This is a genomic window from Leptolyngbya sp. DQ-M1, from assembly GCF_039962505.1.
In the GTDB taxonomy this organism is placed as follows: Bacteria; Cyanobacteriota; Cyanobacteriia; order Leptolyngbyales; family Leptolyngbyaceae; genus Leptolyngbya.
Window position 1 is genome coordinate 691,788 of the sequence record NZ_JAMPLJ010000002.1, and the last position, 57,671, is coordinate 749,458.

Sequence of the window (57,671 nt, forward strand, 5' to 3'; positions counted from 1 at the left end):
GCCGATCGCGTCGCAGATCAGGTGATGCGGATGCCTGAACCTAAAATTCAGCCCCTCTGTCCCGAATGCAAAGATGAACTGCAACGGCAGCCTATAGAGGAAGAGGAGAAGGAGGAAGAAACCTTACAAACTAAGCCACTCGCAGAGTCAATTACTCCTCTGATTCAGAGGCAAACTGAAGCAACGGAAGAAGAAAAGCAAATGGAAGAGGAAGAAACCCTACAAACTAAAACTGCTTCTGGTGAGCCACCAACTGTATCCTCCAGTCTCCAAAACCGGATTACAGCTTTACATGGCAGAGGCCAGCCCTTGCCTCAATCGGAGCGTAATTTCTTTGAATCCCGCTTTGGGGCTGATTTTTCTCAAGTGCGTATCCACACAGACAATCAAGCATCTGAAGCAGCGCGTGCTGTTAACGCTCGTGCTTTTACCCTGGGTCAGGATGTGGTGTTTGGGGCAGGGGAGTATCAACCGCGATCGGCTGAAGGGCGAAGACTATTAGCCCATGAATTAACCCATGTAGTACAGCAGCGCGGTACCCCCAAAAAACATCCAGCGCGACTTTCGATTCAGAAAAATGCTGGACACCGAGTGATGAGAAGTCTTGCGCTTGATAGTACGGTCAAGATATGTCATAGAGTATTAACTTCCAGAAATATTAAAGTGTCACAAGGTGGTTTAAGAGTCGTTCTGCTTCTCAATCAACTTGATACCACAATTCCGAACTGTCAGAATCATAAATTTTGGGTGACATTAACCAAGTCTGTGGATTGGGGGTTTGACGATGAAATAGCAACTTGTCAGGGAGAAACTGGAGGAACTAAATCATTCTCCTTTGGGAATCTTTCCTCTGGCACGTACTATTTGACGATTCATCGAGTTTTTGATCATCCCCATTGTTGTCTGGAAGGCGATATTCTTGTTTTTGATGAACCGATTCGTGGAGACTCCTCGGGTTGTGTGCGGGATAACGATCCTTCCGTAATGGATGTTGTGCATGGTGCTCTAGACATCGCTGGATTTATTCCAGTGCTTGGAGCGATTCCTGACGGGATCAACGCTGGAATTTATGCTCTGGAAGGGGATTGGGCAAATGCTGGGCTTTCCGCAGTTGCTATGGTTCCCGCTTGGGGAGACGGTGTTAAGTTGGGTGCAATAGCGGGTAAAAGTGCAATAAAAATCTCTGAAAAAGCCGCTATAAAATTAGGAGAAGAGGGCATCGCGAAAGGCTTAAAAGAAGTGAAAGCGGCAAGTAAAACAGTTCATGCTGCGGAAGAGACAGGAAAAGCTGCAAAGTTAGGAGAAGCAGCAGCTGGGAAACTTGAAAAAGAAGCCGCTGAGAAACTTGAAAAAGAAGCGGCTCAGAAAGCACTTGAAAAGAAAATTGCCGAATGTGAAGGCATTCACGCATCCTACAAAGCCTTGAAATGCTCTTCGTGCAAACCAACCGATACTCGTGCAGAGCGCCTTGCCAAAATCGCATGCCTTACGGCTCTCCTTGCTGGACGAAGAAAATATCTGCAAGAGAAATGCGACTACGTGCTAGCAGGAAGCATTGCTAGGGGAAGCGCGGTTGCTGAAAGAGGGCATGAGATACAGGCTGAGCAAATTGCAAAGATGCTATTAAAGTGTTCCACTCTACCAACAAGCTAAAGGAGATTGTTCGATGAGGTTGCCTAGCGAAGACGAGATCAATATTCACAACTCCTTGGATGAAATATCTGCAAGTAAGCATTTCTTGAACAAGACCTTACAAGAAGCTGAAGCATTGTTCCAGGAAAACAGTGCATATTATCAGGAAGATCTGATGTGGATGGGTTCTCAAGCGTTCCAGTTTTATTTACAAGCTGTAATAAATTACTTGAAAAGCGAGCATTCCTTAGGCGACGATCACCTAATTGATTGCTTGTACGAAATTGTAGTGTTTAGATCACAACAAGATGGTTTCTTGGTGACTCGTGATCGCGTCAAAGAGATGATTAATTACGTGATAGAAAACTATGCAAAATTTGACGTTGATGAAGATGTTTATGGTGATTTATTAGGGAAATACAGGCAACTCCAAAGCCAGTTGAAGGAATGACGGGTAGTTAGGGAGTCTGGGAAGGCGATTTTGCTTTGTAGATATTACGCGATCGCCAATCTAAAAGGAGCGTTAGATGACTACACACACTCAGGTAGAAGCAAAATCAACATTGACTCCGATTCCGGCGATGCAGCCTGCCCATTCTGGTTTGTTGCCCCAACAGGAACAGGAGGAACTCGATCGATCGCTCCTCTCTTCAGAAGATCAGCTGCGATCGCCCAGTTCCCCAACTCCACCGCCTATTAATCCATCAGTAGGGCATAGTTTTGGAACAATGGCAATTGGTTCTATGTCCTCACCTGCGCTGCAACGAGCAGCGATCGCAAATAACATGGTGCAACGGCAGGACAACACCGAGGAAGAAGAGAAGCAGGAAGAAGAACCGATTCAAGCAAAAGCGATCGCTCCCCTCTCAGCAACCTTTCTTCAACAACAAGAAGTTACTGAGGAGCAAGAGAAGGACGAGACAGAATCCATTCAAGCCAAAGTATTTCCTGGGCAGGGATTGACTCATTTCAGCCAAAGCTATGGGCAGAGGGTCACTGAGATGGGGGTGCAGAATGCTTCCAGAGTACCGATGCTGCAACGGAAATTGACGATCGGGCAACCAAATGATCTGTATGAGCAGGAAGCCGATCGAATGGCTGATCAGGTGATGCGAATGCCGGAGCGATCGTTAGAGGATGAGACAGAAGTAGTTCAAACTCAGCCTCTAGCAAACTCAATCACGCCTCTAGTACAGCAGGAGCGGGAAGACAAACCAGCAGAAGGAGAGATTCAAGCCAAGGAAGGTACAGTTCCCACAGTAACACTTTCCTTAGAAGCTCAGTTGCAGGAGCAGCAAGGCAAAGGGCAACCCTTATCGGAGAAAATCCGTACCTTCATGGAATCTCGATTTAGGCAAGATTTTAGTGGTGTACGGGTGCATACCGACAGCAATGCAAAACAGATGAACCGTGAATTGAATGCTCACGCATTTACGCATCAGCGGGATGTGTTTTTCGGTGCGGGGAAATATACTCCGGAGTCAATAGAGGGAAAGCGACTATTAGCGCATGAGTTAACTCATGTCGTACAACAAACTGGAAAAGTTCAAGCAAATCTGCCTCTCTCGAGTCATAACAGAAATAATCCAGTTACTGGGATAGTGCATACGGTAGACAGCTACGCCGCTATCCAACGACAAGACACAACCACTCCAGTAACAGCAGCACAACTCATCGACCAGCATACAAGCTGGGGAAACTTGGATGAAGAGGGATTAGGGAAAGATTTAGCAAGTCGGCTACCTTCTGAAAGTCTTTTGGCAAGTGACGTACTCAGTAAGCTTTCGAGTAGCGATCGAGATGATGTTGCCTATGAAATAACCGCTGCTTCAAGTGGAAAGTTAGCAGCTATCCCCGACTGGCTACGCATAAGATTCGTGGAGGAAATGGTCTCTGGGGTGGTTACAGACGAAGAGGAAGGAGCAATTTCCATTATCTGGATCAGTTTTGAACCAAACCTCGCTACGATCGCTGAGAAAAACCGAAGTCTTTGGAAAAAATCGCTTTGGGAAAGTGATCAACTCGTCGAACATGTACAACCCATCAGAGAACAATTTCAAGAGGATGTCATCGGTTTAGCCAGAGCATACCTCTCAGAGAACAAGCAAGCCCTTGTAACCGAGGCAGGGCGTTATGGTGTAGATCTCGATGGTAAGCAAAGCATTATCCCAACTTTACCAGGCTACCAAGGGTCTGTTCAGTCCATCATTCCAGGTGTACTGAAGCTGAAGAATTACCTGGATGAACTGAAACAGATTAGAGTTGGTTACGTTACTATCATACATCCAGGAAGCGGCAGAGAATTCAAAAGTCCGGTCACTTTTGATCCAGAGAGAAAACCAGAAAGCCCTCCTAAGAAGACGGAGTCGCCACCATGGCCTACCTGGGAACAGGTCAAGACTCAGTATGACCGTACAAGTGCTGTCATTTCTGCTTTTGCAAACATCTATCCTTCAATCTACATCTTGATCCAGAGGGATAAGCTTGAAACCGTGGCTGAATCAACTGATGCTGCCAAGGCACAACAAGTCATTACTGAAGCAATGCAAAAGACCAATGAGAAGATTAAAGAAGCAACCGAGAAGCTGGGCAAAGACATTACACACTATGATTTGAAGCTGATTCAAGCACAACTCTTCAGTGGTTCCGCCCAAGTCCCCTACGAACCAAAATACCATTGGGAACAACCCTTCTACCAAGACATCGCTAATGACGACATCAAAGGACATGAAGCTAGACAGTTCTGGATTGATTTGGGTTTGAGCCTTGCTGCTACTGCTGCATTGATTGCGGCTCCCTTCACAGGTGGTGCTACAGCTGCTTTCCTTGTAGGCTTTGGTCTTGGCATTGAAACGGCGCAAGCTGGGATGAGTTGGGACAAGTATTTAGACATGGCAACTATGGGTGATGCAACTGTTAAAGAAGAGTTGACATTGATTTCTACAGGAGAGATTAATGCACAGTTGGTGGATGCGATTATCCAAACAGTGGCTGTGTTCTTGGATGTCTATGGGGCAAGAGCCGCGACAACTGGGGCGAAAGCGAGTCGCGAAGCCCTTGAAGCTGCAGAGAAAGGAGTTAAAGAACAGCTAGCAGAAGAAATTAGGAAGAAAGCACTTCGGGAAGCAGGGAAAGAGGCAGGCATGACTGCTGCAGGGGCAGGTGTGGCGATCGGGATGCATGAATTCGCAGATGATGAGCCGGATTATCAAATTGGAGGAACAGCCACGCGTCATCAGATCGATTTGGGCCAAGAAACACCTGAAAGTACCCAAACGACCGTAAGTCCCATGCTGATCCAGCGGGCTAATGGTGGAGGAAGTCCAGGAGCAGTTGCAACTCCTCCTAAACAACCTATTATTCTCACAGGAGGAGAATTTGAGGTTTACGTGGAGAAGGCTCTACTAAAAGGAACCGATGGTCTACCAAAAATGGACTTCGTCATTCCTGGTCAGTATAGAGGCGGTTCAGGATGGGGAATCGATCGAATTGGAATTGTTTACGATGATATTACTGGAAAAATTAATGTTTATCACTTCGAAATGAAGTTTGTTTCAAAAGAGTCCGATTTTGTACCTGGGCTTAAAGGCAGCGGGGCCGGCGCACAAACAGGAGCAGGTTGGACAGATAATGCAATAGATGGTTTCTTAAACAGCCAACATCGAAACGCGCGGGCTGGGAAAGAGCGATTGCGCAGGGCAATGAAAAAAATGAACCTTGACAGTGATATTGCGAGCATGAGAAAGTTTCTGAAAAATGAACTAGTGAATGCCCCTGTTATCATTGTCACTCCTAATTGGGCAAAGCTAAGCAAACTATATAAACAAGTAGCAGCTTTTATAAGGCATGGGCGTGACATAAAAATATTGACAGTTTTTAAGAAATAACCTAGGCCAGATTATGAATGAAGAACTGAAAGAAATATTGCAGACCCATTACCAGTATGGAACTGGGGCTCGGATTGCCAATGCTGCTGAGGCGGAAGTTGCTCTGCAAGAAGATGATATGCCCTACTATTTCGACCTTAATTTAAACATTGAGCTGGCTGATTCCTGTTGGGCACTTGAGAGATGGGACGAAGCAAAGTATTGGTATCGTCACAACGCTCGTGTGATGCTGGAGCAGCGTAACTGGCACCTGGAGCACAGTGGCCCAAATTATCCGATTGAGGCAACATCGGATTGGATGTCTAGTACTTTCATCAAAGCGGGTGATTTGGAAGTTGGGCAAAAGCTTTTAGACAGAGCAATTGCCTACTGGAAAGATGAACCAGACGCACAACTCGTGTTGACAAGGTTAGGTTTGCATGCCGCGCAAGCTAACCTAGCTGAATTAGCAAAATATGCAGCTTGCATTATTGCTGCTCGGCAAGAGCTTCCAGGAGGAACTGGATCAAACATCGATCAAGCACGAAAAATCCTCCACTATGAACCTGCTCAAGTAAGCTTGTTGCTGGGGCAATGGGATGAATTCTTAGAAAATACCAACGTGTTTTCGCAAGGGGCACGACTGGTAGAAGACAGTCCGAGTTTAGCTTTTCCCGATCCTATGCAGAATGCATTAGTATCAGCATCTTATGGACTTCAGACACTAGCTTTGCTTTATGTTGGCGAAATAGAACTAGAAAGGGGGCGGGAGTTAGCCAGACAGGCTTTTGAAGAAGCAATGTTGCATTTCTATCGATTTAGCGGACAAGTCGATTGGAATTTATACTTCATGCGTCTGAATACACGCTTTGCCGATGAGTTGGCTGCAAGCCATACACTCAATCCAAACCCATTTGCCAGTGATGTTAAGTCAGGTTGATTGCCTCATTTGAGGCGCGATCTTAGGTTAAAGTTATGCAAGAACGATCGTAGTTGTGAAGGGAAAGGTAATCACCAACAGCGTTACGAATCTCATCAAATAGCACACTAGTTCTGGTTTGCTTCCACAATAGAAGGAAGAGAGTTCAGTCAAAGCGATGCAAGAAATAGACAGAATCACTCCATAGATGAATACGATCGATCCCCAATCCCAAGTATGTCAAGACTTCGATGCAGGACTTCGCTTTCCTCATCTCATGAGTATGCAAACCAAGCTCAACCTCGCCGATCTCACAAGCACCTTGTTTGCTCTACTCGAAGAACTCGTCGAAAATGGAACTCAATGCCGATCTCTTTGATGAACGCAGATCGCGCCTTCAAGAACAAGAAGAGGCCCGTTTGAAAGAGCGTCCTCGGGCAATGGGACTATTCCAAGCTCTATCGAATCGCTTAACGGAGAAAATGATCGATTTCACATCAACATTCTTATGAATATCAACCTTCACATCGATCGTCTCATTTTAGAAGACGTTGATCTTTCTCCCTCTGAACGTCTTCGCTTACAAGCCGCGATCGAAGCTGAATTATCTCGTCTTTTAACAATCAAAGGTTCTTCATCCCGTTGGGGAAGTAACAACTGGATTCCTAAGCTATCTATACATCTCGATCAAACTACAACAACAAATTCAGTTCAACTTGCACATGAAATTGCCCAGTCTATTTATGCAGAAATGCAGTCTCACTCTTAGTTCTGGTGTTCAGGCTAATGTAGAGAGATATTGTCAAACATAAACGGGGTGGCAAGAAGATAGCAGGACGATCGCCTCAGGAAGCAGTTAGGCTGAATGATATTTGATTGGGGGAACTGTCGCATGACGATCGTGTCCTTAAAGTATATTTGCTTTAGTCCCCCTCACCCATCTATCCACTAATCAAAGCTTCTACAAACTCGTAGCTAGAAAAGGGACGTAAATCTTCGATGCCTTCTCCGGCTCCAATAAAGCGAATCGGCAGTCCAAGTTGCTCGACCACTGCCAGCGCAATTCCGCCTTTTGCGGTTCCATCTAACTTCGTAAGCACAACTCCGCTGAGTTGTGCTGCTTGTGCAAAGACTTCTGCTTGTTTCAAGCCATTTTGTCCCAAAGTGGCATCAAGAACGAGCAGCGATTCGACCTTAGCATTTGCGGCTTTTTTGTCGATGATGCGGCGAACTTTGCTGAGTTCATCCATTAAGTTCTTTTTGTTCTGAAGTCGCCCTGCGGTGTCAATTAACAGCAGCTCTGTGCCACGAGATTGAGCTGCAGTAATGGCATCGAACACCACTGCTGCTGGATCAGTATTTTGTCCGGGATTGGCGATGACCTCGACGTTGCTGCGCTGTCCCCAAACTTTGACTTGCTCAACTGCCGCCGCTCGAAAAGTATCTGCCGCTCCGATGAGACATTTGTAGCCAGATTTTGTAGCGATGTGGGCGAGTTTGCCGATCGTCGTCGTTTTCCCCGCACCATTCACACCTGTCATGAGCCAAATGTTGAGGACATCTTTTTCGGGTGCGAAGAAGGCGCTATGGGAACCTTGGAGGGGCTGATCCAGCAAGTCTCGCAGAATTTGCTTCAAGTATGCGATCGCTTGATCTGGCGGTAAGGTTTCTTGGCGTAGCTTAGTTTGCAGCGCTTCGATAATTTTGTCGGTTGCCTCAACCCCTGCATCGGCTTGTAGCAACAAGGATTCAATTTCGTAGACGGCATCTTGATTTAGAGGCCCTTGACCAACGATCGCTTTTAGCTGATTGACTAAGCTGCGACGAGTTTTATCGAGTCCCTGACGCAAGCGTTTGAGCCAGGTGATCTCTTCGATCGAGACATCTTCTGCCCGACGACCCATCGCCGCAAGCACATCCGCTGACCACATAAAGCCCTCGTCGATCGTAAACACTGGCAGCTCTGGGACGAGTGCTTCGGCAACAGGTTCGACGGATTCGGGTTCTTCTTCGATCGCGGTGGCTCTGAGGCGTTCGAGTCGAGCTTGGCGATCGGCTTCGGCTTGTGCCCAGAACGGTAGCGCCGGCTGGGGGGCAGTTTCGGCTTCGTCGGGTTGGTCGGTCACGGATTCAACGGCTTCTGGAGCTGCTGCCGGAACTTCGGTCGATGCTCCAGGTTCAACGACTTCTGGAGATGTTGAAATGTCTGAGACTGCTTCAACCGATCCCACAGGTTCAGCCGTTTCGGTCGATTCTTCCTCAGCCGATTCTGTAACTTCAGGCTCCTCAAGCTCTGCGGTTTCTTCGTTGATTGCGTCGGTTTCTGCAACGGGGGCTTCGGCTTTCTGCGCTTCTTCTTGCTGTTTGCGGCGAAACGCTTCGACGATCGCTCGTGCATTGGCGATCCGGATGTCTTCCTCGGAGGGTTGCTCGTCCGCAGGTTCAGCAGACGTTTCCTCGATAGCTTCGCTTCCTGGAAGGTTCGGTGTTTCAGCCGCCGGAGTGGGTTCGGGCTGATTTTGCTCGTCTTTTTTGTTAAACCGATTGAACCAATTAAACGTCATACCAAAATTCCAGATCGCTTATCTTCACTTTACTCCGTACTTTAATGGAAATTAGCGATTCACATTGAGTGAGTCGGTGACGCGGCGGAGAATTCCGTTAATAAACTTGTGTCCGTCTTCGTTGCTGTAGCGCTTTGCCAGTTCTACGGCTTCGTTGATTGCCACTCGATCGGGAATGCCCAGAAACATCATTTCGACTGTAGCGATGCGGAGAATGTCGCGATCGATCGTCGCTAAGCGCTCAACCTTCCAATCGACCAAAATATCGTTGAGCAGCTGATCGATGGCTGTACGCTCAACTTGAAGCCGCGTGATGATTTCCATCGCATAAGTGCGGACTTCGGCTTGGTTTGCCAGTTGAATGAATTCGGGAAGCTCGATCGCACCGCCGATACGATTAATCGCGCTTTGAGCCAGGGCGATCGCTTCTTGTACCATCGTGCGGGCAGACTCAAGATTCGCCGCGCGGGTTTGACTTTTGAGCAGTTGGGCATCGCCGCGTTGCAGTTCTGCCGCAGCCGTTTCAAGCGTGTCGCGGGCTTCAGCGGCGAGTGTCCGAATCGAAGCAAGAACGAGATCTTGAATTCTTTGTTGACTCACTTTTTCCAAATCAGAAGGAAGCTGGCTGATGCTGAGAAGTGCCAGTTCACGGGAAATTCGACGGGCTTGCATGGCAGGTTTGGGGTTCAAATTGGCTCACGTATCTTACTGTATTCGAGACCCCGCTTAAAGGCCTGATGTTAGATCCGTCAATCCATCAGACGGTTTACCCACCGCTAATTTTGGCTTTATATCCCAATTCTGTGAGCAATTGCAGCAATTTTTGCGCGTGATCGCCCTGGATCTCGATCGTCTCTTCCTTGACCACTCCCCCCGTTCCACACTGCGCCTTCAATTTCTTGGCTAAATCACTCAAGATTTCTGGTTTGTGTTGAAATCCTGAAATTATCGTCACCGTTTTACCGCCGCGCCCTTTGCGAGACACCTGAATGCGGACATTTTGCTGATTGGGAGGCAAGTCAGGCACAGCGCGTTCAAACACTTCTGAATTGCCGAACTCAGAATAAACAACGCGGTCACGCTGGCGTGTGCCGGAGGTATCGCGATCGGGCTTCGGTTTCTTTCCCATAGCAAATCCTGATGTATCCAAATATTACAGACAAACACAACTGAATCTTAAGGAGGGCTGAGTCTCGAAAGGGAGAATGTTAGAATTCCTAGCAGAATCACTTTAGAAGCTGAGCTTGCTCAATTCTAAACGTGATGGGTGCTGTGGAAACGCAATCCCGCTGCAACGATATCAACCTCGATTTAATAAAACTCTCATCCGACTTGTGCATACCCAGAAGCATCACAAGATTGATCTCGATACGGATTATCCCTGCCCGTGCCGCCGTCGCGGTCGCTTGATCCCGATCGCGCTGACCGAAGCGTTTGGCTGTAATCGCTGTCAGCAGATTTTCGTTGTTGAAGAAAATGGTTGTGTGATTGAACAGCTTGCCACCACTTATCCGTATAAGCGATCGTGGCGCTGGACAGGACACCAGTGGAATGTGGTGCAACCGGGATTAGGAGATAGCTATCTGCCTTTAGCGCTCGGTATTTTGCTGGTTCTGCTGAGTATTTGGCTACCTGTTGCGCTGCATTCGCCCTCCGGAGCAAGTATTATGTTGTGGGCGATCGTGGCATTGGTGTTAGCGGTGCTACCTGCGCTCATGGTTTGGTTAGCCTATCGACGGTAGCCCAATGACGACGGATAATTTGGGGACATTTGACCCGATTTCAGCCCTACGTGCGGCTCATACGGCTTCGGTAACGTTGTCATCGGCGAGCGGCGTGAATCGGAGTCGAGCAGTTCAAGCGATGGCGCAGGCGTTGTGTCGTCGCCAAAATGACATTCTAGAAGCGAATACGCTCGATCTCGAAATTAGCCGAGAAATGGCGATTTCGGAGTTGCTGCTGGAGTGGTTGAAACTAACCCCAGAACGGCTGCAAAACGTCGTGCAAATTCTCAATCGGTTAAGCGAACTGCCAGACCCGATCGGGCGTGTGATGCCTGCGAATTTTCAGACCGATCGCGCTCAGACGTATTCGCAGTTAATGCCGCTGGGTGTGATTGCGCTGATTTACGAAGCGTTTCCCGAACTCAGCGCGATCGCGGCTGGGTTGTGTATCAAAACGGCAAACTGTCTGATTCTCAAGGGAGGCAGCGAGGCAAGCCACTCGAATCTGGCGATCGCGGAAACATTACAGCAAGCGCTAGAGGATGAAGGTTTACCGATTGAAAGCGTGCAGTTGCTTCCGGCAGAAGACGCGCCGATTCGAGATTTGATTATTCAAGATCGATATTTGAATTTGGTGATTCCCTACGGGCGACCGAGTTTGGTGCAGCAAGTTGTGCGGCAAGCGACTGCGCCTGTATTGAAATCGGCGATGGGAAATTGTTATCTGTATTGGTCGCCGTCGGGGAGTTTGGAGATGGCGCGATCGATGATTATTGATAGTCACCTGAGCGAACCTGATCCCGTGAATGCGATCGAGAAAGTGCTGATTCATCGACAGCAGAATCCCGCATCTCTAGTCATGCTTTGGGATAGTTTGCGTGAAAAAGGATTTGAAATTCGAGGTGACATGACGTTAGCCAACGAATTCCCAAGCCTTCGGCTGGTTGAGGATTCGGAATGGAATCAAGCGTATCTCGATCGCATTATTAGCTTTCGGATTGTGGATGGGTTGCCAAGCGCAATCAACTGCATCAATCATTACAGTAGCGGTCATGCGGATTGCCTTGTCACCGAGTCCTACCAAGAAAGCCGCCAGTTCGCTTTGGGAGTGAATAGCGCGACAACGTATATCAATGCGTCGCCCCGGTTTTATCGCAATCCGAAACGCGGGGATGCGATCTTTTTGGGTATGTCGAATCAGAAAGGGCATCGACGCGGATTAATTGGCCTGGAGACATTAACCACTGTAAAACATATTGTTCAAGGAACTGGACTGATGTAGCGCTTGGGTGAACATAAACCTCCTGTGAGTCCGACGAATTAGAAGGCAGCCAGAATCGCTCTACCCCCAGCCTAAAAAAATCTCGAATCCCAGCCTTGCGGAAAAGCCAGAATTCGAGAAGAGTGAGCTACGGATTTGTGAATTGCTTTCTAGACACCCCTAGGGCTGTCTGCACGCTTTGAACTCGTTCTTAAAGTTCTGCGGCCCCTTATAGCCAGAACTCTCTGCTAACTGCTGCAACGTTTGCCGCCCACTGTAAAATCGTCCGTTAACCTGCCAAGTCGGAAATCCTACTTTTTGCCCCGTCTGCTTTTCTGCCTCTCCTAAAACCCGCTGACAAGTCTCGATTTGAGCATCTTTTCCGCCCTCAGCGCATTCTACATAAGGGAATTCTTTAGACGCTTCCTTACCAAAGAATTGCTTTTGTTCGCAGCAGTGCGGACACCAGTACGCCCCGTACATCGTGGCTCCGGTCTGCTTCAAATGCTGTGCCAACTGCGTCTCCGCCTCTCCCGACGTATTCTCGATCACAAAATAAGGATTTCCCTGCGCGTCTGAAATTGTGACCGCATCGGCAGAAACTTGCCCAACCGAGGCACCCCAAGCGATCGACCCGATCAGCGTCACAATCCCGACGATCGACCCCAAGAATACTAATTGTCCGCGATCGTTCCAGTCCCGCCCGATCAGCGTCAGCACAAACATCAGCGTGGCAAAAGTCGCCGATGCCAGACAAAAATAACAAATCCCGTTGACCCCAAATTGCGACACAAATTTGGAGAACATAATGTACATCAAGTAGCCGCTAAACAGTAGCATCGCCGTTGCGCCCGCAAACAGCAACAGCCAAGTCTGATTTTCTAAATTCGTGCGTAACGATTTCTTTTCCTCTGGATTCACCAGTAGCGGAGCCAGCGCAAACACCGCCATCGCTAAATAGGCTAGCAAGCCGTACAGCGATAGCGGTAAGCCAAATAGCACGGCATACGGACTTTCTAGCACCCGTTCGCATCCAGTTGTGGGGCAGGCAACGGTGGCACTAGCCAGTTTGTTAAAGGTGATATAGCCCGTGTTGAGAATACCGAGTGCCGCGATCGCGCCGATCAGCAGGCGAGAGTTTCGGTAAATCCAGGGCGTAGAACGTCGGCGAGTCATAGGATGATTTCAAAGGAAGTCGCTTTGTACTCTATCAGGGTAACGGTTGCAACCATGACTTGGAGTCTGTAGTTTATTTTGGCTGAATTTTGGGCGATCGTACCGTTTGTTTTCCTGACTGTAATTGCAGTTCTAAGTTTCTTGGCAAATTCACTTGCAAAGTTTTGGTTCTTTTGCTAAGTTAATTAAGCGCTGAAAAGCGCAGTCGCCGGGATAGCTCAGTTGGTAGAGCAGAGGACTGAAAATCCTCGTGTCACGAGTTCAAGTCTCGTTCCTGGCATAGGTTCTAAGATTTAGTGAAAAACATTCCCCTAAATTTCCCCCAGAACCTGCTTACAACCGAATAAAGTAGACTGCGGATCAATGCCGTAATCACAACTTTTAACGGGGGGAAATACCCATACAGAGATGTGAATACCAATATTGATACCGCCATTTTTACCGCGTGTGAGAAGCTGATTTATTTAACTAGAACGCTTATACTCCGGTTCTCACACCCAGTATTTTGAGGATTGGAAAGGCGATTGCGCTCAGTCTGGGAACGCTAACCCCGTCCCTTATTCCCAGTGGCAATGGAAGACATCGATCTTTGAATGAATTCTGAACCCGCGATCGCGCCCATGACGATCGAAGCATGGCTGATTCTGGGGTTCACGTTTGTGCTAGTAGGTTGGGAATTTCTAGCAGAGCGGCGCGATTCATCTGTTGAGGGTGTGATCGCGCTGAATTCTTCTATTGAGGCAAAGATTTTGTGAAGTATCAGGACGTGTAGGAAGAAAACCGTAGAATGAAGTGCTTCCTTCATCTCGACCGGATTATGGAGAGTAGGCACAAACTCAGTTGGGCGCAGCCTTGCAACTGCGATCGCGCACAAAGATACTTCATCAATCTAGGGGGTTCTAAGTATGGGTACATTTGATCGCATTAGTCGCATTGTTCGCGCTGAAATGAACAGCCCTAAGTCTCAGTCGAGCTATAACTCAAATCAGCAAACGAGAGAACTAGAAGAACAGGCTATTTCTCTACGTCAGCAAATTACAAATTTAGAAGCTACGAATAAAGACTCGATGAGTAGCGCATTGCGGCAAGAGTATGCGACTACGATTTCAAATCTCAAGCGATCGCTGGCAACGCTAGAGCAGACGATCCTTAATCTTGGTGGGTCTATTGAGCCGAGCGCCGATAAATACGCTCTTATTGATGCAGAATTAGAAATGCTAAAGCAAGCGTTAGACGAACTCTAAAGCGATCGCACTCAATCTGGAAACTCTGAGCTCGCAATCCCGCAATTCGATTTGAAGGGGGGTTAATTGGGTTTGCAGCTCGACCACAATCAAAGTGTCCATAGAAAACCGCCCTTATTGGGAGCGGTTCCGTTGGTGGATTCAGTTTGCGGGAATGAGATCGATCGAGTCCTGAATCTACAGCGCTTTTCACGCGAATGCACAATGCAAAATCATTCAACTGCCGTTCGAGCCATGACTCTCTGATGCGCTAACCGACGTTCTGCCCGCCTCATTGACCACACCTGACTGGCGAATGGGCAGCTCAACGACAAATTCAGCACCCTGACCGGGAGTTGAGTGGCAGTAGAGTTTACCATGGTGCTTTTCGACGATGATTTGGTAGCTAATCGACATGCCCATGCCTGTGCCTTTGCCCACAGGTTTCGTCGTGAAGAAGGGATCAAAAATCCGTTGCTGAATCGGTTCCGGCACGCCCATGCCGTTATCCGCGATTGCAATCTCTACCCAGTCATCCACCACGGAAGTTCGGATGGTGATTCGCGGCTGGGCGGTAGCTTCGAGTGCATCGATCGCATTGCTCAAGAGATTCATAAAGACCTGATTGATTTGACCTGCACGACATTCGATTTGAGGCAGTGCAGCATAGTCTCGCACGATGAGAATTTCAGGACGCTGAGGCGAGGGTTTCAAGCGATGTTGCAGAATCAGGAGTGTGCTTTCGAGTCCTTCATGCAAATCGACCGCTTTGAAATCGGCTTCATCGAGCCGAGAGAAGTTGCGTAGCGACAGGACGATTTCGCGAATGCGAGTGGTTCCAATCTCCATTGAGTTAAGGAGATTGGGGAGATCGGAATGAATAAATTCAAAATCGGTCGCCTGCAAGTGGCGTTGAACAGCGGGGTGTGGGAATGGATGATGAAGTTGATAGAGGTTCAAGAGGGTCAGAATCTCAGTGACATAATCATGTAAATAAGTGAGATTGCCGTGAATGAAAGAGACAGGGTTATTAATTTCATGAGCAATGCCTGCTACTAGCTGTCCCAGGCTCGACATTTTTTCACTCTGGATCAGTTGTGTTTGACTGCTTTGGAGATTGCGGAGGGCTTGTTCTAGCTGAGCGGTTTGCTGTCTCAACTTCTCTTCGATCGTGATGCGCTCAGTGACATCGTGACAAAAGCCCAGCACTGCGAAAACCTCACCCTCGGCAGATAGAGGAATTTTCTGTGTATCAAAAATACGGGTGGTGCCATCCGCTGCGGTTGCTGGGTCGTAGGAATTATGAATTCTTTGTCCTGCAAGCGCAGCCTGATCGTCCGTCCGAAACCCGCGAATGCCTTGATCTGGATTACCGAGGACGAGATCCATAGGAAAGCCTAATTCCAGATCATCTTTTCCGAGCATGTCTTGGACGGTCTGTCCGATGGCGGTGGCATAGCTTTGGTTCACCAAGAGATAGCGAAACTGCTGGTCTTTGACAAAAATCCAATCTTGCGTTTCGTCGATCACTGTTTGCAGCAACTGCGCTGGTTGTTCTATGGTCTGACAGGACGGTACGGGTTCCCTTGAGCGAGCTTGAGCAAGCTGCAAAGACTGTGGTTCATCCTGACCGGTGACAGGCGGTTGCACAAACAGAATACCATTCCAAAGCTGTCCTAAAGCGGTTAGTGAGTCTGAGGTGGCAATCAGTTGAATGAGCTGAATCTGTCCAGATGCCAACCGCCATCGTCCTTGCCATTGCCATGACTGTTGTGTTTGGGTCGCTTGGGTGAGCGTCCTATAAAATGTCGCCTGATCGTCCGCTTCAATCTGAGCGAGCCACTGTGAGACATTGGCTTGAATTTCAGTAAATGGGCGCTCGAACACTAGGATGCAGTTTGGACTGATAAAGGGAAGGGTAATTGACCCATCAGAATGCGAAAGCAATTGGAAAATCACACCAGGTCCTGTTTCCAAGATTTGCTTCAAGGGAGGCTCGATCGAGCTGTTCTCACTGCGCTGCAAATTATGTAAATCAATCTTTGCGGGAAGTGGGGAGGCGTGGGGCATGAACACACTGAGGGACAAGCGACAGCAACCCTATTTTTCCCATCCTTCAACAAAACCCGCTTTAAGGCAGAACAAAAATTACAGAGAGAAGAAACAGTGCTCTATAGCACATTGCGAATGGTGATAATACTTTATCATTACTTAATATTTTGTTGGATTCCGTGACCTAGCCCCCGGTATGTGAGGAAGATTGAATGAAAAGGTTCTTGTCTCAAGCCATGAATGTAGATCATCGTGGCTGTTTTTGGACTGCGCTAGATCAGCCTTGGGCTGAGGTGAACTATGTGGAAACGTTAGCAAACAAAGTGCGCGGCAACCACTACCATCAGTACACCTATGAGCTTTTCTTTATCATCTCAGGTGAAATCGAGATCAGCATTGAGTCATTACAGTCTGGAGAGCGCACCACCTTCTTGGCGACAAAAGGAGAGCAAATTCTGATTGAACCTTACGAGTTGCACACTTTCCGGACAAAGACCAACGCTCAATGGATTGCAATGCTGTCCCAGAAAATTGACCCCCACAATCCAGATTTTCATCGCCTTTCCAGTGCTGCACCCGCTCATCAAGAGGGAGACATCGATGTGGGTCTACCCAGTTTGGTGCCAACCCAACCCTTGAGTCTCCTGGATAATTGAGTTCGCCAAATGTGTCACTCTGGCTCTAAGAACATGCTTGACTGAGTATCGTTAGGTGTACCGAGACTACAGCAAGGGAGCGGATTAATTTGAGAATTGCTGTAGTCTCGGCATTGCTCCCATTCAATGGAATCATGAGTACAAAAGATACGAATTGTCTCTCCCTGCGCCTGCTTCACTTGCCGTAGGCGTTCTTGATTGCGGCGACGAACAAAAGAATCCACATCTCCAAGCCGTTGTAGAATCGACAACCCAAGTGGACAGCGAGGCATTTCCGTCATTTCATCGCGATGATAATAAGCATCTCCAATGTGCAGCAACCATCCTTGCGAGCTTATTCCAACTAGATCGGTTCTGGCATCGCTAAACTGCGTAGATTTCTTTCCAAGTCAGTGGTTGCAGCCTAATTGCTCAGACGATCACTCGCCCACCCGTTTGGGAACACTCAACAGCTCAATTTTTTGTTGTCATCCCGTCAGTCTGGTGGGATTTTTTGTTTGAGAATGAGCGTGATCGCTCAGCTATAACCCTTAAAGTCGATTGCAGGCGCAAGCGTCCCTTAAAGAGGGGAATCCTTAAAACATTCCCTTTTTAGATAGCGATGAATAAATTCCAGTGGCGCTCTCAATGGCATATCAGGCGCGATCGTATCCCCCAGATGATTCTCGTCATTGCGATCGGTATAATCCCCCTCAGCTATGCGATCGCTTCTGGCATCTCCAAGCTGCGACGATCGCGTTCCCAATGCCTAATTTCATGCCGGCCTCCTTGCTGCTCGTTTGTTGTCAGTCAAGCCAATCGCTAAGGAAGCATTAAAGCCCAGCAGTATGATGAAGTCTCCTCCGGTCCGGTTCCTCGATAAGTTGAAGCTGCGTGAGAAAACCCTACTGGTTTTGAGCCTCACGCTTGCGAGCTTAACCGGGGTTGTCTACCTAGCCTCTTCCACCATCCTGTTAGGCAGCCTCAAGATTGCTGAAGAACAAAGCGCTCGGGAATCACTCCAAGGTGTTCTCAACCTCTTCACGAAAGATCAAGAAGCCTTCACTGCTCGCTACAGCGATTGGTCTGCCTGGGATGATACCTACCAGTTTATTCAGGATCGCAATGACGCTTACCTCAAATCCAACTTGGTTCCCGAACAACTGGCAAGCTTGAAGGTCAACTTAGCCTTATTTGTGGATGTGCAAGGGCGAATTGTCTACGGGACAGGATTCGACCTGAAGACCAAGCAACTCCAACCCATCCCAAGCCTGCCCAAACCGTTGACGAAGCAGTTACTTCTCGAGCAAGCCCGGACAAACGGGCCGGTGACTGGGATTTTTGTGCTGCCTGAAGGACCAATGCTAATGACGTGTCAGCCGATCTTAACGTCCGAGGGGAAAGGTCCGGTGCGAGGCGTGCTCATCTTCGGTCGCTACATTGATGCGGATGCCATTGCCAATTTATCCAAGATCACTCGCTTTCCCCTCCAACTCTACTCCCTCAAGAACTCCTACCACCCACCCGATGTTGCCGCGACTCGCTCCGCTCTCTCTGTGCAGAATCCCCTTCTGATTCACCCGCTGACTGAAACAACGCTCGTCGGCTACGGGCAACTGACGGATCTCAATCACCAACCTGCGCTTCTCCTCCGTATCGAGATCCCTCGCAAGCTCTATCAGGAGGCGACAAAAAGCCAACAGCAGCTTATGCTCGCGATCGTCCTGCTTGGACTCACGTTCGGCGGCATTACCGTCTTTCTCTCGGAACAACTGGTCCTGGCTCGCTTACTGCGTTTGAGTAGCGGCGTCAGCAGCATTCGCATCAGTCAGAACTTGGCTCACCGGCTTACCATGTCAGGCCAGGATGAAATCTCGAGTCTAACCCATAACATCAATGAGCTACTGGAAACGCTGGAGCAAGCGCAAGGAGACACAAAAGCAGCACTCGAACAAGTAACGCAGTCCAATGGGGAACTGCAGGCGGCTGTGGAACAGTTGCAGGGGGAGATCTGGGAGCGGCAGCGAATAGAGGACGCACTGCGACAATCCGAAGAGCAATTGAGACACCAGACGCAATCCTTGGCGCAAACCCTATCGGAGCTGCAGCAGACGCAGATGCAGTTAGTGCAGAGTGAAAAAATGTCGAGCTTGGGGCAGCTGGTCGCTGGCATTGCCCATGAAATTAATAATCCCGTCAGTTTCATCTACGGCAACCTCGAGCCTGCTGCAAACTACTTTAATGACCTCTTACAGGTATTGCACCTGTATCAACAGGAGTATGCTACCCCTACCCCATCATTGCAGACCGCTCTTAAATCGCTCGATCTGGAGTTCGTAATTACCGACTTGCCCAAAGTCCTTACCTCGATGCGAACCGGAGCGGAGAGAATTCGGGAGATTGTAACATCGCTGAGGACGTTCTCACGGCTTGATGAAGCGGAAGTCAAAGCGGTTGATATCCACACCAGCATTGATAGTACCCTGTTGCTCTTACGGAGCCGATTGAACGTTAAGGGGAGTGGTACAGCAATTCGGGTTGTAAAGGACTATGGACAACTGCCGTTGGTCGAATGTTATGCCGGACAGCTGAATCAAGTCTTTATGAACATTCTGACGAATGCGATTCAGGCTATTAAGGAGGCAGAAGCTGCTCGACCAGTGACAACAGCGCAACCCTCTGAAGCTTCAATGACGCGTGCAGATCATCCGGTCGGGACCATTACGATCCGCACGCTCTGCCAAAATGATGACACGATCGAGATTGCCATTAGCGACACGGGAGTGGGCATGTCCGAAGCAGTCCGAAATCGGATCTTCGATCCATTTTTCACCACAAAACCTGTGGGTCGAGGAACCGGACTAGGCCTGTCCTTGAGTTATCAAATCATTGTCAAACAGCATGATGGGGCCTTAGCGTGTCACTCAAGGCTTGGGCAAGGCACGACCTTCATCATCACACTGCCTAATCGCTTGCCCTAAGGGTATTGATGCTCCTTCGCTTGTCCTTACCGAATCATGTTCATCTCCGATTTCAAGAGCAAACAATCCCCTTAAGATTCTTTTTCCGAGAGTGATCAGCGATTGCCTTTGAGAAGCGCGAGAAGCTGCTTAGCGCCTGTAATTCCTGACACTGCTGCACCTTCCATAAATCCTTGCCACTCATAGAACGAACTGGTATGCTCACCTGCAAAGAAGATATTTCCTACAGGTTTTCCTTCTAGGTTGGCGATCGTCGTGAAATACCCTGGAGCATTGCAGGTATAACTGCCTTTTGCAAAAGGATTCGGCTGCCATGCTTGTAGATGAGCCGAAATTTGATTATTGCTTCTACGAACAGTCGAGGCGGCACCTGGAAAAACTCGATTCAGATCGTTGATAAAGAGTTGAGCATCGGCTTGTAGCTGATTCGGGTTTAATTTGCTTGCCAGAATGCCCCCCGTGTAGTTGGTTAAGATGCTTTGTTGGGCGGTTGCATTGATCGGATTCGTTTCCCAAGTGTTTTGTAAGTAGGATAAGTCTGCATACGAAGAGCCGTTACTGCCAAGTCCTATCCAGGGACGATTGGTGAACCCAACCATAAGCTTGGCATTATTTCCATAGACAAAATTTGTAATTGCTCGTTGCTTTTCAGGGGGCAATTGCAATCCGCGTAAATCGACATCCCGCAGGGTCGAGAATGGAATAGCAAACACCACCGCATCAAACTTATCACTTGTACGATCGCTGAATGTAAGTTCTACCTTTCCTGCACTATCTTTTCGAGCGGCAACCAGCTGTTTGCCCAATTGCACCTGATTTTGCAACCGATTGTACAATCCTTCCGCAATTTTTTGGTTGCCACCGACAACGTGATAGCGTTCATCGCTGAAAACGCCAAACGGTTGAAACTTGGATCGTCGATCGGCATGAATGAATAACAAAAATGCTAGACAACTTTGCTCATCAATCTCGCGTCCGTATTCGCCTGTATAGGCTGCTTTGATTACTGCTCTGATGAGATCTCCAGCACCTCGATTGTCGAGATAGGTTTGTAGCGATGTGAGATCGAATTGTCGATCGCGTTCAGTAAAGTTTTCTGCGGTCGGCTGTGGGGAGAGCGACCGCAAGTCTTCCTGCATCGCAGTAACAAACGCACGAAACTCTTCTACAACTGATGCTTCTGAATATCGCTGCCCCTTGAAGAAGTAGAAGGTTTCTCCGGGCTGCTTATTCACGTCCTCAAGCGGTAAATTAAATTCCTGGGCATACCCCAGCATCGTTTTGTGTAGCGTGTCGATAAATTCTCCACCTCGCTCGGCAACTTGATTGGGGAACGTATTACTAAGCGAATAACACCGTCCACCAACGCGAGTGCTTGCTTCGTAAAGCGTGGCAATGATGCCTTGTTTCCTGAGTTCGTCTGCACAGGTCAACCCTGCTAATCCAGCCCCAACGATCGCAACTTTAGGAGCGCTGGGATTAGGAGCAGCAATCACACGATGGAGAGAACCAGAAGCGATGCCTGCGATTGTGCCTGTTGCGGTGAGCTTTCCCATTTGCAGGAGTAGGTTGCGCCGGGTTGTGCGTTGGGCTGCAAGATGGGCAATATGCGCCAATCCATCCTGAGTTGAAAGGTGATGCTGCTGACAGTAGTGAACTGTTTGAAGAATGTGAGCAAGTCGATCAAAAAGCGGTGAGTGGCTCATGTCTAACAAAAAGAAGGGTAGATCAAATTGCCCTACACGTAATACTATCAATGTGATGTTTAATACATGCAAGGCATACTGATTATACATCACGGCTTCAGAGGGCATCGATGCTCTCATAAATGTCAAGAAGTTGCTGATGCTAAATGAATCTGCCCCATAACGCTCTCCTCTTGATCATTTTTTGACTGGCAGCACCCAATCCTCCAATCTTAAGCGCAACTAAACGGGGAGGTTTGGTAGAGATTACGCAAATTTCTCCAATCTTCAAAGATTCTTGTCAAAAGAATTATGAGCTCTCGATGGACGAATTTATCGACTCAACTTAATCAATCGCTGGTTACGTCACTACACAACAAGGGAGTGCCGATTAAAACGATCGCATCAATCACGGGGCACGAATCCTTGAATGAATTCTCTCGATATTTAGAAATGACCCCGGAGCAGCGACGATCGACGATCATGCAACTTCTTTAAGCATTGCGGCATCTCAAGGTCTATGAAATTCCCCATACACCTTACAAACCCTGCATCTACAAATTCCTTGTTACGGCTGAACGTAAAAACTTACCTCCATTTCGTGTATAAGTCATGTTCAAATACACGAAGAAATGCCTGGTAGATCATGCAATGTGATTGATGCCCATCTGAAACTGTTTCTAGGATGCCTAGTTATTTGAGCGCGGCTTGTCTTCCCCATGCGGTCAAGGCTCGATGCGAAAGCGGACAGGATTACGACCAACGATTCTGAGTTGGTTCTGCTGATAGAGTTCGAGCAACGCGTAAACCAGGTTGATGTGAATGGCTCTGATTGCAATGCTGTCATCCAGCAAAAACAGCCGCGATTCTCCGGGATAGTGCTGCTGAAGATCCGGCACACTAAAAGACTGTTGCTGAAGCTGCTCTTGCAATTCCAGCTTGATTTGCTCGATAGCACTGAGATCGATCTCCTCATCGGACGATCTGTCGATTGCGAACCTCATGCCTCACATTCCTTTCAAGGTTGAGTCGCTCCAGGTCGGGCGGAATGAGACCGTTCCCTTCCTGAGGAGCGCTTGAGCTAGAATTTCCTGCGGCATGACTCAGGAATCGCAGTGCTGAGGATGTTTATTGTCTCCTCGCAAAAAACATTCAAGTTTGAAGCAAGGAAAAAGACCTGACTGAATGACTTGAATGGGGAGGAGCTGAGCTAGATACTGATTGACATCCGAGCGCTGCTTTCGGCTCAGTGAAGCCCTCCGAAGTTTAGAGTGCAGCATCGAGGCGAGCACTTCGTGGTGCAGAGCATTCGCTTTCTTTTGTATTGTCATTAGAGATAAGAAACAGGCTAGTGGGTCCAAAATGCATCACGATTACATGGCTTGTCTAACGAGATTGCACCCAGCGATGGAGCGAGTCTACTTCAGGAAAAGAGTCACAACCCATCGAACACATGCATCATAGGAAAAGGCAAAAGCGGTTGAACAGAGTGACAGGACACGCTAGGAAGGTGGCGCGTGCCGTCTTGCTCACGCCTTCCTCTCCGTGCAATCGCTGAGAGAAATGCGAAGTGCTCGTTGATGTGTAAGGCACACACTTAGCTGAATTATCGTGATTTTTCTGCAACTAGACTAATTCTGAGCAACTTGCAATCTTTTATACACAAAGACAGAATTATTTATGCCACAGTGAATTGCAGATCTCATCCTTCACTTGCAATCCCTCAATTCCTAGGTCTACCTCAGTCATGACAAAGATCCTCCGTGCTAATGAGTCGGACTGCCAGTTGTTCAAGTTCTGGTTCTGCGATCGCGTTTGTGATGGTATCCGTTATCAGGACCAATTGTTCCTTCAGCTTGCCAGCTATAGTCTTGGTTGCCGTCATCAGGCGGATGAGTTCAGCGCAAAGTTGATGGAGCGTGGACTTTCAATTATTTTCTGCTGCTCTCAGGAGCGATACTTGCTCGGCATCAATCCTTGTACGGACTGGGCTGAGCTTGATACGAGCGGCAAGCGGCAAGCGTTCGGCGAAGGGCAGGGTAGGGCAACAGCCTTGTTTGCAGCCTGGGTGCTTCAGACTTAATGGCAAAAACCACTGCACCAGTATGCTCATACCCGGTCAGCAATTCCGCCCCTGCTGATGAAAGATGTGCTGTGGATTACTGTATCGGCTCTCATATTTGTAAGATACTAAAAAACTGACGCCAGATATCTTGTGATAGCCCAAGCTTTGATTCAAGCCTAGAGAAGCCTCGATCTCAGGAACCGTGAGTACTAAAACTGTCTCATGCTCAAACAGCAAAACAACCCAAAGATTTCTGACACCCTGTTGGATCAGATTGTGAATGCCGTCTCGCTTTCTGGGGAGCACGAAATTGCAAAACTGACCATGACAATTAAAACGCTGAGAAGCTTCAAGCAAGGGTTAGCTGTGTCTGATCTAGCGCTATGGTATGCGAGTGAGGAATACGATCAAGCGCTCTGCTTGAGTTTGTACCGAGCGCTACAGCAAGTGTATGCGATGAGCAGTGCTGGGGGTGTAGACGTGAGTGTATTGCACAGACTTTGGAAGGGTAAACACAGCCCGCTTCTCGATTCGGGCACAAGACTCTCCGAGCCTTAAAGAAGCCCTACTTTGCTGTGACTCAGAGACGCTTTCTGAAGGAGCGAACTTCATCGAATGGATCGATAGGCAGCGATCTCTGTCCTTTGGCATGCAACAGGGACAAGGACAGGATGAGGGTTTTCTAACAGGCGCAATCGCAATACTCTCCCCAGATTGCCCAATTTTACTGATCAATGGGGTAGACCTACTTCGATAGTAAGAAGCGCAAGAGCACGATCGCGAGCGTTAATGCTATGAGACAAAAGGATAGTTATACATCATGATGACTAGAAGGCGATCGTTCTTAAGCGCGATCGCGATCTGCGTGTCAGTCACTTTCTCAGCAGAGTGCAGGTCAAGAATCAGGGCATTACGAACAGTCGGATCATTTGCGATCGAGGATGCCAGTTCAAACACTCCCATCTGGACCGGCGTTCCTCGTTCTGGGTTGCCGTATTCATCCACAATCCAGCTTTCCGTTGTGCGATATCCGATCTCGACTACCAGAGCATCGCCGCGCTTCAGTTGGTTCAACTCAGAAGCAAGCCAGAACGCGCCCAGACCTTCGTGAACTAGCTGAATGTCTACCACGTTTACATCGACTTCGCGATCGTTACGGATGAAGTGATGCCGTCCTAAAAGTTGAGTTTTTAGCCGCGCTTCAATCACCGGATCATGGATGCTGTGATGCGAGATTACTAACCGCACATCTCCGTTATCACTGGGAAGTAGCAACGGCATGATTAAGTGCCGCGCCTTCTCTGATTTGTCACAAGTGGAGGTTGCAATTGACTGATGCTTTCCTTTAGCGGGTTTCTCTCCAAACCAAATCAGATCGCCGCTTTCGGTTTTAACTTGTGGGCTTTCTGCTGTTCCCTTGCCGATCGCTAATGGTTCGATATCAGTAGTCCAGGCAGCGTGGACGATCAGGGCTTCTCTGTCGCCTTCTCCGTATCGTTTGCCTTGAGAATTGGAAAGCTCGATCGAGATCAGCTTGGGCTGTGTTCCAATCTGGGAGGTAAGTGATCTTGCTTCGGTTAATGGTGTCATTGTGGATGCTCCTAAGTGAATGTGGACAAAGAAAAGCCCTCAGTTGTGAGCTAAGGGCTTGGGTGATTTGGTTGAATGCGATCGCTAGGCTTGCGATCCTGATTGCCATTCGCCCGGACTATCGGGAGGAAACTTGATTTTTCCGTCCTTGATGGCTTGTTCGAGTCGATGAAGCACGATCGCGGCTTCCTCAACAATTCCATAGTGTTCAGCGTTTCGGACTTTCCAAATTGCATTAATCTTTGACTCAAATCCCTCGATGAGCCGATCAACGCGGAAATCGTAATCACTGCACTCCTTGATCTCTGGATCAGTCGTGAGCCAAAGACCTCGAAAAACGTCTTTAGGGTTGCCGTGGCGATAAACAAGGTAGATGTGTTGCCCGTCAGAACAACAAGCTAGAAGTCGTTTCTGGTTGGTTCTCGTCATTGTCTTGGGCATGATGTTTTTCTCCTTTGTTGGGTGATCTGGATGCGATCTCAAGGGACAGCCAGAAACGCTTATTCATGGCTGTCACCTGCATTAAAACGGCAGCAAACTCGCAAAATAGCAAGCCTTCCGCTTCGGTGAGGTCTTAGCACCTTCCTCTAGTCCGGCTCTCGCTTTCGTCAAGCAAACATTGGAACTAGAGCAAAACTCTCTGCATTGTGAACAGGTTGGAGCGGTTTCGAGTGTTAGCATTTGGATGAATCCTCGTTATTGGGGACAGCCGATCGCAATTCTTTCCAGGGAGCGCGATCGGCTTTTTGATTAGCGGTTAGCGTCGGAATTCGTGGTTAACGATCGTGCGGGTGTGTTCATTTCCCTCGCCGTTGCATTCCAGCGAGAGGCAGCCACAAGCGCAATCAGCAGCACGAAAACCGTAAAGCCTTTGATTTTCGTCACAATTAAGAAACTCCAGTGATTTGATAGTTGGTGGAGTGAGCCGTCCTTAGAGGCGGCTTTTTGATTGCCGAAAATTCCGGCGGATCGGCTTCTGCGGTGAAAGAAGCGCGATCGCTGAAATCTTTTTTTTGAATCTTTGCCCCTGGACTTATCGGAGTGATTCCGCCTCATCTCGCTTCACGGGGTCATTCAGTTGTGTTGGTTCTGTAATGCGGCGGTGAGCTATCTTGCTCACATTTCAAATGTATACGTTTGCTATTCAAACGTATACATTTGATTTATTGTTATCGCTTATAAGCTTTTTACAGAAGAATGGAGCTGTAATCGCTTTAAGAACTGAGTTGCAGCTCTATTTTCTGAATGAGTTTTAGATAGTTTTATCTGATACCAATCGTATACGTTTGTTTAGGAAATTTTGCTAGACTGCGTTTAACCGATTTAATTAGTGAGGAACTAGCTGATGACTTCAATTCTGTTCATGCCGCGAAAACTTGCCTCATATCGAATAGACGAACGAGTTTTAGCGGTAATCTCAACGCTTGCTGAACGCGCTGGACTTGAGCCACAACGATATCTGGAAAGCTATTTTTTTGCTAAGGGTAAAGAGCTAGGACTTATTGCGCCAGACGAGCAATTATTAGGAGAAACACGCGGCGGTAAGCGTCCGGGCGCTGGAAAACCGAAGAAAACTGAGCAGGAACACGATCGCGAATCATCCACCGACAGTAAGGAGCCAGAATCATGAGCTACTCAAGACAACGGTTGATTAACGAAACCAAGAAGGCGATCGCAGACTTCCTGCTTTACTGCAAAATTTATGGACTCGCTCCCGCTACTGTCGATATGAATACGATTAATAGAACTCTTGCAAAAACTTCGTCTACCAGTGTGCAGGAGGCTCTTGAAAAACTCAGGCTTGCAGAAAATAGCGATCGCACATCATTCAGCGACAATAAGGAGTCAGAGCCATGAGCGAACGGTTAAAGATTTTACTAAACTTTCTCGATCGAATTGAGAAGGAAGACAAAGAAAAAAAACTACAACAAGCTAGTTTTCAGCAAGACACTGATAGTCCGGTTACTGAAGTCAGTCCGAGACTTGATGGACAAACCACGCAAAAAAGCGAGGACAGCGAATAGTGCCGATCGCAGGTAAGTTAGAAGTCGTTATCAAGATCAACGAATTACCTAAATCCGAGATCGTTGAGCACACCTGGAGACGCTTCTTTGTTGAGTGCGACGGAAAAATCATCTCAATTACCGTCAAGCCGAAAGTTTGGAACAAGCTCGAAGCAGCGAATGAGCAGTTTTCTTTGTGGGTGGCTGCGATCGCTGGAACAATGGGACGGACGACCAGGAACGGTTTTATCCTGGACAACCCCGCAATTCAGGTGTTTGAGCGCAAGCCGAAAGAATCAAAGAGCAGTTAGAGCAAGATACACCATAGTCACGATCGGGAAGTTGAGCGATCTCACCCGTTTCGAGGCAACAACCGCGCTATTTCTCCCACATTTCCAGACCTACAACTGACAGCAGAGCAGATTCTAGGAGCAAATTGAGAGCATGGACTCACACCTCACTCGACGGATTCCGAGAGATTGGCAAAGTGCAATCGATCGACTAAAAAACCTACCCGAATTGACTTGGCTCATGGAGTGTCGCACCGACGAGCAGAGAGAGCATTGGCGTGATTGCCGGGAATTCTGCCAGATTCTTAAGAATTTGCTGAACGACTATTTTTCGGGAAATGCCAGCGACTTAAGCCAATTATCAAAAGACGAGCGCACCTACTGGACGCTGCATCGCGATCGCTGGATTGCACTATACAACCTGATTCAACAGGCTTGGTTCGACATTCTTCAAGCTGTGCAAGAACACGGATTGCAAGCGGATTTCCCGAATCAATCTGGAGAGATGCTGATTCTAATGCTAAAGATGTGGGCGGCAGAAATGTTTTCGCCTTGCGTCATCGGAGTTCACCCAGAGCTAGGACGCTTCTCACCTCGAAAAGCGCACACGGCATACCTCAATCGAAATAAACCGATCGCACTGCCAGAAAACCTCACCCTTGAAGAGTGGCGAAAAAGGTTTTCTAAGGCAGATCGCGAAATGATGACTTTTTCTGTACATGAAACTTTCTGTCTTCTTGTCTGTGAGCAGGTTGCTAAGAAGGATCGGTTGCTCAAGGACAAATTAAAAACCTTTCGCCGTATCGAAGCAGACATTGAGCAAATCAACTACGCCATGATTCATCCGCGAAAGAAAGTGCAAGGCTATCAGTGGGTCAACGGACGCAAGGAGCGGCTTGTTTAGCCAGTCTCTTAACATTGCTTAACATCCTCGTACCACCTGAGTGAAACGTATATACGGTGGGTGTTTTGCAAGTTATTTTGGTATTTGAACAAGATTGTTAGCTAAAAAGTTCTATATCAAAAATCGCAAACGTTTGCGGTATCTGATGTAAAGCGATCTTTGGCAGCGATCGCACCCAAGAAAAAGACTACGGTATATATCAGCCAGCTTGCATGGGGATTCTTCAATGACTCAAGGCAAAAACAAAGTAATTTTCCCTTTAGTTCTCAAACCAATTGAAATGGAGCAACTCCGTGAAGCTATTCCCTCACAGAGTCGATCGAAGATTATTCGAGAGCTACTAATCCGAGAAGGCTATCTAAGCAAAAATCCCTCGAAAGTAGCTTAGGAACCACAATCGAGGGATCACCTGTAAACCCTTGCAATAGCGTCAAACTCTCACCTTCTTCGCTATGCAGGGACAAGCCGTACCCAAAGAGGTACGTGAGATTAATATGGCAGAAGCAGTACGAATCAGGCAAAAATCTTGTAACTCAAGTTTAACAGGCAGTACCCGATCGCCACAAGGCAAAGCGCAAACTAGCACACAGCTAACCTTCTGGCAGACAGAGAGACCTTTACGCGAATCGCGTAAACCGGATTTAACGATCGCACCCGTTCCCGAAAACCTTGCACTTGCCCCCGATCACTTCTACCTCTATTGCGGTAACTGGTTCGCAGCGATTCAGCTAACGAGAGAGCAAGCATATCGAGCGGATCGAGCTTTGCGGTAAAAGTCGAGAACCTAACGCGATTTGGAACGTGATCGAGCGCACGATCGAGGGAGGCACGAGATAATGCGAACTTCCCTTGGCTTTGATAAATCCCGATCGATTGATATCGGCGTCTCATCTAATAATTTGAAGAGTCGATACGATCGCGAGTTCAACCGATTCAACATTCCAGACAAGCCGATCGCGACAATTTACACAGATGGATCGGGCACTCAAGAAGCGCCATCTGGATTCGGAGTCTGCATTTTATTTGCTGATGGATCGATCTATGAGATTGGAGGATTCGAGCGTAACTCGACGAATCAACGCGCAGAACTTCGAGCAGTAATCGAAGCTCTCAAGATTGTTAGCCAGCGTCCAAAATCGGAACAACTCACGATCGAGATCTACAGCGACTCGCAGTATGTTTGCAACGGATACAACGATCGATGGGTCGAAGGATGGCAAAAACGCAGTTGGACGAACCCTGAAGGAAATCCCGTAAAGAATCGGGACTTGTGGGAAGAGTTAGAGCGCTATCGCAGTGTTGAGAAAATCAATCATTTGAGAGGTCATAGCGATCGCGGCGGGAAGGACGGCGCTCAGAGACGTGCGACGAACTTCGAGCGTTATGGCGATATGGCAGAGCAACATAATAAGGGAAACTGCCGAGCCGATGCGATCGCGGGATATTGCCGCATTAATCTAGCTGTACTTTCTCGCGAAGGCGTTTCTCTAAATTTGATTTGGGAAGCTCCACAGACTGCAAAACAAGCCAATCAAACAACGCAAGAATGGGTGATCGCGGACTGGAAACCAAGCGGCATTAGCGACGAAATGATCGAGCTCAATATGGAGACGATCGACGGTGAGGAAGTTGCCCAAATCCTTGCAGAGCATGAAATTGCGCTTAATCAGAGCGTTCAATATGTGACGAGATCGGCTCAATATATCCTGAGACGATACGAGAATTCAGCTCATGGGGTTTGGGTAGCCTGGGGAAGCACGATCGACGGAGATCGCGCAGAAATCGCTTACGTTAAGCCGAGAGTTCCCCGGTACGATTTCAGCAAGGGGAATCCGAAACCGATCAAATACGAGACCCCTGGAAAGTGCGAGGCGTTGCCGATTCTGCCATTTGTAGATGTTGCGACCGCAGAAAAGACTTTCGAGAAATATGGCGTTGTTCCGTTAGAAGGTGAATCATTCTGGAGAACTGTTAAGCGGTGCAATCTGCCTGTTTGCATCACCGAAGGATTCAAGAAAGCGGTTCTCTTAACTCAGCAAGGGTATCCAGCGATCGCGCTGCGTGGTGTCGCTAACTGGCACCCTAAAGGCAGTACCGAGCTATTCCCGATTCTGAGCGAATTCGCTACTGAAGGACGGCAAATCACGATCGTCTTTGACCAAGACACTAAACCCAAGACGATCGCGAATGTCGGCTGTCAAATTCGGCAGCTTGGACAGATTCTCCAGAATCACGGCTGCAAAGTCTCGGTCACAACTTGGAATAGTGCCGATGGGAAGGGAATTGATGATGCGTTTGTGAGGATGGGGTCGGATTGGCTAGACCAAACGATCGCAACATCGCTTGCCCTTGACGAGTGGCGTAAGTGCGGATTGATTCGGCAATACTTCGAGATTATTCGCAAGCTCAAAGCTCTGACGCTGACACCCGATCGCGATACTGTAGGCGACTATTTGCCCGAATTGCCTAGCGAGATTCTGATCGGTTCGATTACCGCGATCGCCGCAAACATGGGGAGTGGCAAGACAACTCGAACCACTGAAGACATTATCCGAAACTGGAGACGAAATGGCGGACGGGTCTTGATTCTTTCGATGCTCAACTCACTGGGGCAGCAAATCGCAAGAGGCGCAAACGTTCCCCACATCTCGGATTATGGTGACAATCAGCACGGTGCGTTTGTGCGCGACATTAATGAGGCAAACGGCGCGGCGATGTGCATCGATTCGCTTCGGCGAATTCCCGGCGGGTTTATCACAGAAAAGCCTTTATTGCTTGTTCTAGATGAGGTGAATCAATTTCTTGATCACTCAGTCAAGGGTGAGACACTTGGCAGTAAACACGGGGAAATCCTTGATCGATTCTCTGAGATCTGCTTTGTATGTGGCATCAACGGCGCGATCGTAGTCAGTGAGTCCGAAATTCACTCACGCTCGATCGAACTGCTCAAAGAGTATTCGAAATCAGACAACGTTCGATACTTTAAGCACCATCGGCAGAATGCACCCTGGCAAGTGACGATCGGGTCTGGCGGATTGAGCGGATTCATGAGCAAGATTCTGTTTGATGCCGTCGAAGGTGAAGGCTACGCAGAATTAAAGCGGCTTCTAATTGCAATCGACTCGCAAGCGGGCGGGAAACAGATTGAACGGCGTTTACGGTGTGAGTTCCCCGATAAAAGAATCGTGCGAATCGACTCAGAAACCAACCGAAAAGGCAAATTCAGAGCTTTCTTTGACGATCCGAATATCTGGTTAGAGCAAAATCAGCCTGATTTCCTGATCGTTTCTCCATCCATCAAAACGGGTGTATCGATTACTTGGGAAGGCTTCGATGCTGTTTATGGCTATTTTGTAGGTGCGATCGATCCGGATGGTTGGATGCAGATGTTAGGGCGTTATCGTCCGACCGTTCCCCGCTTCGTTTGCTGTCCTAAGTTCGTGTTGACTTCTGGCGATGAATCGCTCATGTTCCCCCGCGCAATCGATCGCAAGCTCACCCAGGATAAACAAGCATTTTCGGCTCACTTTGCCGTTGAAGCTCTAACGGAAACCGACGATCGCAAAGTCGCAGTTCTCACGGCGGCTCAGTCCTATTATTTGGAAATGTGCGCGTTGCGAGGGGCGCAGAAAGCAATCGCCCGTGAATATCTGATCTCAGTCCTGCAAGAATCGGGGCACACGGTCGAAATTCAAGAGTGGGGCAAGGATTCCGACGAGCAGAAGGCTTTGAGCCAAGTTCGAGACGAAATCGATAACGAGGATGCTGCTAAATATGCAGATTCCCCGGTGTGCGAGTCGATCGATGCGGCTCATAAGATTCTCGCTTCTGAATGCAGCCTTGAAGATGAAATCAAAGCGCTAAAAACATTAGCGTGTGAACGCTTCCCCGGTCGCAACTTCGATGATTTTGACAATTGCTTGTGGCTCCTGATTAAGCAGCGCGGCAAATTGGGACGGGGAGCAGAAATGCAAGCATTGATCGAGAATATCGCGGCTGCGAAAGAACTCGATCGCGAATTGGTCGAAACAATCTGCCGTGACGAACTTGGAATGACTCACCGACTGCCCAGGCGGTACGTTAGAGCGCAACTGCTCAGACAGAGTGGGATTTTGCAACTTGCCGATCGCGGTGCGGAATTCTCAAACTCTGACCCACGCTGCATTCAAATTCAGCAATGGGCAGTCAAACACGCGAACCAGCTTCGATACTATTTTGGGCTGACGATCTCACCCGAATACACCGACTCGAAAGGACGCAAGCAACATACACCTGTTGATGTGTGCGGTAAACTGCTTAAGAAAATCGGATTGCAGTCAGTCGTTATTAGGACTGAAGGCAAGCGCGGGGCACAAAAGCGTGTCTACACGGTTGCAATTGATCGCGTGAAGGAAAGTGATCAAGCTACTGCTTGGGAATATCGGGATAAGGCACTCGCAGCAGCGCGGGAACGGTTAAATCTGATTGCCCCTATCGAAACGCCTTCTGGGTCAGAAACACAGGCAGAATCGGCGAATACTGTCGAAGTGAAACAACATCCAAACACGGAATTAGGACAGGGTTCCGATCCACCGCATTTACAGGATTTTCGGAGGCAAGTCGCATGATCGAAGCCTCTGAAGCTAATACAGCGCAATCCTCACACCCAGATGAGGTGCGCTTGCGATGCTACAGATTAATCGATCGCATCGCGAAACGTCCCGGTTCAGCAAAATTGCTGCAACTGGCAGAGAGAGCATTAACCAATTTCGCAAATTACAAGAAGAATCGTAGCTATGAGCGGTAAGACTTGGTATTTTACGAACGAAGCAGCGATCGCGCTTGATTTGACTGCTAACAAACTGAGACACTTGAATCGATCGGGACTGTTCAAGATGGGTTATCACGTTCGCATCGCGTCGCCCAATGGCGTGAAGATCCCTCGATATCAGTTTCACGTTGAACGCTGTTCTAAGCAGCTAGAAACCTCGCCAGAGAAGCGGAAACAGTATTAAAGCAATGCCAACAAAAGAAGAAGTAAATGCACGTCTCAAGGCGGCAAAAATCGGCATATCCGTCGAACAGAATGGCGATCGCTTGCACCTGCGCGGCATATTTCCACCTAAACCAGGTGAAACTAAGCGCAAACAACGGGAAATCACGCTGAATGTCTACGCCAATCCATCAGGATTCAAACGAGCAGAGGCAGAGGCAAGGAAGATTCGATCGCAAATTGACTTGAATCAATTTAACTGGCTCGATTGGGATGAAAAGCTGCGACTTGCAGCAGAAATAAAGACTACACGCTTTATAAGGCAATGGATCGAGCTATTTGAGGAGGATTACTTTAACCGTCGATCGCGCACTCCAAAATCTGAAACCACATGGCGAACTGACTACAAACAACCGTTCGGACAACTACCGCAAAAAGCACTGCTAACGCCTGAAATTCTGCGTCAGTCGATTCTTGAGACTGAGCCAGACACCTGCAATCGTCAACGGCGCTGCATGGCTCTGGGGCAGTTAGCAAAGTTCGCAGGCTACGAGTTCGATGCGACTGCATTAAGAGGGGATTATTCACCGAAACGCCTGAATCCGCGTGATTTGCCAACTGATAAAGACATCAGCGAATGGCGCGATCGCGTTCCTAACGAGCAGTGGCAGTACGCATTTGGCTTAATGGCTGCCTATGGATTGAGGAATCATGAGCTATTTCATATCGACTTAGAAAAGCTACGAGAAAGCCCAGTTCTCAGCCTAACTGATGACCTTAACGGAGGTGGCAAGACAGGCGCTAGGCGGATTTGGGCTTGCTACCCGGAATGGTGGGAAATGTGGCGATTGCGGGATGTGAAGCTGCTTCCCAAAGTCACAGGTAGATCAAATTCTGATTTAGGCAATCGAGTAACTCAGGCTTTCAAGCGTTACGGAATCTCGAAACCCTACAATCTTCGTCACGCTTGGGCGGTTCGGACGATCGAGTTTGATATTCCCGTCGAATTAGCAGCACAACAGATGGGACACAGCTTGAAGGTGCATTCTGAGATTTATCATCACTGGATTTCAGATGATGTGCATCAACGGGCATTCGATCGAGCAATGCAGCACCCAGACCGTCCTTTACCGCCGTGAAAAATCCCCCTAAATTCCCCCTAGATTTTGCCGATCTTTCAGAACAATTCAGGATGATTTAGTACATTTGCTCAACTGAAAAACCTTGATTTTATAAGGGTTTTAGCCTGTATCCCAGCGGTACAGGCGTTTTTCCTATGTGGTCTGAAAATCCTCGTGTCACGAGTTCAAGTCTCGTTCCTGGCATTCAGATATATCAAAGGAAAAGGCTTGAGGTAGAGCACTTCAGTGCCTTTTCATCGTATTGGCACATTGAACATTATCTACCTTCAAACCATAGATACACGCATGGTTTTTCTACAAACAAGACTTATCTATAAATGGATCTTACCCACTTTTGGTAAACTGAAGTTTCCGATCGTCTTTGCGCTTAACGAATGTGTGGGATCCTGGGCTGCTCAGATGCTTGTTTTCACCAAACATTGATACTGACTTGAAAATCCAGCACACTATGCTGCTGAGGAAGGGGCTTTTGATTGGAGAGCGACCTCATATCCCAAATTTTCTAGCCGTTCTCAAATTTTCTAGCCGTTTGACCAATCGCTTCTGGGTTGCCTATGAGCGCGCTTGGTCAACCAGCACTGCATACTCATAACCGCTTATGATTGTCAAACGACATCAGCTCAGGAGAATACAGAAACCATGACCTCAGGAACACTTCATCGTCTATCAGCTTTTACGACTGATCCGAATGGAGGCAATCCTGCTGGAGTTTGGATCGGAGAGGCTCTGCCAGAACCGGACACGATGCAGCGCATTGCGGCTGAGGTTGGCTTCTCAGAGACTGCTTTCGTTGCGCCTTCTGTTGGCGCGAATCGAACCGTTCGCTACTTTAGCCCCGAAGCCGAAGTCTCATTCTGCGGACATGCCACGATCGCGACAGGGGTCGTGCTTGGAGAAGAAAACGGAGAAGGTACTTACCAACTCTCGACCTCTGTTGGACTTGTCTCCGTTACGGTTAATCAACGAGACGGAATCTATGAAGCATCGCTGACCTCAGTTGAGCCAGAAGATATGCCTGCGTCCTCTGCATTGGTTCATGAGGCCCTTTCCGCTTTGAGATGGACACAGGCTGATCTTGACTATTCGGTTCTTCCTGCCAAAGCTTACGCTGGAGCATGGCACTTAATTCTGGCCGTTGTCGAGGCAGACCGCTTAACAAATCTCGATTATGATTTCGAGGCGCTCAAAGCGCTGATGCTGCAAGAGAATCTCACGACACTGCAATTAATTTGGCGGGAAAGCCCTGATGTCTTCCATGCTCGTAATCCTTTTCCGGTCGGTGGAATTGTCGAAGATCCAGCAACAGGTGCGGCTGCCGCAGCTTTGGGAGGATATCTACGATCGGCGAAGTTAGTCGCAGCACCAACCACGATCTTGATTCACCAGGGAGAAGCAATGGGTCGCCCTAGCCGACTTGTTGTTAGCATCCCATCTGAGGGTGGAATTGTCGTCACGGGTCAAGCGGTCAGGATTTAATCGCTCCGTCTTCATCAAGCTTAAATAAAGACCAGATGCGAAATGCAAGCAAATGCGAAATGCAAGCCTGATATTCATAAAATTCTATCTGTAGCCAGACCTTGATTCTTGATTAATATCAGCAATTTCACAGTTAGGGATGATTAGATAGTTTGCATAGTATTGCCAATGGTTCAACAAGGCGAGAATGTTGATTATCTACCGATGTCATTGGAGCGTCACAGGGAAAGAGCTGTTGCGTGTCTGATTCAGGAGTCAGCACCAGAACCCTGATCGTCCAAAGAATTGCCTATTACGAAAATAGCTGATCTTCAACGGCTGAAAGACTAATCTCTTCGTCAATATCAAATGCGTTCATTAATTAGAGCGAAATCCCCTTAAATTGACAATACCAGTCCAAAGGCGTGTAGCAACATTTAAGTTATGGACTCATGTTGCGAATTCTTCTGTAGAATAGTCCAAAATCTTAACATCTTTTTATCAAGCTGACATTGCTCGACTGAATCTACGGTTCCGACAATGCTCAACAAATCTATAAGATAACCAGGTTTGATTCGGGTTAGCCTTGGCATAGGAGAGCTGTATCTATACGATTTATGTTCTATTGTTGCGGCTAGCGAGTATGAAAATTCTATTGATAGAGGACGATTCGCTAATTGCTGAACCGCTTGTCAAAGCTTTGAGCGATCAAAACTATGTCGTAGAGGTCGCAACTGATGGACAGGTGGGATGGTCACTGCTGGAATCCTTTACCTATGACTTAGTTCTGCTAGACGTAGTATTACCGAAATTGGATGGTATTAATTTATGTCGAAAACTCCGGTCACAAGGCAATCAGACTCCAATTCTTTTGTTAACGGCTCAGAATGCTAGCACTAACAAAGTGGCGGGATTAGATGCTGGAGCAGATGACTATGTGCATAAACCCTTTAATTTGCAAGAGTTACTGGCGCGTATCCGGGCTTTACTCAGACGAGGCGGCGCTGCATTGCCTCCGTTGCTGAAGTGGCGGAATCTAGAGCTTGATCCCAGCACTTGCGAAGTGACCTGTAATGGTGAAATGGTGCGGTTAACGCCAAAAGAATATGGTCTGTTAGAGTTGTTTCTCCGCAATCCGCATCGCATCTTTAGTACGGGTGCGCTGATTGATCACATTTGGTCTTTTGAGGAAACCCCAAGCGAGGATACAATCCGCTCCCATATCAAAGGGTTACGGCAAAAACTGAAAACAGCAGGGATTTTAGGTGATCCGATCGAAACTGTTTACGGCATTGGCTATCGACTGAGATCTGCACAGGAAAAGCATAAAGAAGGCAAGGAGCAAAGGAACAAAGAGGCAAAGGATGAAGACAATAGTGAACCGACGATCGCAACACAAACGACTGCTGGGATGAGCAGCATCTGGAACGAGGTTAAAGAGACTGTTGCTCATCGGATTGCAACGGTTGAGCGGGCAGTGGCGCTGTTGCTACAAAACAAACTGAACCCAGAATTGTGGCAACAAGCTGAACAGGAGATCCACAAGTTGGCGGGATCGCTGGGGATGTTTGGTGCAGATCAAGGCTCTCGTTTAGCCCAAGAAATTGAACCGCTTTTCCAAAAGGGGCGATCGCTGAGTCATCACGAGATGCAGCACCTCTCTAAACTTGTCGCTGCTCTACGTCAGGAGTTGCAGCAATTGGACGCTGAGTATTTAACGAACGAGCAGCAAACGGTTACTTCAGTCAGTGAGCCGATTGATCAACGTCCTTGGTTACTGATTGTCAGTTCAAATTCAACACTCACCGCACCGTTACAGGAAGCATGCTCTAGCTGGGGCTTACGAGTTCAGGTTATTGCCAATCCTGTTACTGCTAGAGAGCAAATTTCTGGAACGCATCCAAATGTTGTCCTCCTTGATTTTGCTGCTGCTGCTAGCGCAAACAACTTGATGTTGTTGTCCGAACTCAGTGCTTGTACGCCGCCAGTTCCTACAGTAGTGTTAACCGAGGAGGATAAATTAATCGATCGAGTCAAGATCGCCCGCTTAGGTGGACGGTGGCTTCAACAGCCTGTCACGGCACCTCAAGTCTTAGAAGCAGTCAATCAAGCACTACAAAATGCCCGTCTGAGGCAAGCGAGAGTGCTGGTTGTAGATGATGACGCGCAAGTATTAGTGGCACTTCAGCGTTTACTCATTCCCTGGGGGCTTCACGTTTCGGTACTCGACAATCCACTTCTATTTCTAGAGGTTCTAGAAGCGAATCCGCCTGATCTGCTGATTCTGGACATTGAAATGCCACATATTAGCGGGATCGAACTCTGTCAGGTTGTTCGTAATGATTCGCGCTGGAGTGATCTGCCGATTCTATTTCTCACGGCTCACACGGATGCTGAAACTATGCATCAAGTCTTTGCTGTCGGTGCGGATGACTATGTGAGTAAACCGATCGTTGGACCAGAGCTAGTAACACGGATCTTGAATCGATTAGAGCGCACTCATTTCCTCAAGAGCTTGGCAGAGATTGATGCTCTGACGGGCATCGCAAATCGCCGCAAATCTACCACAGCATTCACTCAGTTACTTCAGTGGTGTGACCAGTGTCAGCAGTCATTTTGTTTAGCACTGCTAGAGCTAGCTGACTTGAAGAACATCAATCAGCAGTATGGTCATGCAGTTGGAGACGAAGTGTTAGCACGCTTCGGGGAATTACTGCGGCGATCGTTCTGCAATGAAGATGTTGTCGGTCGTTGGGGAGGAACAGAATTTGTTGTCGGTATGCCTGGTATGACCAAAACGGATGGAATTCAACGTATTCTTGATTTCCAGCAATCTTGGGAGCAATTTAAGTTCGAGGTGGATGGAGCTTCGCTGCAAGTCAGCCTAAATATGAAAGTTGTTCAGTATCCTCAAGATGGTGCAGATCTTCAGTTGTTGTACCAAGCGGCTCGCTCAAGCTTAAATGAGGCTAAGAATGTGACGCGCTCTGAGGAGAATCCAAAATGAAAGCGCCATTACCAGCCAACGAATCTGATAGGCTAAATGCCCTTCAACAATACAACATTCTAGATACTGTCTCTGAAGCTGCATTTGATGATTTAACTCAGCTTGCAGCATTTATCTGTGGTACGCCAATTGCTTTAATTAGTCTAATTGATGATTGTCGCCAGTGGTTCAAGTCCAGATTTGGGTTGGAGGCTACAGAAACGCCTCGTGATGTGGCATTTTGTGCTCATGCTATCTTGCAGCCTAGCGATGTGTTGATTGTTCCAGATACACTCCAGGACGATCGATTTGCGACTAATTCCCTCGTAACGGGTGAGCCTCATATCCGATTTTATGCAGGCGCACCGCTCATTACTTCAGATGGCTATTCCTTGGGCACGCTTTGTGTCATCGATCGCGTTCCTCGACAGCTTAATTCTGCTCAAATTCAAGCCCTACAAGCCTTGAGTCGTCAGGTCATTTCTCAACTAGAGTTACGACGTAATCTCGTTAGAGTGGCGCAAACAACAACCAAATTGCAGCAAGCAGAGCAAACTCGCATTCAGCTTCTTGCCCAAGAGCAAGCCGCCCGCAGCCAGATTACAGATATCCTGGAGAGCATTACTGATGCTTTTTTTGCGCTAGATCACAATTGGCGGTTTACTTATCTAAATCGGCAAGCGGAGTTGTTGTTGCAGCGAAAGCGAGAAGCATTGCTGGGCAAGGTCTTATGGGATGAGTTTCCGGAAGCGATCGGTTCAACTTTCTATCGAGAGTATCAGCGTGCTGTTGTGGAGCAGGTCAGTGTTCATTTTGAAGCATTTTATCCACCCTTAAACCATTGGAGTGAAGTTTACGCCTATCCCGCCAAAGATGGACTATCGGTCTACTTCCGAAACATCAATCAACGGAAAGAAGTAGAGCGAGCGCTCCACGAGACCCTAACATTCCAGCGAGCGATTTTAAACAGCGCCAACTACAGCATTATCTCGACCAATATTGATGGCACAATTCTTACCTTTAACACGACAGCAGAACAATGGCTCGGCTATACAGCAGCAGAGATCATTGGACAAACAACGCCCGTATTGATTCATGACTGGCAAGAAATTGTGCAGCGATCGCAGGTACTGTCACAGGAATTAGGAGAGCGAATCGATCCAGGATTTGATGTGTTTATTGCCAAGGCACGTCGCGGAACGATCGATGAGCATGAGTGGACTTACATTCGCAGAAATGGCTCGCGCTTTCCTGTGTTATTGTCAATCACAGCGCTCAAAAATGCAGAAGATCAGATTACAGGATTTTTGGGAATTGCTAGCGACATCACCGAACGGAAAGCGGCTGAAGAGCAACTTCAGAATTTAAGTAAGGCGTTAGAAAGTGCGATTGAAGCAATTGCTCGATTAGATACACAAGGACAATATGTTCAGATCAATCTTGCCTATGCTGCGATGTTAGGCTACCAGCCTGAAGAACTATTGGGAGCAAAATGGCAGCAGACAGTTCACGCGGAGGATGTTGCTGTTGTAGAGGCTGCCTATCAGCAGATGTTGGAGCATGGCAAGGCAGAAACAGAAGCGAGAGCGATTCGCAAAGATGGCACAATTCTCGATAAGCAGGTTGTGATGGTAAAAGCCTATGACCAGCAACAGCAGTTTAACGGTAACTATTGCTTTGTAAAGGATATCAGTGAGCGGCGTGAAATTGAGCGCATGAAGGATGAGTTTATTTCAATTGTGAGTCATGAACTCAGAACTCCGCTCACCTCAATTTCCGCTGCTTTGGATCTCTTAGCTGAAGGCGTTTTGCAAAATCAGCCCGAAGACGCGCAACAAATGCTGCAAATTGCTGCAAACAACACCGATCGATTAGTGCGCCTGATTAACGACATTTTGGACATTGAGCGGATTGAGTCGGGCAAAATTGTCATGACTAAACAGGTCTGCGACGCTGCTGATTTGATCAATCAATCGGTACAAGCCATTCAAGAGATTGCAGAACAAGCCGAAATCACGCTCTCGGTTGCGCCGTTAACAGTTCGTCTTTGGGCTGACCCCGATCGAATTATCCAAGTCCTGACAAACTTGCTGAGCAATGCAATCAAATTCTCCCCGCCTGGTAGCACAATTTGGTTGAGTGCAGAATTGATCACCCCTGAGGCATTAGAAGCCGACTACAACCAGAATAAAGATCAGCAAGGTTCTTCCAACTTGCTTCTTATTAAAGTCATCGATCGAGGACGCGGTATTCCATCCGATAAACTAGAATCCATCTTTGAGCGCTTTCAACAAGTTGATGCCTCAGATTCACGTCGTAAAGGAGGTACCGGATTAGGATTAGCGATCTGTCGCAGCATTCTCCAGCAGCATGAAGGACAAATCTGGGCAGAAAGTACATTAGGAATGGGCAGCACTTTCTGTTTTACCTTACCGATTCTTAATACCTCTGAAAGTTCGCAAGCTTCAAGTTTGATGTTTGACTTAGCCGATTCAGCACTAGACATCAAAACACAAACTCCACTGGTGTTGGTCTGTGATGATGATGCTTCGATTCGTAAAGTGGTGCAAGTGATGCTGGAACGGCAGGGCTACCAGGTGCTGACAGTGGCTTCGGGACAGGAAGCTGTAGAACAGGCACGTGCCCATCAACCGAATGCGATTTTGCTGAATCTGATGATGCCCGGTATGAATGGCTGGGAAACGTTGACAGTTTTGAAACAGCAATCTGAAACGCAAGCTATCCCTGTCGTCATTCTGAGTGGACTGCTACCCGATGCTAGAGAGGCACCCTATGATGGAGTTAGCGATTGGGTCGTAAAACCGCCCGATCCCAGAGTGCTCCGGCAAGCCCTCGATCGAGCCTTAGTCAATCAGAACCAACCTTTGAAAGTTCTGATCATTGAAGATGATTTGGATTTAGCGCAAGTCCTCACAACTCTATTGTCTCGCTATCAAATCGAAACCTTTCACGCTCAAACCGGACGAGATGCGATTCAACTAAGCCAGCAGGTCATTCCTGATCTGCTCGTCCTTGACTTAGGACTACCGACTGACGATGGTTTTGCCGTTGTAGACTGGCTGCGCCAGCATAATCGTCTCTGCCGAGTGCCCTTGGTGATTTATACTGCTCGCGATCTAAATGATCACGAACGGGAACGGTTAAGACTTGGGCAAACGCTATTTCTGACCAAAGGACGCATTACTCCACAAGAATTTGAGCAGCAGGTGATCAATCTACTCAACCGAATGATTCGATCGAAGACAGGAGACAGTCTCGATGACGACTAGACACATTTTGATTATTGATGATGAATATGACATTCGGGCAGTGGCTCAACTCACTTTGAAGACGGTGGGTGGCTGGGAGGTATCGAGCGCCTCTTCAGGTCACGAGGGACTTGCCAAAGCAGTGAGTGAGCAACCAGACGTGATCTTGCTCGATGTCATGATGCCTGAAATGGATGGAATCGAAACCTTTCGTGCTCTTCAAGCGAATCCAATAACTCAGGCGATTCCGGTCATTTTCATGACCGCAAAGGTGCAAGCAGCAGAGCAGCGGCGGTTTGCAGAACTAGATGTGGCAGGAATTATCACAAAACCTTTTAAGGCAATGAAACTTCCAGAGCAAATTTCCAACATCCTTGGTTGGAGTCAAGCGTGATGGCTGCCAGTTTAATTTTTCGTCTACACAAGTTCTGCACTTTTCAGATCTAACTTAGAAACTATCGGAGGTGGAAGCGAGATTCTTTTGCATCCGACGATCGTTTCTCTCAGGGCTTGACTCCCTGACCTACCGTGAACTCCCTAATCATTCGTCACTTGAGCACTCTCCTCTACCCGATTCAACAACGGCTAGAGTCGATCGAAATTTCTAATCCTCAAACAGCACGGTCACTCTGCAAAATGATCCCGGCTCGTTGCCCGTTTGAACGGCAGATCAAACTGTTTGATTACACGCTTGTTCGTATTCCACCGCTTTGTAAATTAAATCCTTTCTACGATCAAATCGTAAGTCTTCGCTTTAAATCTTTAGTCTATCTAGCAGACCATTGTGGCGAAGATGTGACGCTTTATTCCTAACTCCATTGTGAGGAAGGGGTTCTCTCTAAAACTGAGGTCCTGATGCCAACAACACATACACCCGAAGAAATTCCAGCAACGCTTCTCAAAAAGCCTTGCTACTCAGAGCATTTGACAAATGGCAACAAAAATAAATCGATTAAAATGCCACAAAATTATGAATCAGATCACGCTCGTCTAGATCACGGTCGAGTCGCGATCTTTGTTGACGGTTCAAATTTATTTTATGCTGCTTTACAGCTTGGAATTGAGATTGACTACTCAAGGCTACTGTGTCAGCTAGCTACGAACTCTCGGCTGCTGCGAGCTTTTTTCTACACAGGTGTCGATCGTACCAATGAAAAACAACAAGGCTTTTTGCTTTGGATGCGTCGTAATGGCTACCGAGTGATCACAAAGGATCTGATTCAATTGCCAGATGGCTCCAAAAAAGCGAATTTGGATGTCGAAATTGCGGTAGATATGTTAACTTTGGCGGCTCACGTTGATACTGTCATTTTAGTTAGCGGTGATGGAGATTTAGCCTATGCTGTCAATTCCATTGCTTACAAAGGTGTTCGCGTCGCTGTCGTCAGCTTACGCTCAATGACAAGTGATAGCTTGATCAATGTTGCTGATTCCTACATTGATCTTGACACAATCAAGGAGAACATTCAAAAGCCTACTGTTTCTGGCTATGCAGACTGTGTTACTAGAACCACGTAATTCAAGAAGTGCTTGCTCAATCTAGACTTTCGGTAGTGCTAGAAGACGCTCCGTTTTCTGAAGTCGAACCACAAGCAGCAATCCACCCGTATGCAGTCCCAGGAACACCGCATCCATCACACCCTCTAAAGACGGTGCATTGCTAAGCATTTGCTTCTAACTGATCCGATCTCAGATCGGCACAAGTCTAGCTCCTAGAAGCCTTGGTTTATCTACACCCTAAGCCCCACTTTGGCAAATCTCTTTTTGAAACTCAATAAACGTTCAAGAAATGCTTATAGCCATCAGTAGAATTCCATTGCATTCTGCTGCTCAATAGAGAAACAAAGCAAATGATTTCTATCAGATGGCGGGGAAGTTATGTTAAAGGTATTCGCAGACAGAGGCGGTACGTTCACTGATTTAGTCGTAGTTACAGAGGAGCAGTCAATCGTCGATCGACTCTCCCAACAGCCTGAACGTTTCCAAATCACTCCCCTCACAAATCAACAGTGGATTGTCATTTACAAGTTGCTGTCAGAGCAACCCGAACATTATCAAGACGCTGTGATTCAAGGGATACGAGACATTTTGGGATTAGCACGCGATCAACCGATTCCAGCCGGAGCCGTTGAAGTGGTGAAAATGGGAACCACGGTAGCAACCAATGCGTTGCTAGAGCGCAAAGGAGAACGTACCCTTCTCCTGATTACCAAAGGCTTTGGTGATGCGCTCTCTATTGGATATCAGAACCGTCCAAAGATTTTTGCCCGTCAGATTGTCCGATCGCAACGTCTGTATAAACGGGTGATCGAAGTGGAAGAGCGCTACACTGCTCAGGGCGAGGAGATCATTGCAATTGCGCCCCAAGAAGTGATGCGACTGACCACAGCCTTGCAGGAAGCTTACAACGATGGGTTTAGAGCTTGTGCGATCGCGTTTCTGCACGGTTACCGCTACCCCCAACACGAACAGCAAGTCGCTGAGGTTGCCCGCAGCGTCGGCTTTGAGCAAGTTTCGGTCTCTCATGAAGTGAGTCCCTTGATGAAGCTAATTCGTCGAGGTGAGACAACTGTTGTCGATGCTTATCTCTCTCCGATTCTGCGGCGGTATGTCGATCAAGTCAGAGCCGCATTACAACCGCACCCATCCGGGACGAAGCTAGAATTCATGAAATCCGATGGCGGTCTAACTGAAGCGCAACGCTTTCGGGGCAAAGATAGTATTCTCTCAGGGCCTGCGGGTGGCATTGTGGGAGCGGTCAAAACTAGCCTAGCTGCCGGATTTGACAAAATTATCGGCTTTGACATGGGAGGGACTTCCACAGATGTCTCGCACTTTAATGGCGAGTATGAACGCACCTTTGAAACCGAAGTGGCAGGGGTACGACTGTGCGCACCAATGATGTCTATCCACACAGTTGCAGCAGGGGGCGGATCGATCTTGCGATTTGATGGTTCTCGCTATCGCGTGGGACCTGAATCTGCGGGCGCACACCCCGGCCCTGCTTGCTACCGCAAAGGTGGATCGTTAACTGTGACCGATTGCAATGTGCGTCTAGGGAAGATTCAGCCCGACTTTTTTCCGCAGGTATTTGGAGCAAGCAGCAATCTCCCCCTCGATCGCACGATCGTGGAGCAAAAATTCGCCGATCTCAAAGCCGAAATCCAGACAAAAACCGGAGACAGCCGCAGCGATGAACAAGTTGCCGAGGGATTTCTCAACATTGCGATCGACACGATGGCAAATGCAATCAAAAAGATTTCCGTCCAGCGGGGCTATGATGTCACCCAATATACGCTGTGTTGTTTTGGTGGCGCGGGTGGGCAACACGCCTGCTTGATTGCTGAAGCCTTGGGAATGACAAAGATCTTCATTCATCCGTTTGCGGGAGTATTGTCGGCGTATGGCATTGGGTTAGCAGAGGTGCGGACGCTGAAAGAAAAGGCGATCGAAGCGCCGCTGACCACAGCGGAAACTCCCACATTAGCGCAAACCCTCGCCTTACTCAGTGCAGAAAGTCGAGCAGAAATCTCGGCTCAAGGCATTCCCGACGATCGCATCCAGGTCCTGCACAAAGTCCGCCTACGATACGCAGGCACAGACTCTACTTTGCTTGTAGATTTCGATCGAGCGGAGATAATGCGAACTCAGTTTGAGGAAATCTACCACCAACGCTATGGGTTTTCGATGCCGCATAAAGGCTTAATCGTAGAAGCAGTTTCGGTTGAAGCGATCGCGCAAGCCCCCTCCCTGACAGAACCGACCCTTCCCCTGGGCAGAACAGAACCCCTCAGCGCGGTCGCAACCGTTCAAATTTACACTAAAGGCGCTTGGCATGAAACTCCTATCTATCGCCGTCAGGATCTCAGACCCGGCGATCGCATCATCGGAGCCGCCTTGATCCTAGAACCCACGGGAACTAACGTGATTGAGCCAGGATGGTGTGCCGAACTGACGCAACAGAACTATCTGATTTTAAGCAAAACAGAAGCGGTGAAGGCTACATCAACCGCAGCGTCACCTGCCGCCACCACTCCTGATCCGGCGCTGCTAGAAATTTTCAACAATCTCGTTCGAGCGATCGCGGAAGAAATGGGCATTACTCTGCAAAACACGAGCTACTCCGTCAACATCAAAGAACGGCTCGACTTTTCCTGCGCAATTTTCGACCCGCACGGACAACTCGTTGCCAATGCTCCGCACATTCCAGTGCATCTCGGCTCAATGAGCGAAAGTGTCAGCAGTCTCATTCGAGCGAGAGGCAAGACGCTAAAGCCCGGTGATGCCTTTGCGTCCAACAATCCTTACAACGGCGGCACGCATTTACCCGACATCACCGTGATCACGCCAGTATTCATCGCTGGTAGTTCAACGCCCATGTTCTATGTGGCATCACGCGGACACCATGCCGATATCGGCGGCATTACCCCAGGTTCCATGCCACCCCATAGTACAACGATCGACCAGGAAGGCATTTTGCTCGACAATGTTCAGATTGTGAATCAAGGCCGCTTTCAAGAAGCCGCATTATTAGAGCGTTTGAATGCTAGTCACTATCCCGCCCGCAATCCCGCACAGAATTTAGCAGATCTCCAAGCCCAGATTGCCGCGAATGAACGAGGCGCTCAGGAACTAAGCCGGATGGTCAAACATTATGGACTGGAGACGGTACAAGCCTATATGCAGCACATTCAAACCAATGCAGAAGAATCGGTGCGACGAGTAATCGATGCGCTAAAACCAGGCAGTTTCACCTATGCAATGGACGATGGCAGCAAGATTTGCGTCAGGATTACGATCGACCCCACGACCCGTTCTGCCTGCATTGATTTCACAGGCACTTCTTCCCAGCGATCGACCAATCTTAATGCTCCCTTAGCGATCTGCAAAGCTGTAGTGCTCTATGTATTTCGGACGCTGGTTGATGATGATATTCCCCTGAATGCAGGTTGTCTCAGACCTTTAGACATCATTGTTCCAGAGGGTTGCCTGCTGAATCCTCGCCCGCCCGCAGCGGTTGTCGCAGGTAATGTGGAAACTTCGCAGGCGATCGCGAATGCGCTTTACGGGGCGCTGGGGGTAATGGCAGCTTCTCAAGGCACGATGAATAACTTCACCTTCGGCAACGAGCAGCATCAGTATTACGAAACTATCTGTGGCGGTTCTGGTGCGGGGGCAACCTTTGATGGTACCGATGCGGTGCAGACGCACATGACGAACTCGCGGCTGACCGATCCAGAAGTCTTAGAGTGGCGGTTTCCGGTGTTTGTTGAAACGTTTTCGATCCGGTCTAACAGTGGTGGAGCTGGCAAATATCGGGGCGGCAATGGAGCGATTCGCCGAATTCGGTTCCGCGAAGCTATGACTGCTGCGATCTTGTCAGGGCATCGCAAGGTGGCACCGTTTGGACTGGCGGGAGGTGCTCCCGGCGCAACGGGGCGCAATTCTGTCGTGCGCCAAGATGGTGCCGTCGAACTGCTAGACAGTAAGGCAGAAGTGTTGATGCAGCCAGGGGATGTGTTTGTGATTGAAACTCCTGGAGGCGGTGGATTTGGCGCAATGTTGCAAGAGCCGTAGGTAGACGCAATCAAACTGAAGACCTTCATCCTCACCCTCTCCTGTGGGAGAGGGTGAGGATGAAGGTGGATCGGTGATCTTATGTTTAATCAGGCTTGTCTACTTATCGTTGTGCAACTTCAACAAACAGTTCATCGTAGTCTTTCGCAAAGTTAATCCGAACATCTGCGAACTCTCCAGGGCTGACCGCTTGGCTGAGAACAGTCATGACAGTTCTTGCGGAAGTTGCCGCAGCCTCCACATCAACCCCTGCTCTTTGCGAGATCCGAGTATAGAACTCCTCGATTTTGAAGTTATCACCCATCTGTCCTTCCCGTCCGCGTAAGCATTCTGCTAACTCTGCGGGAAGTTGTGCAGCAAGATTGCTAGCTTCATCACCGAGCAGTCTTTCGCACATCGTTTCGAGCGTTGCTTTTGTTGCTTTGATTGCACTATCGCGATCGCTAAAGTGCCCGGTCTCTTTCACGGTTTTGATAAACTGGTCGTAATTCATTGCTGTAATTCCCAAAGTTTCTGTTCTTAATGTTCGTATCTATGTAGAAAGATGAATCTACATCTTGACTGAAGTTAGTAGCGGAACACTGCCGCGATCGGTGCAGGTGCAGGCATTGCATCGGGTGCAACCGCATACACTGTTCCACCATTGAGGATGGTTTGCAGTGCTGCTGCATCAAGCAAATCTTCATCTTCAGGTTGAGCTTCTTTGTGAACCTCGATTTCGTTGGTATTTGGATTGAATCTGCCCCACTTTTGCACACCCACCGCGACAAACAAGCGATCGACGCGCCCATAGTAGGCAGCAGGAACCGTTTCTTCGAGATTGGTCGAACTCAAGTCAGTGTTTGATAACTCGTGATAAGCATTAACGGCTTTCTCCTGCGCTTGGGTAAAGAAGGGTTCAACAATTTTCCAAGCTTCCGCGTGTAGTTCACCAAGTTGATCATCTTTGACATTTCCGGTAATGCCTTCTTCCATCAAATGCGGGAAAGTATTGGCTTCCCGGTAAATCGGCATTAGATACTCAACACAGGCGAGAACTAATGGCGCACGTTTTTGATTGAGGAAGTCATGCAGCGCCGCATCGATCGCGTAGAAGAACTGCCGATACCGTCGGGTGACATCATCGCGATCTGGTGAACCTTGACCATGAAACACTCCGGTTCCAGCCGACGAATTGTTATAGTTCGATGCGCCACTGGTTGTCCCGATGCGAAACTGTCCTGCCTTTTGGCTTTCGTCGTACTGAAGTAATTCATCCATGTTCTGAGGCAAGTCCGGAACCTGAACTTCACGAATATGATCGCGATCGCCCTCATACAGTTTGACGCGCTTCTGGCTCAGTTCCAAAATATAGAACGTACCATCTCCATTCAGCAGCGGCAGAATCGGCTTCAGGTGAAACTGATCGGTCACGACGACTAATTCAAACAACTCACGCGGCACCTTGAAATAATGGAAAAAACCATCTGTGACAAAGATTGCAAGTCCGCGATCTTGTTGCTCCCAAAAGTCATCTTGACTGTTGATTGCTTCCAGCATCGGACGCAAAAACTCGTTCGCCTCGTCTTCACTGAGCCCAGTCTCTTGAAGCTCTTGAACAGCTTGACGAACTAAGTTCTTAAACCGAATTTCATTTTGTCGAACTTCCGGCCCAGCGACGATCGTGGGCATATAAATCGAGACACACCAGCTTTTTGGGCGCTCGATCAATGACTTCACTTGTTCAACGGTTAAAATGCTCATAAACGCCTCCAGAAAGTAACGATGTTCGCTAGGACTGTTTCTGTTCTTTTTCCGTTGATGATTCTTGCGGGCGCTCGAATGTCGCTTCATTTACCGGAGTCACGTCTTGATCATCCCGACTGAAATCCGGTTCTGTGGGTGTATTGCCTGGATCTGAATCAATCAAACCGTTTTGGTTCGTATTGGTTTTTGTAGGGCTAGATCTATGGCTAAAAGAGTCTGGCATGATTTTTTCGCAATTAGTGTATCCCTCTATTCAATTAAGGTTTAGAGAAGCAAAATCTGTCGGAAGAAGGGTTAGTGTAAAGTTTCGTATCTATCCTGAATTCGCCTTTTGGGCCGGAGGGACTAACCCAACTACAGAGGGTAGGTCATTGGGCGCACGGCATAGTAGAGGAACCTAGAGATGAACAGTGATGACTAGTTCCATGTTTCAGCCGCGCACCCTTCTCCAGCACGTGAATCCGTTCTTAACTCAGTTCAAAACAGACCTGTGGGAGTTTGGTAATCTAGCTTGGCTATTTGCAATCATCGATCGCACCATCACTGCCTTTATCAACGGTCTCCCTTCTGCCGTTGATCTAGCGCAGATTTTTATGGTGAGTGTTCTTGCATTTGGCTGGCTGATTCTTAGCCCCGATTCCGATACGATGGCGTTAAAGCTGTACGATCGCTTCCAGCCCGTATTTTCGCAGCCTCCATCGGCTCCAGATCTCCCAACCATTGAGCGATTACAGCGATTCGGCTATCAGCAATCATTCCCGTGGCGCGGTTGGAAAGTGCATCACACCGTTTTTCCGAATCCGAAAAGCCAAGTCCCTCTGATCTTTGTGCATGGTTTTGGCGGCTCGATCGGGCATTGGCGGCAAAATATGTCTGCGCTATCGAAGGATCACAGTGTTTACGCTTTGGATTTATTAGGATTCGGCGCGTCGGATAAACCTGACATTCGCTACTCGATCGATTTGTGGGTCGATCAGGTTTATGAGTTTTGGCGCTCTTGCATTGGTCAAGGCAAGCCTGTGATCTTAGTGGGAAATTCGATCGGGTCGCTGGTTTGCTCCGTTGCAGCCGCAAGACATCCTGAAATGGTGCGGGGTGTGGCAATGATCAGCTTGCCGGATACCGCAAGTCATCATGAGACGATGCCTGCTGTGATGCGCCCGATCGTGCAGTTCCTTCAAACGATCTTCATTTCTTCTTGGCTGCTGTACCCCTTGTTTCATGTGCTGCGTCATCCTCAAGTGATTCGTCGCTGGGTCGCGGTCGCTTATGCAGGCAAAGAAGCCATTACCGATGAACTGCTCGAAATCTTGACGAAGCCAGCGCGTGAACGCGATTCAGCCCGCGCCTTCTGTGCGATTCTCAAAGCAATGGTGCACCCCAAGTTTAGTCCGAGTGTGCGATCGATTCTCAGCAACATTCGCACTCCGGTTCTACTTTTGTGGGGCAAGCAAGACCGCATGATTCCGGCTGCTTCTGCGCGTCAATTCCTTAAATACAATCCCAACTTGCAGCTTGTTGAATTAGACAATGCGGGACACTGCGCCCATGATGAATGTCCAGAGCGCGTCAATGCTGAATTAGTGAATTGGATTCAAAGCGAAATTATCAATCCAGCCCCCCGCACAAAAATCCTGATTCACGGAGCTTAGGCACGATAAAATCAAACTGATTACTTGGTTCAGTGGAACCTTTGGGAGTGGGGAAATGGCGCTAATTGTTCAGAAATATGGGGGAACATCGGTCGGAACGGTCGAACGGATTCAAGCAGTTGCACAACGAGTCAAAAAAACGGTTGAAGCTGGCAATTCTGTAGTTGTGGTCGTTTCGGCAATGGGAAAAACCACAGACGGCTTAGTGAAATTGGCAACTGAAATCTCGGCAATGCCGAACCGTCGCGAGATGGATATGCTGTTATCGACCGGAGAACAAGTGTCGATCGCGCTTCTAAGTATGGCACTCCAAGAAGCCGGACAGCCGGCGATTTCGATGACCGGCGCTCAAGTTGGGATTATCACCGAAGCGCACCACACCCGCGCCCGCATTCTGAAAATTGAAACCGATCGCATCGAGCGCCATTTACAACGCGGAGAAGTGGTGGTCGTTGCTGGATTCCAAGGCATCAGCAGCACCGAAAACTGGGAGATTACAACCCTCGGACGCGGCGGGTCGGATACTTCTGCGGTGGCGTTAGCGGCAGCATTAAAGGCAGATTTCTGCGAAATTTACACAGATGTTCCCGGTATTCTGACGGCTGATCCGCGCTTGGTCGAAGATGCTCAACTGATGAGCGAAATTACTTGTGATGAAATGCTAGAGCTTGCTAGCTTAGGCGCGAAAGTTCTGCATCCTCGTGCCGTTGAGATTGCGCGAAACTATGGAATGCCGCTGGTGGTGCGATCGAGTTGGACAGATGATCCGGGCACTTGGGTACGCTCTCCGCAACCGCAATCGCGATCGCTCGAAGGCTTGGAAATTGCGCGTCCGGTGGATGCGGTTGAATTCGATACGGATCAAGCGAAGGTGGCTCTGCTGCGGGTTCCCGATCGTCCGGGTGTGGCAGCAAAATTATTCGGTGAAATTTCCAGTCAGAAACTCGATGTTGATCTGATTATTCAATCGATTCACGAAGGCAATTCTAATGATATTGCTTTCACGGTTGTCAAAAATTCTCTCACTCGTGCCGAAGCCGTTGCCAATGCAATCATTCCAGCATTAACCGCAGGATATTCGCTCTCAGCGGAACTCGCTCCGGACGTGATGATTCAGCAAAAGATCGCGAAAGTGACGATCGCGGGTGCAGGCATGATCGGTCGTCCGGGTGTTGCCGCGCAGATGTTCTCAACTTTAGCGGATGCAGGCATCAACATTCAGATGATCTCAACCTCTGAGGTCAAAGTCAGTTGTGTGGTTGATGAGGCGGATTGCGATCGCGCGATCTCTGCACTTTGCAAAGTCTTCGAGATCTCACAATCGGGAATCAAATCGCCTGTTGCGATCGTGCCCAATTCCGCTGCAGTCCGAGGCGTGGCGCTCGATCTGAAGCAAGCACAGGTCGCCGTTCGCCACATTCCCGATCGTCCCGGTATGGCAGCGAAGATCTTCCAACTGCTGGCAGGGCAAAATATCAGCGTTGACATGATTATTCAGTCGCAGCGATGCCGCATGATTGATGGCGTGATGACGCGGGATATTGCGTTTACTGTGGCGCAAATGGACGCGGAGAATGCAAGACAAGCGCTGGAAGCCGCGCGATCGGAGATTGGGTATGGGGAAGTCGTGGTCGATAGCGCGATCGCCAAAGTCAGCATTGTGGGTTCAGGCATGGTGGGACAACCGGGAATCGCGGCGCGAATGTTTGAATCGCTTTATCAGCACAAAATTAACATTCAGATGATTGCAACCTCTGAGATTAAAGTCAGTTGTGTTGTGGCAGAAGATCAAGGTGTGATGGCACTGCAAGCGATTCACGCAGCATTTGACTTGGCGGGAACCGAGCGGATTCAGGTGTCTGCTTAGTTCTTTAGAATGCAAGCGGTATCTAGCACAGTCACATTATTGGGAGATGCGATCGCACATTTCCCAATAATGTTCTGCATCGCCGGAACTCGACCTGCCTTTAATGTGGCGATCGCACTGCTGACATTCGGCTCAAACAATCGAAACCAGCGATAACTTCTCAAATAATCGGGTGCAAACGCATTGGCATCGAGTAACCAATGTGTGAGTTTGTATTGTTGAATCAACTGTTTGGCAGGTTCTAAGCTTTCACTATATTGAGCCTCGATTAAGTCGATCGCCCGTTTTCTCATCGGCAAGTAGTAGCCCAAATGAAACGGAACCGCATACTCTTGTGCAGTGAGCGTCGATCGTAAAGACATCATCGGTAAATTATTACCATCTTCACCGAGATAAGCCGTTAGCGTCGATTTCGGAGTTGTCTTGAGAAACTCATACAATGCTGGGTGCTTACCAGCGACATAGCCTGTATTGGGAAAATCGCGCCAAGCCAAATGCGGATAGAGCAGCATCGCACCACTAAGAACAATCAGCGCTCCAATTCTCCAAGACTTCAACCGATTAAGCCCGATCGCAATCACAATTCCCGCCGCGATCGCCATCGCAATTCGCCAGCTATGCGTCGTGTAGCGGCTGGGAAAATGCAGCTTCACAAACAGGGCATGAGCCAGGAAAAACCCGATCAATCCGGTGCCTGCAAGCTGCGGCAACAAAATCCAATCCGGCTTTAACGCTTGCAATTGGGAAAAGCGATCGCGATAACGTACCAGCAACGGCAACACTAACCCCAGTCCAATCAGCGGCGGATTAAACGAAATCTGGAATCCGCTATCGGTGCCATCAAACCAGAACCGCAGCGGATTCGGATGAAAAAACGGCAACCGTCCTCCAGGCTGAAATTCTGGCATCAATCGTGCCTGAGCCGCATTCACAGTCGGCGCAAACTCCGACTGACTCAACACATACGGCAACAACAGCGCGATCGTCACTCCTAAAATGATCCATTCCATCCGCTCCGATCGTCGCTTCAACAATCCCCACGCCCCGCGCACCCCAAGCCACAGCCCGATCAACACCGCCGCCAGCGGACAGACTAATCCCATGATTGCAACACAAAGCGCCATCGCAAGCCAAGCACGTTTGACGAAATAGTACAGAAACGCAGTCAGCAACAGCGCCCAAAACGATCGCGGCGAAGCCGAAGCCAAATCATCGCGCTGCCAACAACTTTGCAACAAAATCACACTGCTGAAAAATCCAGCGATCGGCACCGGAAATAATGCCAGCGTCAACCGATAGCCGTACCACACCAGCAGCAAACTCAACCCCGCAGGCAGCAATTTACTCATCAACACAGGTGCAAGTCCAAGCTGCGTCCCGATCCAATACAGCATCCCCAATCCCCCAGGGGTGACGGAATGAAAATACTTTGCCATCCAATCCTTCGGAAACACTTCCGGATCGACAAATCGCTGCATCCCAATCAAGTAAACCCGCGCATCATCTTGAATGACGATCGGGGCTGAAAATGCCTCCCGCATCGCCAATCCCGCATAAAATACCGCAATTCCCCAGCTCAAATACAGCCAGAGAACCGAAAGATCTTTGCGAGAACCTTGAGCCTTCATGCCGCGTTACCCTGTATTGCCCTCCTCACAATACTGGACGATCGACCCACAATTATTCAGATCACCGGATAAATTAAGCACCTAAAGTTTTGAAGAGAGGTTTAAGCATCAAAGCTTCATAAGAGGTTTTAATAAAGTTCTCCGTACAATTGCTGACAAGGGTTCGGTTTTTACCGATAAAAGGATGGAGCGCTGCCTTTGGCGATGACGCTCTACCCGTAATCCCTTTCTTAATTTTTTAACTTTATGGCTGGCATTACCCAACTCCAGAAACCAGAATACGTATACTTTGGCGGGAAAATTTCCCGTTGGGAAGACGCAAATTTTCACATCTCTAGTGAAGCAGTGTTACGCGGTCTAAATGTCTTTGAAGGTCTAAAAGGCTATTGGCAACCCGACGGACGGTTTGGAATTGTGGCCATGCGGCGACATTACGAGCGCTTGCGTCGATCGGCAAAAATCCTCTACATCCCGTTCGACATGAACTATGAGGAATTTGAGAAAGCACATCACGATTTGGTGAAACTTCTCTATCAGCGCGATCGCAATATGTGGATTCGCTCCACTCTCTACGGAGATGAAGGTTTCTGGGGAGAAGGTAGCACGAGCAACCTAGTTCTGACTGCCTACCACACCCCAACGAAGCGCCCCGATCCGATCGATCTCGGTGTGACTCCATGGAAACGCGGCACCGATTTAGCGCTGCCTTGTCGCGTCAAGACCAGCACGAACTATCAAGTTGCTCGCTTGGTGAAGATCGAAGGACGCGATCGGGGTTACTCGGACATGATTATTCTCAACCAAGCTGGACGAGTTGCGGAAACTACGCAGACCTGCGTATTAGTGGTACGGGATGGTAAAGTCTTCACGCCACCCACTTGGGAAGGAGCGCTGGAAAGTATCACGGTTGACATCATTGAAAGCCTGTGTAAATCGATGGGAATTCCGTTTGAGCGTCGCCCGATCGAGCGCACCGAGCTTTTGATTGCGGATGAAGTTGCGCTGGCGGGAACGCTGGCAGAAATCACCCCTGTTCGCTCGATTGAAACGACTCAGTACGGCGAAACTCCGATTATCAATGCGATTAGCGATCGCTTTTTCGATGCAGCTTTAGGAATCGATCCGCACCCTGCGGTTGATTTTTCATTTGTTCCAGCTCAGCGTAAAACTGCATTTGCGTCGATCGAATGCACAGGTGCAGCGTGAGATTGATAGCAGTTTCCTGAGTCCAGTGTGAAAGTAGGGGGATAGGGCAAAATTTACGCCCTTTCTTCCTCCAGCACTTTTATAAATCAGTTGGACAGCAGAATTAGCATCATTCAACGAATTAGAGGCACGTTTTTTTTGTATGCTGAGTCAGCTAGACGGATTTAAGCCGATCATTAGGACTCAGATGGCATGTCGATCGTAAAAGTTCTGATTATTGCAGAAGAACCCTGGATTACGCTTGATCTCAAATATCGTTTGCAGCGCTTGGGATATAAAACTATCGTTGCATCCAAATCGTTGACCTTACAGGATGTGATCGATGCTGAGCAACCAGATCTGGTGTTGCTAGAAAAGCAAAAAGTTGAGAGTGAAACAGTTGGCGCGATCGAAGCGGCTGATCTACCTATCATTTGCTTCAACGCAGAAAGCCAGCCGTTTGAAATTCCGATCGATCTGCCCTGTCTGGCTTATCCCTATCAAGAGAACCTGCTCGACGCAGCGATTCGCGCAAACTTGCGTCACCACCGCATCCAAACCCAGTTAGCCCAGCAGTTAAGCGACAACCAGAAACAAATCGAGCTTTTGCATACCGTTGAACATGAACTCCGCGATCCGCTTAGCTCCCTGCTAATTACCTTAGATTGGATCGAGCTAATGGAACAAGCAGAACAGTCGCCCCAATCGCTGCAAAAGCTCGATCACTTAGCCCTGGCGCGAAACTCGGTACAACATATCGCTGAGCTGCTCGATCGTACTTCGCTGGTTTGCCGTTGTCAGGCTGGAAAACTGTCTTGGGAACCCGTTTGGATTGATTTAGGTGAATTTTGCCAAGACTTAATTGCTGAGATTGAGCAGCTATACAGTAATGCAAACATTGATTTTGTTTGTCTATCTGCTCACCCAATGATCGAGTTTGATGAAATGACGCTACGACAGATTCTTAGCAATTTACTGACCAATGCAGTGAAATATTCACAGGACAGTAGCCCGATCTATTTAAGCCTGACTCGCAATACTAATCATGTGATCTTCCAAGTTCAGGATCGCGGGATTGGAATTTCGGAAGCCGATCGAGCGCTAATTTTTACCCCCCTGTACCGTGGATCAAATGTTAAAGAGATTCCAGGGACAGGTATGGGATTGGCGATCGTGCATCAATTGGTGTCAGCCGCTAGAGGCAGCGTCACCGTTGAGAGCACACCGACGGTCGGCAGTACCTTCACGGTGACACTCCCACTGTCTTTATGAAAAAGTCTCATGAAAAAAGCCTTTGCAACTCTGCAAAGGCTGAATGAAAAATTAGATTGAACAGTCTACGCGGCGATCGTCACAGGTACTTCTGCACGACGAATAACCACTTGCTGATCTTCATCGACATCCGCGATCGCGGTATCTCCCGATTGAATTTGTCCCGCTAAGAAGGCTTCCGCCAAACTATCTTCAAGCAACCTAGAAATTGCACGACGCAACGGACGCGCGCCATAGCTGGGGTTGTAACCATCTACCACGACGCGCTCCTTGAAGCAATCGCTGACTTCGAGAGTAATGCCTTGCTCTGCAATTCGGACTGCGGCTTCTTGAATCATCAAGTCGGCAAT

General features: G+C 48.4%; 53 protein-coding genes and 1 tRNA gene (2 of these 54 cut by a window edge). 37 read left to right on the forward strand and 17 right to left on the reverse strand.

The window, feature by feature from the left end; genetic code table 11:
- The 5 genes from NC981_RS09140 to NC981_RS09160 all read left to right on the forward strand — a co-directional run.
- Nucleotides 1-1,653: the 3' portion of a DUF4157 domain-containing protein gene (locus NC981_RS09140; RefSeq protein WP_348242543.1), read on the forward strand. It extends 39 nt beyond the left edge of the window; only the last 1,653 of its 1,692 coding nucleotides appear in the window; its start codon lies beyond the left edge, outside the window; its stop codon occupies nucleotides 1,651-1,653.
- A 13-nt stretch (nucleotides 1,654-1,666) separates the two neighbouring features.
- Nucleotides 1,667-2,083, forward strand: a complete 417-nt coding sequence (locus tag NC981_RS09145; RefSeq protein ID WP_348242544.1) for a hypothetical protein — start codon at nucleotides 1,667-1,669, stop codon at nucleotides 2,081-2,083.
- Between the two features lie 277 nt (nucleotides 2,084-2,360).
- The gene (locus NC981_RS09150; protein ID WP_348242545.1) at nucleotides 2,361-5,519 is read left to right on the forward strand and encodes a DUF4157 domain-containing protein; all 3,159 of its coding nucleotides are present in this window, start codon (nucleotides 2,361-2,363) and stop codon (nucleotides 5,517-5,519) included.
- 13 nt (nucleotides 5,520-5,532) lie between these two features.
- A complete protein-coding gene (locus NC981_RS09155) occupies nucleotides 5,533-6,438 on the forward strand; it encodes a hypothetical protein (RefSeq protein WP_348242546.1) in 906 nt (301 codons plus the stop codon).
- A 487-nt stretch (nucleotides 6,439-6,925) separates the two neighbouring features.
- Nucleotides 6,926-7,186, forward strand: coding sequence for a hypothetical protein (locus NC981_RS09160; protein ID WP_348242547.1), 261 nt, complete (start codon nucleotides 6,926-6,928; stop codon nucleotides 7,184-7,186).
- A 172-nt stretch (nucleotides 7,187-7,358) separates the two neighbouring features.
- Here NC981_RS09160 and ftsY read toward each other — a convergent pair whose 3' ends face one another.
- From ftsY to NC981_RS09175, 3 genes are all read right to left on the reverse strand, one after another.
- On the reverse strand, nucleotides 7,359-8,981 hold the full coding sequence (ftsY, locus tag NC981_RS09165; protein WP_348242548.1) for a signal recognition particle-docking protein FtsY: 1,623 nt from the start codon (nucleotides 8,979-8,981) through the stop codon (nucleotides 7,359-7,361).
- Nucleotides 8,982-9,032: 51 nt separating this feature from the next.
- Entirely contained in the window at nucleotides 9,033-9,653 is a 621-nt protein-coding gene (gene nusB / locus NC981_RS09170) for a transcription antitermination factor NusB (RefSeq protein ID WP_190375961.1), read from the reverse strand.
- A 94-nt stretch (nucleotides 9,654-9,747) separates the two neighbouring features.
- Nucleotides 9,748-10,110 carry a translation initiation factor gene (locus tag NC981_RS09175; protein ID WP_348242549.1) on the reverse strand — a complete coding sequence of 121 codons (363 nt, stop codon included), beginning with the start codon at nucleotides 10,108-10,110 and terminating at the stop codon, nucleotides 9,748-9,750.
- Nucleotides 10,111-10,315: 205 nt separating this feature from the next.
- Here NC981_RS09175 and NC981_RS09180 point away from each other — a divergent pair, with 205 nt between their 5' ends.
- The gene (locus NC981_RS09180) at nucleotides 10,316-10,723 is read left to right on the forward strand and encodes a hypothetical protein (protein WP_348242550.1); all 408 of its coding nucleotides are present in this window, start codon (nucleotides 10,316-10,318) and stop codon (nucleotides 10,721-10,723) included.
- A 4-nt stretch (nucleotides 10,724-10,727) separates the two neighbouring features.
- Nucleotides 10,728-11,987: a glutamate-5-semialdehyde dehydrogenase gene (locus tag NC981_RS09185; RefSeq protein ID WP_348242551.1), complete on the forward strand. Its 1,260-nt coding sequence runs from the start codon at nucleotides 10,728-10,730 to the stop codon at nucleotides 11,985-11,987.
- Nucleotides 11,988-12,146: 159 nt separating this feature from the next.
- Here NC981_RS09185 and NC981_RS09190 read toward each other — a convergent pair whose 3' ends face one another.
- A complete protein-coding gene (locus NC981_RS09190; RefSeq protein ID WP_348242552.1) occupies nucleotides 12,147-13,142 on the reverse strand; it encodes a vitamin K epoxide reductase family protein in 996 nt (331 codons plus the stop codon).
- A gap of 207 nt (nucleotides 13,143-13,349) precedes the next feature.
- On the opposite strand from NC981_RS09190, the gene NC981_RS09195 reads away from it, so the two are divergent.
- From NC981_RS09195 to NC981_RS09205, 3 genes are all read left to right on the forward strand, one after another.
- A tRNA-Phe gene (locus NC981_RS09195) sits at nucleotides 13,350-13,422 on the forward strand.
- A 313-nt stretch (nucleotides 13,423-13,735) separates the two neighbouring features.
- A complete protein-coding gene (locus tag NC981_RS09200; RefSeq protein WP_348242553.1) occupies nucleotides 13,736-13,897 on the forward strand; it encodes a hypothetical protein in 162 nt (53 codons plus the stop codon).
- 150 nt (nucleotides 13,898-14,047) lie between these two features.
- The gene (locus NC981_RS09205; RefSeq protein WP_348242554.1) at nucleotides 14,048-14,386 is read left to right on the forward strand and encodes a hypothetical protein; all 339 of its coding nucleotides are present in this window, start codon (nucleotides 14,048-14,050) and stop codon (nucleotides 14,384-14,386) included.
- 216 nt (nucleotides 14,387-14,602) lie between these two features.
- On the opposite strand, the gene NC981_RS09210 is transcribed toward NC981_RS09205, so the two are convergent.
- Nucleotides 14,603-16,435, reverse strand: a complete 1,833-nt coding sequence (locus tag NC981_RS09210) for an ATP-binding protein (RefSeq protein WP_348242555.1) — start codon at nucleotides 16,433-16,435, stop codon at nucleotides 14,603-14,605.
- A 218-nt stretch (nucleotides 16,436-16,653) separates the two neighbouring features.
- Here NC981_RS09210 and NC981_RS09215 point away from each other — a divergent pair, with 218 nt between their 5' ends.
- The gene (locus tag NC981_RS09215; RefSeq protein WP_348242556.1) at nucleotides 16,654-17,073 is read left to right on the forward strand and encodes a cupin domain-containing protein; all 420 of its coding nucleotides are present in this window, start codon (nucleotides 16,654-16,656) and stop codon (nucleotides 17,071-17,073) included.
- Between the two features lie 14 nt (nucleotides 17,074-17,087).
- Here the strand turns inward: NC981_RS09215 and NC981_RS09220 are convergent, their stop codons facing one another.
- Nucleotides 17,088-17,354 carry a hypothetical protein gene (locus NC981_RS09220; protein WP_348242557.1) on the reverse strand — a complete coding sequence of 89 codons (267 nt, stop codon included), beginning with the start codon at nucleotides 17,352-17,354 and terminating at the stop codon, nucleotides 17,088-17,090.
- Between the two features lie 320 nt (nucleotides 17,355-17,674).
- Between NC981_RS09220 and NC981_RS09225 the strand changes: the two genes are divergently transcribed.
- Both NC981_RS09225 and NC981_RS09230 read left to right on the forward strand, forming a co-directional pair.
- Nucleotides 17,675-17,878: a hypothetical protein gene (locus NC981_RS09225; protein ID WP_348242558.1), complete on the forward strand. Its 204-nt coding sequence runs from the start codon at nucleotides 17,675-17,677 to the stop codon at nucleotides 17,876-17,878.
- Nucleotides 17,879-17,903: 25 nt separating this feature from the next.
- Entirely contained in the window at nucleotides 17,904-20,033 is a 2,130-nt protein-coding gene (locus tag NC981_RS09230; protein WP_348242559.1) for a CHASE4 domain-containing protein, read from the forward strand.
- 95 nt (nucleotides 20,034-20,128) lie between these two features.
- Here the strand turns inward: NC981_RS09230 and NC981_RS09235 are convergent, their stop codons facing one another.
- Nucleotides 20,129-21,739, reverse strand: coding sequence for an FAD-dependent oxidoreductase (locus tag NC981_RS09235; RefSeq protein ID WP_348242560.1), 1,611 nt, complete (start codon nucleotides 21,737-21,739; stop codon nucleotides 20,129-20,131).
- Nucleotides 21,740-22,030: 291 nt separating this feature from the next.
- Between NC981_RS09235 and NC981_RS09240 the strand changes: the two genes are divergently transcribed.
- Nucleotides 22,031-22,216, forward strand: coding sequence for a hypothetical protein (locus NC981_RS09240; protein WP_348242561.1), 186 nt, complete (start codon nucleotides 22,031-22,033; stop codon nucleotides 22,214-22,216).
- 227 nt (nucleotides 22,217-22,443) lie between these two features.
- Here the strand turns inward: NC981_RS09240 and NC981_RS09245 are convergent, their stop codons facing one another.
- Entirely contained in the window at nucleotides 22,444-22,722 is a 279-nt protein-coding gene (locus NC981_RS09245; RefSeq protein ID WP_348242562.1) for a hypothetical protein, read from the reverse strand.
- 743 nt (nucleotides 22,723-23,465) lie between these two features.
- On the opposite strand from NC981_RS09245, the gene NC981_RS09250 reads away from it, so the two are divergent.
- Nucleotides 23,466-23,801 (forward strand): hypothetical protein, encoded by a 336-nt coding sequence (locus tag NC981_RS09250; protein WP_348242563.1) that lies wholly within the window; start codon nucleotides 23,466-23,468, stop codon nucleotides 23,799-23,801.
- Between the two features lie 204 nt (nucleotides 23,802-24,005).
- Nucleotides 24,006-24,341 (forward strand): hypothetical protein, encoded by a 336-nt coding sequence (locus NC981_RS09255; protein ID WP_348242564.1) that lies wholly within the window; start codon nucleotides 24,006-24,008, stop codon nucleotides 24,339-24,341.
- A 234-nt stretch (nucleotides 24,342-24,575) separates the two neighbouring features.
- On the opposite strand, the gene NC981_RS09260 is transcribed toward NC981_RS09255, so the two are convergent.
- The 3 genes from NC981_RS09260 to NC981_RS09270 all read right to left on the reverse strand — a co-directional run bounded on the left by NC981_RS09260 (nucleotide 24,576) and on the right by NC981_RS09270 (nucleotide 26,429).
- Nucleotides 24,576-25,373, reverse strand: coding sequence for a hypothetical protein (locus tag NC981_RS09260; protein ID WP_348242565.1), 798 nt, complete (start codon nucleotides 25,371-25,373; stop codon nucleotides 24,576-24,578).
- 84 nt (nucleotides 25,374-25,457) lie between these two features.
- Nucleotides 25,458-25,814, reverse strand: a complete 357-nt coding sequence (locus NC981_RS09265) for a hypothetical protein (protein WP_348242566.1) — start codon at nucleotides 25,812-25,814, stop codon at nucleotides 25,458-25,460.
- Between the two features lie 309 nt (nucleotides 25,815-26,123).
- Nucleotides 26,124-26,429 (reverse strand): hypothetical protein, encoded by a 306-nt coding sequence (locus tag NC981_RS09270; protein ID WP_348242567.1) that lies wholly within the window; start codon nucleotides 26,427-26,429, stop codon nucleotides 26,124-26,126.
- Between the two features lie 289 nt (nucleotides 26,430-26,718).
- Between NC981_RS09270 and NC981_RS09275 the strand changes: the two genes are divergently transcribed.
- The 16 genes from NC981_RS09275 to NC981_RS09350 all read left to right on the forward strand — a co-directional run bounded on the left by NC981_RS09275 (nucleotide 26,719) and on the right by NC981_RS09350 (nucleotide 43,912).
- Nucleotides 26,719-27,003 carry a hypothetical protein gene (locus NC981_RS09275; RefSeq protein ID WP_348242568.1) on the forward strand — a complete coding sequence of 95 codons (285 nt, stop codon included), beginning with the start codon at nucleotides 26,719-26,721 and terminating at the stop codon, nucleotides 27,001-27,003.
- Entirely contained in the window at nucleotides 27,000-27,230 is a 231-nt protein-coding gene (locus NC981_RS09280; protein ID WP_348242569.1) for a hypothetical protein, read from the forward strand. Before NC981_RS09275 ends, NC981_RS09280 begins: the two co-directional genes overlap by 4 nt.
- Nucleotides 27,227-27,397: a hypothetical protein gene (locus NC981_RS09285; protein ID WP_348242570.1), complete on the forward strand. Its 171-nt coding sequence runs from the start codon at nucleotides 27,227-27,229 to the stop codon at nucleotides 27,395-27,397. Before NC981_RS09280 ends, NC981_RS09285 begins: the two co-directional genes overlap by 4 nt.
- Nucleotides 27,397-27,687 carry a fertility inhibition FinO-like protein gene (locus NC981_RS09290; RefSeq protein WP_348242571.1) on the forward strand — a complete coding sequence of 97 codons (291 nt, stop codon included), beginning with the start codon at nucleotides 27,397-27,399 and terminating at the stop codon, nucleotides 27,685-27,687. The genes NC981_RS09285 and NC981_RS09290 overlap by 1 nt, the downstream gene beginning before the upstream one ends.
- Before the next feature lie 133 nt (nucleotides 27,688-27,820).
- Complete coding sequence (locus NC981_RS09295) at nucleotides 27,821-28,570, forward strand: hypothetical protein (RefSeq protein ID WP_348242572.1); 750 nt, start codon at nucleotides 27,821-27,823, stop codon at nucleotides 28,568-28,570.
- 452 nt (nucleotides 28,571-29,022) lie between these two features.
- Nucleotides 29,023-29,343, forward strand: coding sequence for a hypothetical protein (locus NC981_RS09300; RefSeq protein ID WP_348242573.1), 321 nt, complete (start codon nucleotides 29,023-29,025; stop codon nucleotides 29,341-29,343).
- Nucleotides 29,344-29,406: 63 nt separating this feature from the next.
- The gene (locus tag NC981_RS09305) at nucleotides 29,407-33,177 is read left to right on the forward strand and encodes a DUF3854 domain-containing protein (RefSeq protein ID WP_348242574.1); all 3,771 of its coding nucleotides are present in this window, start codon (nucleotides 29,407-29,409) and stop codon (nucleotides 33,175-33,177) included.
- On the forward strand, nucleotides 33,174-33,356 hold the full coding sequence (locus tag NC981_RS09310) for a hypothetical protein (protein ID WP_348242575.1): 183 nt from the start codon (nucleotides 33,174-33,176) through the stop codon (nucleotides 33,354-33,356). The genes NC981_RS09305 and NC981_RS09310 overlap by 4 nt, the downstream gene beginning before the upstream one ends.
- Entirely contained in the window at nucleotides 33,346-33,564 is a 219-nt protein-coding gene (locus NC981_RS09315; protein WP_348242576.1) for a DNA-binding protein, read from the forward strand. The genes NC981_RS09310 and NC981_RS09315 overlap by 11 nt, the downstream gene beginning before the upstream one ends.
- A 4-nt stretch (nucleotides 33,565-33,568) precedes the next feature.
- On the forward strand, nucleotides 33,569-34,681 hold the full coding sequence (locus tag NC981_RS09320; RefSeq protein WP_348242577.1) for a site-specific integrase: 1,113 nt from the start codon (nucleotides 33,569-33,571) through the stop codon (nucleotides 34,679-34,681).
- Between the two features lie 642 nt (nucleotides 34,682-35,323).
- Complete coding sequence (locus tag NC981_RS09325; protein ID WP_348242578.1) at nucleotides 35,324-36,160, forward strand: PhzF family phenazine biosynthesis isomerase; 837 nt, start codon at nucleotides 35,324-35,326, stop codon at nucleotides 36,158-36,160.
- 622 nt (nucleotides 36,161-36,782) lie between these two features.
- Nucleotides 36,783-39,146 carry a response regulator gene (locus tag NC981_RS09330; protein ID WP_348242579.1) on the forward strand — a complete coding sequence of 788 codons (2,364 nt, stop codon included), beginning with the start codon at nucleotides 36,783-36,785 and terminating at the stop codon, nucleotides 39,144-39,146.
- The gene (locus NC981_RS09335; protein WP_348242580.1) at nucleotides 39,143-42,415 is read left to right on the forward strand and encodes a PAS domain S-box protein; all 3,273 of its coding nucleotides are present in this window, start codon (nucleotides 39,143-39,145) and stop codon (nucleotides 42,413-42,415) included. Before NC981_RS09330 ends, NC981_RS09335 begins: the two co-directional genes overlap by 4 nt.
- On the forward strand, nucleotides 42,405-42,788 hold the full coding sequence (locus tag NC981_RS09340; RefSeq protein WP_348242581.1) for a response regulator: 384 nt from the start codon (nucleotides 42,405-42,407) through the stop codon (nucleotides 42,786-42,788). Before NC981_RS09335 ends, NC981_RS09340 begins: the two co-directional genes overlap by 11 nt.
- A 134-nt stretch (nucleotides 42,789-42,922) precedes the next feature.
- Nucleotides 42,923-43,207, forward strand: coding sequence for a Mo-dependent nitrogenase C-terminal domain-containing protein (locus NC981_RS09345; protein ID WP_190375819.1), 285 nt, complete (start codon nucleotides 42,923-42,925; stop codon nucleotides 43,205-43,207).
- A 144-nt stretch (nucleotides 43,208-43,351) separates the two neighbouring features.
- On the forward strand, nucleotides 43,352-43,912 hold the full coding sequence (locus NC981_RS09350) for an NYN domain-containing protein (protein WP_190375830.1): 561 nt from the start codon (nucleotides 43,352-43,354) through the stop codon (nucleotides 43,910-43,912).
- Between the two features lie 21 nt (nucleotides 43,913-43,933).
- Here the strand turns inward: NC981_RS09350 and NC981_RS09355 are convergent, their stop codons facing one another.
- Nucleotides 43,934-44,062, reverse strand: coding sequence for a hypothetical protein (locus NC981_RS09355; RefSeq protein ID WP_277881315.1), 129 nt, complete (start codon nucleotides 44,060-44,062; stop codon nucleotides 43,934-43,936).
- A gap of 210 nt (nucleotides 44,063-44,272) precedes the next feature.
- On the opposite strand from NC981_RS09355, the gene NC981_RS09360 reads away from it, so the two are divergent.
- Nucleotides 44,273-47,971 carry a hydantoinase B/oxoprolinase family protein gene (locus tag NC981_RS09360; protein ID WP_348242582.1) on the forward strand — a complete coding sequence of 1,233 codons (3,699 nt, stop codon included), beginning with the start codon at nucleotides 44,273-44,275 and terminating at the stop codon, nucleotides 47,969-47,971.
- Between the two features lie 103 nt (nucleotides 47,972-48,074).
- On the opposite strand, the gene NC981_RS09365 is transcribed toward NC981_RS09360, so the two are convergent.
- The 3 genes from NC981_RS09365 to NC981_RS09375 all read right to left on the reverse strand — a co-directional run bounded on the left by NC981_RS09365 (nucleotide 48,075) and on the right by NC981_RS09375 (nucleotide 49,940).
- Nucleotides 48,075-48,464, reverse strand: coding sequence for a DUF2267 domain-containing protein (locus NC981_RS09365; protein WP_190375817.1), 390 nt, complete (start codon nucleotides 48,462-48,464; stop codon nucleotides 48,075-48,077).
- A gap of 74 nt (nucleotides 48,465-48,538) precedes the next feature.
- A complete protein-coding gene (locus NC981_RS09370; protein ID WP_190375816.1) occupies nucleotides 48,539-49,714 on the reverse strand; it encodes a hypothetical protein in 1,176 nt (391 codons plus the stop codon).
- A 28-nt stretch (nucleotides 49,715-49,742) separates the two neighbouring features.
- Entirely contained in the window at nucleotides 49,743-49,940 is a 198-nt protein-coding gene (locus tag NC981_RS09375; RefSeq protein WP_348242583.1) for a hypothetical protein, read from the reverse strand.
- A gap of 190 nt (nucleotides 49,941-50,130) precedes the next feature.
- Between NC981_RS09375 and NC981_RS09380 the strand changes: the two genes are divergently transcribed.
- Together NC981_RS09380 and NC981_RS09385 are read left to right on the forward strand one after the other, a co-directional pair.
- Nucleotides 50,131-51,369 carry an alpha/beta fold hydrolase gene (locus NC981_RS09380; protein ID WP_348242584.1) on the forward strand — a complete coding sequence of 413 codons (1,239 nt, stop codon included), beginning with the start codon at nucleotides 50,131-50,133 and terminating at the stop codon, nucleotides 51,367-51,369.
- A gap of 55 nt (nucleotides 51,370-51,424) precedes the next feature.
- A complete protein-coding gene (locus NC981_RS09385; protein ID WP_348242585.1) occupies nucleotides 51,425-53,236 on the forward strand; it encodes an aspartate kinase in 1,812 nt (603 codons plus the stop codon).
- Here NC981_RS09385 and NC981_RS09390 read toward each other — a convergent pair.
- Nucleotides 53,233-54,864 carry a hypothetical protein gene (locus tag NC981_RS09390; RefSeq protein WP_348242586.1) on the reverse strand — a complete coding sequence of 544 codons (1,632 nt, stop codon included), beginning with the start codon at nucleotides 54,862-54,864 and terminating at the stop codon, nucleotides 53,233-53,235. The two genes, NC981_RS09385 and NC981_RS09390, sit on opposite strands and share 4 nt — an antisense overlap.
- 246 nt (nucleotides 54,865-55,110) lie before the next feature.
- Here NC981_RS09390 and NC981_RS09395 point away from each other — a divergent pair, with 246 nt between their 5' ends.
- Nucleotides 55,111-56,070 carry an aminotransferase class IV gene (locus tag NC981_RS09395; RefSeq protein ID WP_348242587.1) on the forward strand — a complete coding sequence of 320 codons (960 nt, stop codon included), beginning with the start codon at nucleotides 55,111-55,113 and terminating at the stop codon, nucleotides 56,068-56,070.
- Nucleotides 56,071-56,262: 192 nt separating this feature from the next.
- A complete protein-coding gene (locus tag NC981_RS09400; protein ID WP_348242588.1) occupies nucleotides 56,263-57,321 on the forward strand; it encodes a hybrid sensor histidine kinase/response regulator in 1,059 nt (352 codons plus the stop codon).
- A gap of 65 nt (nucleotides 57,322-57,386) precedes the next feature.
- On the opposite strand, the gene NC981_RS09405 is transcribed toward NC981_RS09400, so the two are convergent.
- On the reverse strand, nucleotides 57,387-57,671 hold the final stretch of the coding sequence (locus NC981_RS09405) for an ATP-dependent Clp protease ATP-binding subunit (RefSeq protein ID WP_348242589.1). 2,160 nt of this gene lie beyond the right edge of the window; only the last 285 of its 2,445 coding nucleotides appear in the window; its start codon lies off the right edge, out of view; its stop codon occupies nucleotides 57,387-57,389.

Excerpts from the sequence above, each read along its gene's own strand:
- NC981_RS09275 (WP_348242568.1), top strand. The coding sequence starts at position 26,719 with ATGACTTCAATTCTGTTCATGCCGCGAAAACTTGCCTCATATCGAATA.
- NC981_RS09360 (WP_348242582.1), top strand. The coding sequence starts at position 44,273 with ATGTTAAAGGTATTCGCAGACAGAGGCGGTACGTTCACTGATTTAGTC.
- NC981_RS09215 (WP_348242556.1), top strand. The coding sequence starts at position 16,654 with ATGAATGTAGATCATCGTGGCTGTTTTTGGACTGCGCTAGATCAGCCT.
- NC981_RS09305 (WP_348242574.1), top strand. The coding sequence starts at position 29,407 with ATGCGAACTTCCCTTGGCTTTGATAAATCCCGATCGATTGATATCGGC.
- NC981_RS09220 (WP_348242557.1), bottom strand. The coding sequence starts at position 17,354 with ATGACGGAAATGCCTCGCTGTCCACTTGGGTTGTCGATTCTACAACGG.
- NC981_RS09155 (WP_348242546.1), top strand. The coding sequence starts at position 5,533 with ATGAATGAAGAACTGAAAGAAATATTGCAGACCCATTACCAGTATGGA.
- NC981_RS09400 (WP_348242588.1), top strand. The coding sequence starts at position 56,263 with ATGTCGATCGTAAAAGTTCTGATTATTGCAGAAGAACCCTGGATTACG.
- NC981_RS09205 (WP_348242554.1), top strand. The coding sequence starts at position 14,048 with ATGGGTACATTTGATCGCATTAGTCGCATTGTTCGCGCTGAAATGAAC.
- NC981_RS09285 (WP_348242570.1), top strand. The coding sequence starts at position 27,227 with ATGAGCGAACGGTTAAAGATTTTACTAAACTTTCTCGATCGAATTGAG.
- NC981_RS09335 (WP_348242580.1), top strand. The coding sequence starts at position 39,143 with ATGAAAGCGCCATTACCAGCCAACGAATCTGATAGGCTAAATGCCCTT.
- NC981_RS09380 (WP_348242584.1), top strand. The coding sequence starts at position 50,131 with ATGACTAGTTCCATGTTTCAGCCGCGCACCCTTCTCCAGCACGTGAAT.
- NC981_RS09280 (WP_348242569.1), top strand. The coding sequence starts at position 27,000 with ATGAGCTACTCAAGACAACGGTTGATTAACGAAACCAAGAAGGCGATC.
- NC981_RS09210 (WP_348242555.1), bottom strand. The coding sequence starts at position 16,435 with ATGCCCCACGCCTCCCCACTTCCCGCAAAGATTGATTTACATAATTTG.
- NC981_RS09175 (WP_348242549.1), bottom strand. The coding sequence starts at position 10,110 with ATGGGAAAGAAACCGAAGCCCGATCGCGATACCTCCGGCACACGCCAG.
- NC981_RS09365 (WP_190375817.1), bottom strand. The coding sequence starts at position 48,464 with ATGAATTACGACCAGTTTATCAAAACCGTGAAAGAGACCGGGCACTTT.
- NC981_RS09355 (WP_277881315.1), bottom strand. The coding sequence starts at position 44,062 with ATGCTTAGCAATGCACCGTCTTTAGAGGGTGTGATGGATGCGGTGTTC.
- NC981_RS09315 (WP_348242576.1), top strand. The coding sequence starts at position 33,346 with ATGAGCGGTAAGACTTGGTATTTTACGAACGAAGCAGCGATCGCGCTT.
- NC981_RS09225 (WP_348242558.1), top strand. The coding sequence starts at position 17,675 with ATGAATAAATTCCAGTGGCGCTCTCAATGGCATATCAGGCGCGATCGT.
- NC981_RS09145 (WP_348242544.1), top strand. The coding sequence starts at position 1,667 with ATGAGGTTGCCTAGCGAAGACGAGATCAATATTCACAACTCCTTGGAT.
- NC981_RS09265 (WP_348242566.1), bottom strand. The coding sequence starts at position 25,814 with ATGCCCAAGACAATGACGAGAACCAACCAGAAACGACTTCTAGCTTGT.
- ftsY (WP_348242548.1), bottom strand. The coding sequence starts at position 8,981 with ATGACGTTTAATTGGTTCAATCGGTTTAACAAAAAAGACGAGCAAAAT.
- NC981_RS09230 (WP_348242559.1), top strand. The coding sequence starts at position 17,904 with ATGAAGTCTCCTCCGGTCCGGTTCCTCGATAAGTTGAAGCTGCGTGAG.
- NC981_RS09390 (WP_348242586.1), bottom strand. The coding sequence starts at position 54,864 with ATGAAGGCTCAAGGTTCTCGCAAAGATCTTTCGGTTCTCTGGCTGTAT.
- NC981_RS09270 (WP_348242567.1), bottom strand. The coding sequence starts at position 26,429 with ATGAGGCGGAATCACTCCGATAAGTCCAGGGGCAAAGATTCAAAAAAA.
- NC981_RS09260 (WP_348242565.1), bottom strand. The coding sequence starts at position 25,373 with ATGACACCATTAACCGAAGCAAGATCACTTACCTCCCAGATTGGAACA.
- NC981_RS09150 (WP_348242545.1), top strand. The coding sequence starts at position 2,361 with ATGGCAATTGGTTCTATGTCCTCACCTGCGCTGCAACGAGCAGCGATC.
- NC981_RS09320 (WP_348242577.1), top strand. The coding sequence starts at position 33,569 with ATGCCAACAAAAGAAGAAGTAAATGCACGTCTCAAGGCGGCAAAAATC.
- NC981_RS09190 (WP_348242552.1), bottom strand. The coding sequence starts at position 13,142 with ATGACTCGCCGACGTTCTACGCCCTGGATTTACCGAAACTCTCGCCTG.
- NC981_RS09340 (WP_348242581.1), top strand. The coding sequence starts at position 42,405 with ATGACGACTAGACACATTTTGATTATTGATGATGAATATGACATTCGG.
- NC981_RS09295 (WP_348242572.1), top strand. The coding sequence starts at position 27,821 with ATGGACTCACACCTCACTCGACGGATTCCGAGAGATTGGCAAAGTGCA.
- NC981_RS09235 (WP_348242560.1), bottom strand. The coding sequence starts at position 21,739 with ATGAGCCACTCACCGCTTTTTGATCGACTTGCTCACATTCTTCAAACA.
- NC981_RS09370 (WP_190375816.1), bottom strand. The coding sequence starts at position 49,714 with ATGAGCATTTTAACCGTTGAACAAGTGAAGTCATTGATCGAGCGCCCA.
- nusB (WP_190375961.1), bottom strand. The coding sequence starts at position 9,653 with ATGCAAGCCCGTCGAATTTCCCGTGAACTGGCACTTCTCAGCATCAGC.
- NC981_RS09255 (WP_348242564.1), top strand. The coding sequence starts at position 24,006 with ATGCTCAAACAGCAAAACAACCCAAAGATTTCTGACACCCTGTTGGAT.
- NC981_RS09250 (WP_348242563.1), top strand. The coding sequence starts at position 23,466 with ATGACAAAGATCCTCCGTGCTAATGAGTCGGACTGCCAGTTGTTCAAG.
- NC981_RS09325 (WP_348242578.1), top strand. The coding sequence starts at position 35,324 with ATGACCTCAGGAACACTTCATCGTCTATCAGCTTTTACGACTGATCCG.
- NC981_RS09330 (WP_348242579.1), top strand. The coding sequence starts at position 36,783 with ATGAAAATTCTATTGATAGAGGACGATTCGCTAATTGCTGAACCGCTT.
- NC981_RS09185 (WP_348242551.1), top strand. The coding sequence starts at position 10,728 with ATGACGACGGATAATTTGGGGACATTTGACCCGATTTCAGCCCTACGT.
- NC981_RS09245 (WP_348242562.1), bottom strand. The coding sequence starts at position 22,722 with ATGAGGTTCGCAATCGACAGATCGTCCGATGAGGAGATCGATCTCAGT.
- NC981_RS09160 (WP_348242547.1), top strand. The coding sequence starts at position 6,926 with ATGAATATCAACCTTCACATCGATCGTCTCATTTTAGAAGACGTTGAT.
- NC981_RS09385 (WP_348242585.1), top strand. The coding sequence starts at position 51,425 with ATGGCGCTAATTGTTCAGAAATATGGGGGAACATCGGTCGGAACGGTC.
- NC981_RS09200 (WP_348242553.1), top strand. The coding sequence starts at position 13,736 with ATGAATTCTGAACCCGCGATCGCGCCCATGACGATCGAAGCATGGCTG.
- NC981_RS09350 (WP_190375830.1), top strand. The coding sequence starts at position 43,352 with ATGCCACAAAATTATGAATCAGATCACGCTCGTCTAGATCACGGTCGA.
- NC981_RS09395 (WP_348242587.1), top strand. The coding sequence starts at position 55,111 with ATGGCTGGCATTACCCAACTCCAGAAACCAGAATACGTATACTTTGGC.
- NC981_RS09300 (WP_348242573.1), top strand. The coding sequence starts at position 29,023 with ATGCAGGGACAAGCCGTACCCAAAGAGGTACGTGAGATTAATATGGCA.
- NC981_RS09375 (WP_348242583.1), bottom strand. The coding sequence starts at position 49,940 with ATGCCAGACTCTTTTAGCCATAGATCTAGCCCTACAAAAACCAATACG.
- NC981_RS09240 (WP_348242561.1), top strand. The coding sequence starts at position 22,031 with ATGAGCTCTCGATGGACGAATTTATCGACTCAACTTAATCAATCGCTG.
- NC981_RS09310 (WP_348242575.1), top strand. The coding sequence starts at position 33,174 with ATGATCGAAGCCTCTGAAGCTAATACAGCGCAATCCTCACACCCAGAT.